The following is a 56,902-nucleotide window of genomic DNA, read 5'->3' as shown; positions in this document are numbered from 1 at the left end:
TTCAGGGCGGTGTCCATTTTCAGGGAGACACGCGGCTGCTGTACCGGAGCCTGATGTGGAGCCGTCTGGCGTCGCGCATCATGATGCCGCTGGGGGAGTGTAAGGTCTACAGCGACCTCGATCTCTACCTGGGCGTGCAGGCCATCAGATGGACAGAGATGTTTAACCCGGGCGCGACCTTTGCCGTCAGCTTCAGCGGGCTGAACGAAGAGATCCGCAACAGCCAGTACGGTGCGATGAAGGTGAAAGATGCGATTGTCGACGCCTTTACCCGTAAAAATCTGCCGCGCCCGAGCGTTGATCGCGAGAATCCAGATTTGCGCATCAACGTCCGCCTGAATAAAGAGACCGCCAATATTTCGCTCGATCTGAGCGGCGACGGTCTGCACCTGCGCGGCTACCGCGATCGTACCGGCATTGCGCCGATCAAAGAAAACCTGGCCGCCGCCATTGTGATGCGCTCCGGCTGGCAGCCGGGAACGCCGATGCTGGACCCGATGTGCGGCTCCGGGACGCTGCTGATTGAGGCGGCGATGTGGGCAACCGATCGCGCGCCGGGACTGCATCGCGGCCAGTGGGGCTTCAGCGGCTGGGCGCAGCACGACGAGGCGGTCTGGGCCGAGGTGAAAGCCGACGCGCAGACCCGCGCGCGTCAGGGGCTGGCGGCCTATGAATCGCGCTTCTTTGGCTCCGATATCGACGGCCGGGTCATTGAACGCGCCCGCAGCAACGCCCGCCGCGCTGGCGTTGCCGAGCTCATCAGTTTTGAGGTCAAAGACGTCGCGCAGCTGTCAAATCCGCTGCCGAAAGGGCCGTACGGAACGGTCATCAGCAACCCGCCGTACGGCGAGCGTCTGGAAAGCGAACCGTCGCTGATTGCCCTGCATAACCTGCTGGGACGCATCATGAAAAGCCAGTTTGGCGGCTGGAACCTGTCGATGTTCAGCGCCTCGCCGGAGCTGTTAAGCTGTCTGCAGCTGCGCGCCGAGCGCCAGTTCAAAGCCAAAAACGGCCCGCTGGACTGCGTGCAGAAAAACTACCATCTGGCGGAAAACGACGGCACGGCGCCGGTGATGCTGGCGGACGACTATGCTAACCGTCTGCGTAAAAACCTGAAGAAGCTCGAGAAGTGGGCGCGTCAGGAAGGGGTTGAGTGTTACCGCCTGTACGATGCCGATTTGCCTGAGTACAACGTGGCGGTAGACCGCTATGCCGACTGGGTGGTTATTCAGGAGTATGCGCCGCCGAAATCCGTTGACGCCACCAAAGCGCGCCAGCGCCTGTTTGACGTCATTGCCGCCACCATTTCCGTGCTGGGTATCGCGCCGAATAAGCTGGTGCTGAAGACCCGCGAACGGCAGAAAGGGAAGAACCAGTATCAGAAAATGAGCGAGAAGGGGGATTTCATACAGGTGAGCGAATACGATGCCCGCCTGTGGGTCAACCTGACCGATTATCTGGATACCGGTCTGTTCCTCGATCACCGTATCGCCCGCCGTATGCTGTGCCAGATGAGCAAAGGGAAAGATTTTCTTAACCTGTTCTCCTATACCGGCAGCGCCAGCGTGCACGCCGGGCTTGGCGGCGCGCGCAGTACGACCACCGTCGATATGTCGCGCACCTATCTGGAGTGGGCCGAACGCAACCTGCGCCTGAACGGTCTGACCGGGCGCGCGCATCGTCTGCTGCAGGCCGACGTGCTGGGCTGGCTGCGCGAAAGCGATGAGCAGTTCGACCTGATCTTTATCGACCCGCCGACCTTCTCGAACTCCAAGCGTATGGCGGATACCTTTGACGTGCAGCGCGACCACCTGAACCTGATGACGGATCTGAAGCGCCTGCTGCGCAAGGGCGGCACCATCATGTTCTCCAACAACAAGCGCGGTTTCCGCATCGATCACGACGGGCTGGCGAAACTGGGGCTGAAAGCACAAGAAATTACGCAAAAAACGCTTTCTCCTGATTTTGCGCGCAACGGTCAGATCCACAACTGCTGGCTGATTACAGCCGCCTGAAGGAAAGAATAGATGTCTTTAATTAGTATGCATGGCGCATGGCTGTCGTTCAGCGATGCGCCGCTTCTGGATAATGCTGAACTGCATATCGAAGATAACGAGCGCGTCTGTCTGGTTGGCCGTAACGGCGCCGGTAAATCGACGCTGATGAAGATCCTCAATCGTGAACAGGGGCTGGATGATGGCCGCATCGTTTACGAACAGGATCTAGTGGTCGCGCGGCTGCAGCAGGATCCGCCGCGTAACATCGCCGGCAGCGTCTATGATTTTGTGGCGGAAGGCATTGAGGAGCAGGCGGAATACCTCAAGCGTTACCATGAGATCTCGCATCTGGTGATGACGGACCCGAGCGATAAAAACCTCAACGAAATGGCGCGCGTCCAGGAGCTGCTGGATCACCACGGTTTGTGGCAGCTGGAAAACCGGATCAACGAGGTGCTGGCGCAGCTGGGCCTTGAGGCGGATATGCCGCTGGCCTCGCTTTCCGGCGGCTGGCTGCGTAAGGCGGCGCTCGGCCGTGCGCTGGTGAGCGGCCCGAAGGTGCTGCTGCTGGACGAACCGACCAACCACCTCGATATTGAAACCATCGACTGGCTGGAAGGGTTCCTGAAGAACTTCGGCGGCACCATTATCTTTATTTCCCACGACCGTTCGTTTATTCGCAACATGGCGACGCGGATTGTCGACCTCGATCGCGGCAAGCTGGTGACCTATCCCGGCGATTACGATACCTACCTGCTGGAAAAAGAAGAGAACCTGCGTGTCGAAGAGCTGCAGAATGCGGAGTTTGACCGCAAGCTGGCCCAGGAAGAGGTGTGGATCCGCCAGGGGATCAAAGCTCGCCGTACCCGCAACGAAGGCCGCGTGCGCGCGCTGAAAGCGATGCGTCACGAACGCAGCGAGCGCCGCGAAGTGATGGGCAGCGCGAAAATGCAGGTCGAAGAGGCGAGCCGCTCCGGCAAAATCGTCTTTGAAATGGAAAATGTCCATTATCAGGTGGACGGTAAAGTGCTGGTGAAGGATTTCTCCGCCCAGGTGCAGCGCGGCGATAAAATTGCGCTGATTGGCCCGAACGGCTGTGGGAAAACCACGCTGCTGAAGCTAATGCTCGGCCAGCTGCAGGCCGACAGCGGCCGTATTCATGTCGGCACTAAGCTTGAGGTTGCCTACTTCGACCAGCACCGCGCGGAGCTCGATCCGGAGAAAACGGTGATGGACAACCTGGCGGAAGGCAAGCAGGAGGTGATGGTTAACGGTAAACCTCGCCATGTGCTGGGCTATCTGCAGGACTTCCTGTTTCACCCTAAACGGGCGATGACGCCGGTGCGCGCCCTTTCGGGCGGAGAGCGCAACCGCCTGCTGCTGGCGCGCCTGTTCCTCAAGCCCAGCAACCTGCTGATCCTCGATGAACCGACCAACGATCTGGACGTCGAAACGCTTGAGCTGCTGGAGGAGCTGATCGACAGCTATCAGGGCACCGTGCTGCTGGTCAGCCACGATCGTCAGTTCGTTGATAACACCGTAACCGAATGCTGGATTTTCGAAGGCGAAGGGCGAATTGGCCGGTACGTCGGCGGGTATCACGATGCACGCGGCCAGCAGGCGCAGTCTCAGGTTAAAAAAACAGCGGTTGTGAAGAATGATCCTGTAACAGAACAACCGAAAGCAGGAACTGTCAAACGGGCAAGTAACAAACTAAGCTATAACCTGCAGCGCGAATTAGAGCAGTTACCTCAACGGCTTGAGGAACTGGAAGCAAACCTCGAAAGTCTGCAGGCACAGGTAGCGGATCCTGCGTTCTTCAATCAGCCTCATGACCAGACGCAAAAAGTGCTCGCCGATATGGCTGCGGCCGAGCTGGCGCTGGAAGAGGCTTTCGAGCGCTGGGAATATCTGGAAGCGTTAAAAAACGGCGGCTAAATCAGAGGGCGTAGTTCATGTGCGAACAACATCATGCAGCGCGGCACATTTTGTGCCCGCAGTGCGATCTGCTGGTGGCTTTACCGCACCTTGAACACCGACATAAAGCGTCGTGCCCGCGTTGCGGCACCACGCTGACCACCGAGTGGGACGCGCCAAGGCAGCGTCCCACCGCCTATGCGCTGGTCGCGCTGTTTATGCTGCTGCTGGCGAACCTCTTTCCCTTTGTCAGTATGAATGTTGGCGGCATCCACAGCGAAATCGAGCTACTGGAAATTCCGGGCGTGCTCTTTTCCGAGGACTACGCCAGCCTCGGCATCTTCTTTATGCTGTTTGTCCAGATGGTGCCGGCATTCTGCCTGGTGAGCATTCTGCTGCTGGTCAACCGCGCCCCTTTGCCGCAAAAAACGCAGGTCATACTGGCCCGTATTCTGTTTCAGCTGAAAACCTGGGGGATGGGGGAAATCTTCCTCGCCGGGGTGCTGGTGAGTTTCGTGAAGCTGATGGCCTACGGGGATATTGGCGTCGGCAGCAGCTTTGTGCCCTGGTGTCTGTTTTGTCTGCTGCAGCTGCGGGCGTTTCAGTGCGTGGATCGCCGCTGGCTGTGGGACGACATTGCGCCGATGCCCGTCATCGAGCAGCCATTACGCGTCGGCGTTTCCGGGCTGCGTCAGGGGCTGCGTTCCTGCCCCTGCTGTACGGCGATCTTACCGGTAGAAAATAGCGTCTGTCCTCGCTGTCAGACGAAAGGCACCGCCCGGCGCAAGAATAGCCTGCAATGGACGATGGCGCTGTTGATGACCTCCATCATTCTGTATCTGCCCGCGAATATCATGCCGATCATGATTACCGATCTGCTGGGCAACCAGCTGCCATCAACGATTATCGCCGGGGTGATTCTGCTGTGGAGCGAAGGCTCATACCCGGTGGCAATGGTGATATTTATCGCCAGTATTATGGTTCCGACGCTCAAAATGCTCGCCATTGGCTGGCTGTGCTGGAACGCCAACGGCAACGGCGAGCGCGACAGCGAGCGTATGCATCTGATTTACGAAGTAGTGGAGTTCGTTGGCCGCTGGTCAATGATTGATGTTTTTGTCATCGCTGTGCTTTCGGCGCTGGTGCGCATGGGAGGGCTGATGAATATCTATCCGGCAATGGGCGCAGTGATGTTTGCGCTGGTGGTCGTGATGACGATGTTCTCGGCAATGACCTTTGATCCCCGCTTACTGTGGGACCGCGAGCCAGAGTCAAACCATGAGGAAACACAACAACATGGAAAATAAGAGTGGAGAGGCCAGGGTGCAGAAGGTGAAAAACTGGTCGCCGGTGTGGATCTTTCCCATTGTTACGGCGCTAATTGGTGCGTGGATCCTCTTTTACCACTACAGCCATCAGGGGCCGGAGGTCACGCTAATCACCACGAATGCGGAAGGTATTGAAGGGGGCAAAACCCGAATCAAGAGCCGCAGCGTGGATGTCGGCGTCGTGGAGAGCACCATGCTGACGGACGACCTGACGCACGTTGAGATCAAGGCGCGGCTGAACTCCGGGATGGAGAAGCTGCTGCATAAAGACTCCGTGTTCTGGGTCGTCAAACCGCAGGTTGGCCGTGAAGGCATCAGCGGCCTCGGTACGCTGCTCTCTGGCGCCTATATCGAGCTCCAGCCGGGAGTGAAAGGCTCCAGGCCGGGCCGCTATCAGCTGCTGGATTCACCGCCGCTGGCGCCGCCGGATGCAAAAGGGATTCGCGTGATTCTGGACAGCAACAAGGCCGGGCAGCTCTCCCCGGGTGATCCGGTGCTTTTCCGCGGCTACCGCGTAGGGTCTGTTGAGACCAGCAGCTTCGATCCGAAGAAGAGAACCATCAGCTACCAGCTGTTTATCAATGCGCCGAACGATCGTCTGGTGACGACGAATGTGCGCTTCTGGAAGGACAGCGGGATCGCGGTCGATTTAACCTCCGCCGGGATGCGCGTGGAGATGGGATCGCTTACGACCCTGTTCGGCGGCGGCGTGAGTTTTGATATTCCTGATGGGCTGGATCTCGGTCAGCCCGTTGCCGAGAAAACCGAATTTACGCTTTATGACGACCAAAAAAGTATCGCCGATTCACTGTATACCGACCATATCGATTACCTGATGTTCTTTAAAGACTCGGTTCGCGGCCTGCAGCCCGGGGCGCCGGTCGAGTTCCGCGGTATTCGTCTGGGGACGGTCGATAAAGTGCCATTCTTCCCGCCGGGAATGCGTCAAAAGCTGAACGACGACTACCGGATTCCGGTACTGATCCGTATCGAGCCTGAGCGCCTGAAAGCGCAGCTGGGGGAGGATACGGAGGTCGGAGAGCATCTGAATGAACTGCTGGGCCGCGGGCTGCGCGGGTCGCTTAAGACGGGCAGCCTCGTAACCGGCGCATTGTTCATCGATCTGGATTTCTATCCGAAAGCGGAACCTGTCAAAGGAAACCCATCGTTTGCCGGTTACGGGATTATCCCGACGGTGAGCGGAGGTCTGGCGCAGATCCAGCAGCGTCTGATGGAAGCGCTGGATAAGATCAACAACCTGCCGCTGAATCCGCTGCTGACGCAGGCGACCAATACGCTTTCGGAAAGCCAGAAGACGATGCAGCGCATGCAGACGACGCTGGACAATCTGAATAAGATAACGGCGAGCCAGTCAATGCAGCAGCTTCCTGCGGACATGCAGAGTACACTGCGTGAACTCAACCGCAGTATGCAGGGCTTCCAGCCGGGGTCGGCTGCCTATAACAAGATGGTGGCCGATATGCAGAGTCTGGATCAGGTGCTGCGTGAGCTGCAGCCGGTGCTGAAAACGCTCAATGATAAGAGCAATGCGCTTGTGTTTGAAGCGAAGGATAAAAAGGATCCACAGCCGAAGAGGGCGAAAGAATGAAAAAATGGCTACCGGTGGTAGTGGCGTGCCTGTTATCCGCTTGCAGCAGCAGCGGCAGTGATAGCAAAACGTACTATCAGCTACCGCTTGCGCAGGCGGGCGCCCAGAGCAGCGCCAGCCAGAACAGCCACCTGCTGTGGGTTGAGCAGGTCAGTATTCCTGATTACCTCGCAGGCAACGGCGTGGTCTACCAGACCAGCGATGTGCAGTACGTGATAGCCACGAACAACCTGTGGGCGAGCCCGCTCGATCAGCAGCTCAGAACGACGCTGGTGGCTAACCTCAGCAACCAGTTGCCGGGTTGGGTGGTGGCGTCGCAGCCGCTCGGGAGCGACCAGGATACCCTGAACGTCAGCGTCAGCGGTTTCCACGGACGCTATGACGGGCGCGTTATCGTCAGCGGCGAGTGGCTGTTAAAGCACCAGGGGCAGCTGATTAAGCGTCCTTTCCACATCGAGCTGAAGCAGCCGCAGGATGGCTATGATGCGATGGTGAAGACGCTGGCCCAGGCCTGGAGCCAGGAGGCGGCGGCGATGGCCCAGTCGATTAATCGTCTGCCATAAGTAAAATCTATTAGAAAAAGCCGTTGCGAACCGCGGTTCCGCGACAGCTTTTTTTTGCTGTTCACTCAGCTTGTTACTTGTGCGAGCTCACATTTTTTGTACAAATGAAATTTTGCGTAGCTCACAAATATGACAATGGCGTGAATTTTGCGCATTGACGATCCCGGTAATTCACGGTATCTCTTATAGGTGATTGCATGTTTTGTAATCACTGTTTTCTTTTCCACCAGATCTAAAAATGAGGGAAACGAGGCATGAAGAGACAAAAACGAGATCGCCTGGAACGGGCACATCAACGTGGTTACCAGGCCGGCATTGTCGGAAGATCGAAAGAAATGTGTCCTTACCAGACCTTGAATCAAAGGTCTCATTGGCTGGGAGGCTGGCGAGAAGCCATGGAGGACAGGGCAGTAGTCGCCTGATGCTGTCTCTTTAAATTAAGAAGCCTCCATACATGGAGGCTTCGCCGTTTATACGTCGTATAAAACAGGGGGATCAGAACGCGGAAGTATCCTGGAACAGACCAACTTTCAGGTCGGTTGCGGTATAGATCAGACGACCATCAACCAGCACTTCACCATCGGCCAGACCCATGATCAGACGACGGTTAACGATGCGCTTGAAGTGGATACGGTAGGTGACTTTCTTCGCGCTCGGCAGAACCTGACCGGTAAACTTCACTTCGCCTACGCCCAGAGCACGCCCTTTGCCTTCACCGCCCAGCCAGCCGAGGTAAAAACCGACCAGCTGCCACATGGCGTCAAGACCGAGGCAGCCCGGCATGACCGGATCGCCGATAAAGTGACAACCGAAGAACCACAGGTCCGGATTAATATCCAGCTCTGCTTCAACGTAGCCTTTATCGAAGTTGCCGCCCGTTTCCGTCATTTTGACGACACGGTCCATCATCAGCATGTTCGGTGCCGGCAGCTGCGGGCCTTTAGCGCCAAACAGCTCACCGCGACCAGAGGCAAGAAGGTCTTCTTTTGTATAGGATTCGCGTTTATCTACCATGTTTTCAGTAAGCCTTATTTTGAGTTCGCGACGCAGGATAGCTAACACGTGTACGCTGAACAAGTCCGATCAGTTGGAATTAAACCAGTTTAGCCAGCGCAGCGGCCAGGGGCGCTGATGCGCGTCCGGCTGCGTCGCCTGCGCGATACGCTCCTGGATAGTTTGTAGCAGCGTCGTTTTGCCTTCGCCGTCCCACACCAGCTGGGTCAGAAGCGGAAGGGCATCGGTAACATCATCAATCGCCCAGAGCGAAAACTCGCCGGCCTCTACCGCCTGCTGTACGTCCTGGGCCAGACTCAGATGACGAATATTCGCCGACGGAATAATGACGCCCTGTTTTCCGGTCAGCCCGCGCTGCTGGCAGATAGCGAAAAACCCTTCAATCTTCTCATTCAGCCCGCCGACGGGCTGCGCCCGCCCAAACTGGTCGACGGAGCCGGTGATGGCAATACTCTGATTCACCGGAACGTTGGCCAGCGCGCTTATCAGCGCGCAGAGCTCAGCCATTGAGGCGCTATCGCCGTCGACTTCGCTGTAGGACTGCTCGAACGTCAGCGAGGCCGAGAAGGGGATCTGCTGCTCAAGACCCAGCTCTGCCATCAGGAACGACTGCATGATCATCATGCCCTTGGCATGAATGTTACCGCCCAGCTCGGCTTTGCGTTCGATATCGGTAAATTCGCCGTCGCCGATATGGACCACGCAGCTGATACGGGATGGTTCGCCGAACGCGCGCGGATGGCCCGGAAATTCAATGACCGACAGCGCATTAATCTGACCGACCTGCTCGCCGTCGGTTTCGATAAGGATCTGCTCAAGTAAAATTTCGTCCTGCATCCGTTCAGCAAGATACCCCTCGCGCCACTGGCGCTGATTTAGCATCGTCGCAAGCTGTTCGGCGTTCAGGCTGCCGGTATCGCAAAAGGCGGCCGCTTCGCGCAGCTGGCGGCCAATCCACAGCGGACACAGCGGCAGCGTTTGCTGGTCGCCGGTATAACGCGCGGCTTCCTGGATAAGCAATGGCCAGGCCGAGGCGTCGGGTCCCGGCAGATTCTGCTGATGCGCGATATGCCATACCCACTGGCACCACAGCTTTTGCGTCTCTTCGTCAACAATCTGCAGGTTGTCTTCGTATTCGCTGTAAATAATAGTGTCGTACAGCTCCGGCTCCATTTCCTGGAAATCGGCAAGCGATTCCCGTTCGCCGACCAGCATCACCTTCAGCGAAAGCGGCATGGCCGGGATGCTGACGGGCAGGGGACGGGCGTCATCAAAGGAGAGCCAGCGGAAACGCTGCTGGGTGACGATATTTTTCAGGCGCATCCAGAGCAGCGGCTGCGCGAGCAGCGCGCGCAGAGAGAGGATCAGCACGCCGCCGTTGGCCTGATGCACCAGGCCCGGCTGCAGGCTAATTTCACCATTAAACTGACGTACGCAGCCGAACAGCTGCTCAGCCTCCACCCAATCGGCGTGAATGACGGGACCCTGGCTTGCAAAATTGTCGTCTGCCTGCCCGGCGGGCTGCATCGTCACGTTCTTACCCTGTATCTGGTAATTCACGCCGGTCAGCGTTTCAGCGGGCTCACGCAGCTCGACGGTTGCGTCGTTCAATAGCTGAAAATAATCGGGCTCCTCCGGCGCTTTCACCAGCAGAAATGAGGAGATCGCCTGCGGATGGAGAAATTGCTCCAGCGCGTAAAATAAGCGCGCCTGAGTGTCGCTCAGTAAAGAACCGGGATCCGAAGCCAGGTCAGGCTGTGCAAACAGCGTCTGAAAGGCCTCAGTATCAGGGACAAGAGCGCGTCGGGGAAGTTTAGTAATGGTCAAAGTCGCTGTTTTTTAGTTAGATGTAAAGCAAAGGATTATACCCTATGCTGCCAGCGAGCACACGGGGAATAGCGGGCATCTTTCAGCGGCTTCCCGACGCTGCGCACGGAAGGCGATTTCTTCTCAGCACAACGGTAAAAACCTGTTATTCTGAAATGAGTTACACGGTCACATTGAGATCGCAATGAAATATCAACAACTGGAAAACCTTGAAAGCGGCTGGAAATGGCATTATCTGGTAAAGAAGCATCGCGAAGGCGAGCTTATCACCCGCTATGTTGAGGCCAGCGCTGCTCAGGAAGCGGTAGATGTATTGCTGACGCTCGAAAATGAACCCGTGCAGGTTAACGGCTGGATTGAGCAGCATATGAATCCTGACCTGCAAAACCGCATGAAGCAGACCATTCGCGCGCGGCGTAAGCGGCATTTTAACGCCGAGCATCAGCATACGCGGAAGAAATCTATCGATCTGGAGTTTATGGTCTGGCAGAGGCTGGCGGGGCTGGCGCAGCGTCGCGGCAAAACGCTATCCGAGACCATTGTGCAGCTGATTGAAGACGCGGAAAACAAAGAGAAGTACGCGACGAAGATGAGCAGTCTGAAGCAGGATTTACAGGCGCTGTTAGGTAAAGAGTAACCTTCGCGTTTTTCGTTCTGGCAAAAAAAACCCCGCAGCGCGGGGTTTTTTTATAAGACGAGAAACTTAAGCCTGCGGCTGAGTTACAACGTCTTTGATACCTTTAACTTCGATCTCTACGCGACGATCTGGTGCCAGGCAGTCGATCAGTGCAGCGCGAGCTTTCACGTTGTTACAGGTGCTGCCGGTAACCGGGTCAGATTTGCCCATGCCACGTGCAGAGATTTTGTTAGCCGGGATACCTTTAGATACCAGGTAATCTACAACAGACTGAGCACGCTGGGTGGACAGTTTCTGGTTGTATGCTTCAGAACCGATGCGGTCAGTGTAGCCCAGAACAACGACGGAACCGTCTTTCGGATCCAGGTTGCTCAGCTGGGAGTACAGCTGATCAAGAGCCTGTTTACCTTCCGGTTTCAGGGTCGCTTTGTTGAAGTTGAACAGAACGTCAGACTTCAGAGTGAAGTGTTTGGTCTGTACAGCCGGAGCCGGAGCCGGAGCCGGAGCAACTACTGGAGCTGCAACTTCGCCCTGGCCGAAACGGTAGGAAACACCCAGGCTCAGCATGCCGTTGTCCGGACGAACGCCGACGGTACCTGCGTCACCGATGTTGTTAACCCACTGGTATTCCAGACGGGTTGCGATATCACGGGTAATTGCCCACTCAACGCCACCAGCAACCAGCGGAGAAACGCCGGTGTCGTGGTTGTCGCCAGCGATGCTGTTGCTGGAGTCTGCACGCCAGATCATGCCGCCCAGACGGGTGTAGATGTCCAGATCGTCAGTAATTGGGTAACCCAGTTTAGCGGTCAGCTGAACGCCCTGAGCTTTGAATGCGCCGTTAACTTTGTCGCCTTTGTACGGCATACGGCCCAGCCAGTCATAACCCATTTCGAAACCAACGTACGGGTTCACCTGATAACCACCGAACGCACCGGCACCCAGCTGACTGTTGTGAGTCGGGCCGTTGTTGTTCAGGTCATCGTTGTACCAACCGGTATCATGGAACTGGGACCAACCCAGTTTACCACCTGCATACCAGGTATTATCTTTCGGAGCGGCCTGCGCTACGGTAGCGAAGCCAGCCAGTGCCACTGCAATCGCGATAGCTGTCTTTTTCATTTTTTGCGCCTCGTTATCATCCAAAATCGCCATGAAGATCCATCAGGAACTCACGGTTAAATCCTTCACCGGGGGCGTGACTTGTTAATAACTATGCCAATATATAGTGTCAGCCGAGCACCCCTGGCGATGTAAAGTCTACAACGTAGCTGAAAACTTACAAGTGTGAAGTCTGTCAGGCATATGAAAAAAAAAGAATTGTGTACACATTATTTAACAAATGCGCCTATTTTTTAGGCGGTATAAAATGCTGCAAACCGCGCCAGACAAGCATTCCCGCAAAATTGACCCTTAGAAAGAGTGGGTTATCGAACGTCTAAAAAAAATACCAGGAAAAATCTTAATTTCACTCAATGAAACACATTTGAGTGAATTTTTGCGCCTGAAAATTGTCTCGGTGGCAGGGGATTGTTGCGTACAGGGCGCATCACAAACCCCAACGCGTTACCTTCTTCCGCTGCGTCAACCAGCCGAATATGTTCCTCTTCAGTCAATGCTTCCGGCAGCCAGCCGATGACCACGCTATAGTTACCGGTGCGCAAGGCGCGAATCATCGACTCCAGCGTTTCCTGCGGCGTCATCTGATTTGCCTGCATCACTTTTGACAGCGATAATCCGGATGCCTGAACCCACTGGCGGCTCAGCCTCTGCTGCGGCGTTAACCACAGCTGCCAGCGCTCCTGCTGCCCCAGCTGCTGCAGAAGAGGCAACAGCAGCAGCTGCGTCATCATTGGCTGATCTTCACGGTAAAGCACTTCGCTGATCAGTCCGCTGGAAAGGGGCTGAGAAGGGCGGCCCGCTGTGGACGCCGGAGTCATTGATGAGCGATTAACATAACCAGAAGTGTACATAGTGCATCCCGCCTTGTGGGTTACTGTATGAATATACAGTACATCCACTGAGTACAAAGATCAACCTCATTTTCTGAAAGCATCTCGCAAAATTGTCCGGTTACGGTGAACTGTCGCAGGTTGATCTTGCCCCAGTGGCTGAAGTTTCCTATTTTCCCTGTTAGCGGATCCGTTATCACATGTTGAATCTATGTCCATGATTACAGGGAATAATCATGAAAAAATTATCGTATCAACGGATCTATGAATCTGAAGAATGTTTGTCGCCTCTGGGAAAGATTCGCCATCGCGCGCTGTTTGGCGGGTACAGCCTCTCCGTCGACGACACGGTATTCGCCATGGTGGCGGAGGGGGAGCTGTACCTCAGGGTATGCGAGGAAAGCGCGACCTATCACGTTACGCATCCGCCGACGCTGCTGACGCTCTCGAAACGCGGCAGGCGCGTTTCCCTGAACTATTACCGGGTGGATGACGACCTCTGGCTGAACAGGCCTTTGCTGTTGCAGCTGTCAAAGCAGTCGCTTGGCGAAGCGCTGCAGGAGAAACGGCGACGACGGGGAACGGGGCGGCTGAAGGATTTACCGAATATCTCGTTCCAGCTGGAGATGCTGCTGCATGAAAGCGGCGTCAAGGATCCGCAAACGCTTCGCGCGCTGGGCTCCGCCACCGTCTGGTTTCGGCTGCGCAGGCTCAGAAAAGATTTGAACGTGAGCGTTCTGTTTGCTCTGGAAGGCGCAATACTTGGGCTCCATGCGGCGGCTATTCCGCACCAGCGGCGTCAGCATCTGCAGGAATGGGCTGAGATGCTGACACAGGAGAAGAGAGGTTAACGCGGTTGGCAAAGCACCTGCTGCTGCAGACGGCAAATCTCCGGCAGCAGGCTTACCATCAGGCCAATCTGCTGCAGCACCAGCGGCTCTTTGCTGTCGGCTCTCGGCTCAAGATGGCGGATCCTCTCCATCAGCCCGGATAGCGACAGCTGCACGCGCTGCTCATCTGCCGGGGTATGGTGAAAGGCGTCATCCACATAGCAGACGGCGTCATCAAGCAGCGTCAGGATCTCCGGGTTTCCTAGCTTTTCCCGATGGGCGCCCAGCGCTGCAATGTAGCTGGTAAACGTGTGGTTGAGACACAGCAAACGGAACGCGGTTTCCCGCATCTCGTCCGTCATGCGCGGCTCCGTCGACATGTTAGACACTACCGACGCCAGCTCCGCATCGCGGTTATAAGCATCGCGGCGGGCGATACGGTATGCCAGACGATTATCGCGTCCCTGATGGTACTGCTCGAGGATGGCGTCCAGATAGCGGCAGTTAGCGTCAATGGCGCGCTCCAGCACCCTCGGCAGGTTGCGGAATTTCCAGTCCGGCCAGATAAAGCTGACGGCGGCCCAGGCGATGGCGCAGCCGAGCAGGGTATCGAAGATGCGCGGCAGGGCGACCTCGAATCCTTCGCCCAGCAGGTTGAAGCACAGCAGCACCAGCAGCGTGATGAACATGGTTGCATGGGCGTACTGGACGTTGCGAAACGCAAAGAATAGCACGCCGGTGAGGACGATCAGCAGCAGCTGTCCTTCAACCGACGGCACCAGCAGCAGCACCGGCAGGCCAATCGCCACACCGATTAGCGTGCCGACGATACGCAGCGCCAGGCGGTGCCGGGTGGCGTTGTAGTTAGGCTGGCAGACGAACAGGCTGGTCAGCAGGATCCAGTAGCCGTGGTGCAGCCCGGTAAACTGAATGAAGGCATAGCCCGCGCATAGCACCAGCGACATCCTCACGGCATGGCGGAACAGCGCCGATTCCGGCGACAGGTTGCGGCTCAGGCGTAAGCGGATGTCGCTAAAGCCGTGCAGGCTGTCGTCGGCCAGCAGCGTTTCTGTTTCGCTTTGCGGCTGCGCCTGCTGTTGTTCTGACTCAATGGTGGCCAACTGAGCGTCGATGGCGCGCAGGTTATTGAGCAGAAAACCCAGCGCCTTCATCTGCTCGGCTGGCGCGCCGCTGGCCTTGACGCGATCGAGCGCCGCATCAAGGTGGGCGAATACGCGCTCAAAGCGTCCGTCATGCTGGTAGGGGGTACGCAGCAGAATGGATTTCGCCAGCTGCTGGCAGGCCTGAGACTGCATCGACATCAGCCGCTGAAAGCGAAACATCACGTCGCTGTAGCGAAAGTTGTCCCGCAGCATCTGGTACTGGATGTGCGATGAGCTGGCGCGCTCGTGAATATCCTGGGCGACAAAGTAGTAATGCAGCGTCCGACGGGTGCCCCGCTGGCCGCGATCGCCGCGCAGGCGCGTCAGCAGCGACGTTTTGGTCTGATTCAGGGTCGCGACCAGCTGCCCGTTCGCCAGCGCCAGCTCATACATCGGCGCCTGGCTTTCATCCTCAATATCCGGGTCAAACAGGCGTGACTTCAGCTCAAGATAGTGGGCCAGCTGCTCATAGCTGCGGGCGAGGTTATCCTGCAGCGGGCGGATCGGAAAAATCAGATGCCCCGTGAGCGTCAGCAGGTTATACCAGACCGCGCCGGCGATCAGCAGCAGCGGCTGCTGGTACCAGTGGTCGTAGAGCGAAACGCCAAGCATCGTATAAATCGCGATGAGCAGAGCGCCGAAGGCGATCGTGGCATAGCGCTGGCCCAGTCCGCCGAGCAGGATAAAACCGCTGGTAGAGAGCGTCAGCCCCAGCGCGAACGCCCAGGGCCAGGGAAACAGCAGCTCGACGGAAGCGGAAGCAATAAAGAAGCAGGCAAGGGTAATCACCAGGTTGCGCAACCGCCCGGCAAGGCGATCGTCAAGATCGGTGAGCGCTGCCGCGACAACGCCAAGCGTCAGCGGGATCGTCAGCTTAACGTCGCCCAGCCACCAGGGCAGGGCGACGGTGCCGCAAAGGGCGATAAAAATTCTGACGTTATACAGCCAGGCGCTGTTCCAGGTATAACGTCTGATGACGGGGCTTAGCATGCGGGCATGTGTCCCTGTCACTGAAAACGACGGCGGGCGTTAGCTTCACGCGCAGCGCGAGCGACTTCCACTGATACCACGCGGCGGCCTACCGGCCACAGCGCAATCGCCGCGATTTTGAAGTTCGCGATACCGACGGGAATGCCAATAATCGTGACGCACTGCATGATGCCGGTGAAAATATGCATCAGGCACAGCCACCAGCCGAACAGAACAAACCACAGTACGTTCAACAGGGTGCCGCCCGCGTTGAGCAGCGCATTTTTATTGCCCGGCTCCAGCTCATCGACATGAATCGCTTCGTTGCCGTAAGGCACCAGTGATAGTTTGGTAATCTCCCAGCATGAGCGCGAGAGCGGCAGCGTGATAATTAAAATCACGCTGACCACCGTCGCCACTAGCCACCCCAACGTGGTGGCAAAGCCACCCAATACAAAATTCAGAATATTCAGAACGGTACGCATACGACCTCAGTTCAGTCCGGTGAATAAGAAGACCCGACGATTGTAACGTTTTTTTGGGCTGGAGCACCTGGTATCTGGCGGTTACACTGTCTGACATAAGTATAAAACCGGGATTTGGCAAGACATGGAACTAAAAGCAACAACGCTGGGCAAGCGCATGGCGCAGCACCCGTACGATCGCGTGGAACTTCTTAATGCCGGTGTGAAGGTCTCTGGCGATCGCCATGAATATCTTATTCCTTTTAATCAGCTGACCGAGATTCACTGCCGGCGGGGGCTTGTCTGGGGAGAGCTGGAGTTCGTGCTGCCCGAGGATAAAGTGGTGCGCTTACACGGCACCGAATGGGCGGAAACGCAGCGCTTTCATCGTCACCTGCAGGCCCGCTGGCAGCAGTGGAGCGACGAGATGAGCACGATTGCCGCCGATCTGCTGCAGCAGCAGCTGGCGGTGATTGCCCGCCATACGACGGAAGGCAAGTGGTTAACCCGTCAGGCGATCGCCAGCCTGCGCCAGAACATCCTCGGCGCGCTGGAAGGGCTGCCGATTCCCACCCGTCGTCTTGATACTTTTGCGAACTGCCGCGAGCTGTGGCGGCAGTGCCAGGCCTGGCTACAGGATATGGACGCCAGTCGTTTGCAGCATAACCAGGCGTTTACCGAAACGATGCTGGCGCAATATGCGGCGTTTTTTGAACATATTGAATCCTCACCGCTCAATCCGGCGCAGGCCCGTTCAGTAGTGAACGGCGAACGCTCTCTGCTGGTGCTGGCGGGCGCCGGAAGCGGAAAAACGTCGGTGCTGGTGGCGCGGGCGGGCTGGCTGATGACCCGTGGCGAAGCCGCCGCGGAGCAGATCCTGCTGCTGGCCTTCGGCCGTAAGGCGGCGCAGGAGATGGACGAACGTATTCGCGAGCGTCTCAACACCGATGCGATTTCAGCGCAAACCTTCCACGCCCTCGCGCTGCATATCATCCGGCAGGGGAGCAAGAAAGTTCCCACTATTAGCAGGCTTGAAAACGATACCGCGGCGCGTCAGACGCTGCTGATCAAAAGCTGGCAGCAGCAGTGCCAGGAGAAAAAAGCGCAGGCGAAAGGCTGGCGGCAGTGGCTGGAAGAGGAGATGGGCTGGCAGGTGCCGGAGGGCGACTACTGGCGCAATGAAACACTGCAGAAGCGGCTGGCGGGCAGGCTTGACCGCTGGGTCGGGCTGATGCGCATGCACGGCGGCTCGCAGGCGGAGATGATTGCTGCGGCCCCGGACGAGGTGCGCGAACGTTTCGGCAAACGCGTCAAGCTGATGGCGCCGCTGCTGAAGGCCTGGAAAACCGCGCTGAAAGATGAAAATGCGGTGGATTTTTCCGGGCTTATTCACCAGGCTGTCAACGTGCTGGAGAAGGGGCGCTTCGTCAGCCCATGGAAGCATATTCTCGTCGACGAGTTTCAGGACATTTCGCCGCAGCGGGCGGCGCTGCTGGCGGCGCTGCGCCAGCAAAACTCGCAGACGACGCTGTTTGCCGTCGGCGACGACTGGCAGGCTATCTATCGCTTTAGCGGCGCGCAGCTGTCGCTCACCACCGCGTTTAATCACTATTTCGGCGAGGGCGATCTCTGTGCGCTGGACACCACCTACCGCTTTAACGGGCGTATCGGCGAAATTGCCAACCGCTTTATTCAGCAAAACCCGCATCAGCTGAACAAACCGCTGAACAGCCTGACCGCTGGGGATAAGAAAGCCGTGACGCTGCTTACGGATAATCAGCTGGATGCCCTGCTCGATAAGCTCAGCGGCTACGCCAGGCCGAATGAGCGGATCCTGATTCTGGCGCGCTACCATCACCTGAAACCGGCCGCGCTGGAGAAAGCCGCAACGCGCTGGCCGCATCTGCTGATTGATTTTATGACGATTCACGCCAGCAAAGGCCAGCAGGCGGATTACGTTATCGTGCTGGGGCTACAGCAGGGGCAGGATGCGTTTCCCGCGCCCGCGCGCGAGTCCATCATGGAACAGGCGCTGTTGCCGCAGGAAGAGGATTTTCCGGACGCCGAAGAGCGGCGTCTGCTGTACGTGGCGCTGACCCGCGCGCGTCAGCGCGTGTGGCTGCTGTACAACAAAGAGGAGCCCTCGGTATTCGTAGAAGCGCTGGCGGAACTTGGCGTTCCCACGCTGCGTAAGCCATAAAAATCAGCCCGGCGAACGCTCACCGGGCTGACGATTACTTCAGGCGTTCAGAGAGATAGCGCTGGTAGTCGGGGATCTGAATATCAACGGCGTCGTTAAAATGCGGTGACTGGATAATAAAATCCGCCGTCGCGACGTTAGTGGCCACCGGAATGTTCCACACCGTCGCCAGGCGCAGCAGCGCTTTGACATCCGGATCGTGCGGTACCGCGTTGAGCGGATCCCAAAAGAAGATCAGCACATCTATCTTGCCTTCAGCGATCAGCGCACCGACCTGCTGGTCCCCGCCCATCGGGCCGCTCAGCATCGCATTGACCTCAAGGCCGGTTGCGCGCGAGACCAGGTTGCCGGTCGTGCCGGTGCCGTACAGAACGTGCTTGGCCAGCAGCGGCTGGTGCCGCTCGACCCAGGATTTTAACATCTGCTTGCAGTGATCGTGCGCCACCAGCGCGATGTGTTTACGCTCGGGCAGCGTACGTGTAGTCAGTTCCATCGTTTTATTCCACCAGTTCAGATGCAGACAGATTACTGGAAGTGACTGCCGCTGCAAGTCGCCGGGATGAAAAATATGATGCGCGGCGTCATGATATCAGGACGAAGGCTGCCTTTTTGCCCACTCCAGAAAGCGATGGCGGGTCTGCGGGTCGGCGAGTTCAAACCAGTGTTTCAGACGTTGCTCGGTCAGGGACTGCGGCTGCCAGGCCGCCGCGGCGGGAGGCGGATTTGTCTGGTTATAGAGACGGGCGGCTTTTTCATAATCGATGTCGTCGCCGGCCTGGGTGATGGCGAGAATACTGAGCTTTGCCGGAATCGGCGCCGCATTGCCGTCCAGCAGTTTTACCGAGGGGGCGAAGGTGAACGTTTGCGCGTCGAGCAGCGTTTCCAGCTCCGGCAGGCTGAAGTTGACCTGGTTTATCTGTCGGGAGTCGAAACTGGCGATCAGCACTGGCGAGACATACAGCTGGCGATTATTGTCGGGCAGGCGCACCATCCTCTCAACCCTAAACACGAGCTGATGCGGGCCGTTATCCAGCTCAATACTTTCCGCGCCGCGCAGCAGCAGGCTGGACACTTCCTTACCGTCCAGCACCAGCAGGTCCACATCGCCGGACAAATGCAGCGTAGTGGCAATGGCGCCTGCAGGCAGCAAAAGCAGATACAGCGTCATGATGATGGCTTTCATTCATCTCTCCAGATAAAGACATGTCCCACCATTAGAGTGTATCAAAACTTTACAAAATTGATTTTTATTAACATCCGGACATACTGTGACGCACTGCGCTGAGACTCGGACAGGGCTGAATGGCTGGCGGGTCGGGATTGTCGTACACTTTGCAAAAGAGCCCGGAGGATAATGATGAAAGAGAACGATATTGCAGGCATTTTAACATCTACGCGCACGATTGCGCTGGTGGGCGCGAGTGATAAACCCGACCGTCCCAGCTACCGGGTGATGAAGTATTTGCTGGATCAGGGCTACCGCGTGATTCCGGTATCGCCGAAGGTGGCCGGGAAAACCCTGCTGGGCCAGCAAGGATACGGCACGCTGGCGGAGGTGCCGGAGAGCGTGGACATGGTGGACGTTTTTCGCAATTCTGAAGCGGCATGGGGCGTCGCGCAGGAGGCTATCGCCATCGGCGCCAAAACGCTGTGGATGCAGCTTGGCGTTATCAACGAACAGGCGGCGGTGCTTGCCCGGGAGGCGGGGCTTAACGTGGTGATGGACAAGTGTCCGGCGATTGAAATTCCGCGGCTTGGGCTGGCGAAATAAATAACGATAAACCCCGCGGATGCGGGGTTTATTTTAATTACGTAAACGCGGTGCCTGAAGCTGTCGGCGGATGGTTCTCGCCAGCTCATCCATGGACGGTTGTTCAGGATGCTCATCGCTCGCCTCGCTCTTTAGCTGGGCTTCAGCGAGATAGGTATGAACCGGCTGGCCATCGTCATCCTCCATGACCACGTGGTACCAGGGCGCGGCTCGCAGATCGTCGTTAACCGCTACTTCATCCGCTGACGGGTCATCCAGGGAGTATTCCGGGTCGATATCAACCACCACGCCCAGATAACCCAACAGGGAATGGCGGACCTGTTGGCCAATACCGAATTTGCTGGCAATCATAGTCACCTCCCGGGAAACATTACTGACACTGAATATGCGGGCAATGTTTCGCTTTTCAAGTTACATGACGCGACAGGCAAACCCTTTCAGATACAGCCCTTCCGGGTAGGTAGCAATCACCGGGTGATCGGCCGCCTGACGGAACTGCTCTATAAATTGTACATCACGCCCGGCATCTATTGCGGCGTCCGCAATGATTTTCTGAAATAAATCTGTGGTCATCAGCCCCGAGCAGGAGAAGGTCAGCAGCACGCCGCCCGGATTCAGCAGCTGGATGGCCAGCATATTGATATCTTTGTAGCCGCGGCAGGCGCCCTGCAGCTGGTTTTTGTTTTCCACAAACTTCGGCGGATCCATGACGATCACGTCGAAGGTTTCGCCCTGATCGCGGTATTTACGCAGCAGTTTGAAGACGTCATCACGGACAAACCCGGCTTTGCTGAGATCCAGCTTGTTAAGTTCGACGTTCTGCTTCGCCACGTCGAGCGCGTCCTGCGAGGTATCCACGCTAATCACCTGACGGCAGCCGCCCATCAGCGCGGAAACGGCGAAGCCACCGGTATAGGAGAAGCAGTTCAGTACGCGCTTATCGGCAACATAGCGGCGGGTGGCGAGACGGCTGTCGCGCTGGTCAAGGTAATAACCGGTTTTATGACCGCCCTGGATATCGACCAGCAGCTTCATACCGTGCTCTTCGATAGGCAGCAGGGCAGGCGGCAGCTCGCCGGTGACAGGGCCCTGAGTCAGCTCCATCCCCTCTTTTTTACGTACCGCAACGTCGCTGCGATCGTAGATGGCGCACTCCGGATACAGCGTCTGCAGCGCATTGATAAGCGGCGCGCGCTGATACTCAGCGCCAGCGCTCAGCAGCTGCAGCACCAGAAAGTTGCCGAAACGGTCGATGGTCACGCCCGGCAGCCCGTCGGATTCACCGGCGATCAGGCGGTAGCTGTCCAGGCCGTCCCGCTCGGCAAGCCAGCTGCGCCAGGTCTGCGCCTGCTGCAGGCGGCGGACAAAGAAATCGATATCAATGGCTTCGTTTTGCTCAAACGTCCAGACGCGGGCGCGAATCTGCGACGCCGGAGAATACGCGCCGCGGGCTAACCATTTACCCTGGTGGTCGACGATATCAATGGTTTCACCGAGAGAGGCTTTACCCTCCATACGCGCCACGGCGCCGGAAAAAACCCAGGGATGGCGGCGCAGCAAGGATTTCTCGCGGCCTTTGGCTAACACTAAACGTACGCTCATAATTTGCTATTCTGACGGTTTGAAGAAAATGGGCGCCATTTTCCTGGCTTCAGCCGGGAAATGCAATGAACAACGCTACGACAGGAGCATAATGATGGCACAGGTCTGCACGATCGCATGGGTACACGGTCTGGTTCAAGGCGTCGGGTTTCGCTACAGCGCGCAGCGGGAAGCGCTGCGGCTGGGGTTAACCGGCTATGCGCGTAATCTGGATGATGGCAGCGTTGAGGTGCTGGCCTGCGGCGACGCCGCGCAGGTTGAAACGCTTATCGCCTGGCTGAAAGCGGGCGGCCCGCGCAGCGCCCGGGTCGATCGCGTGCTGGTGGAGCCCTACCACAGCGATAAGCGCTGGGAGCGGTTTGATATTCGCTATTAAATACACTTCACCGGCTTCGGCAGCCCGGCGATTTTTGTCGCCTGCTTGGCCGGGCCTTTCGGAAACAGACGGTAGAGATAGCGGCTGTTGCCTTTCTCTTCGCCAAATTTGTTCGCCATCGCCTTTACCAGCATACGGATGGCGGGCGAGGTATTAAATTCCAGATAAAACTCACGCACGAAACGCACGACTTCCCAGTGTTCCGGGGAAAGGGCGATCGCTTCCTGCCGGGCGATGACTTCCGCCAGCGCTTCGCTCCACTGCGTGCTGTCCTTGAGATAGCCGTCGTTGTCGGTCTCTATCTCTTTACCTTCAAAGTTCAACATAGTTATTCGCAATATGAATCAAAAACCGGGGCAGTGTAGCAAAAAACAAAACCCCGCATAAGCGGGGTTTTGCGGGGCTCGTCAGCGGTTAGTCGCGGCTGGCGAAGCCGAGGATGCTCAGCAGGCTGACGAAGATGTTGTAGAGCGACACGTACAGGCTCACCGTGGCGCGAATATAGTTGGTTTCACCGCCGTGGATGATGTTGCTGGTCTCAAGCAGGATAGCGCCGGAAGAGATCAGGATGAACACCGCGCTGATTGCCAGGTGCAGCGCCGGCAGCTGCAGGAAGATGTTTGCCACCATGCCAATCAGTACAACCACGATACCGGCCATCAGCATACCGCCGATAAACGACATGTCTTTACGGGTGGTCAGCACATAGGCCGAGCAGCAGAAGAAGACCAGCGCCGTACCGCCCAGCGCCAGCGCGATCACGTCGCCCATGCCTGCAGACAGGTAGGCGTTGAGGATTGGGCCGAGGATGTATCCCAGGAAACCGGTGAAGGCAAATGCCGCCAGAATACCGGCAGGTTTGTTGGCCAGCTTATAGGTCAGGAACATCAGACCATACATACCCACCAGCGTCAGGATCAGACCCGGCGACGGCAGCATCAGCACGGTGCTGGCGGTAGCGGTAATCGCCGAAAACGCCAGCGTCAGGCTCAGCAGAAAATAGGTATTACGCAGGACTTTATGCGTGCTAAGAAGCGACGAACGGTCACGCGACGAGGTAATAATACGATCCATAGTGTCACTCTCTTTATGATGACAGATGTAATAGCGTCAAAGAATATGAAAACAAAGCGGAAAGCTCCAGTTGTTTTACCCATCTTTACCGACCCTGCCGCGCAGAAATCCAGCAGATTATAGCGATGATGATTTATCCGGCAGCAGGAATGTGGTTTTTTGCCGATGCGCCAGATCGAGATCTTATAGGTTACTGAAAAACATTGCGTTATTGGCAATGCGCCGCTAAGACTGAAGGCGGTGTCAACAATAATGAAATCAATAAGGCAATGGATATGAAACCACACAATCGCATCACCTCCGGCCTGCTGGCCGCCGGTCTTCTTGGTAGCGCCACGCTGTCCTCTGCCGCCGTGATTCCCGAAGGAACTGTGCTGGCGGAGAAGCAAGAGCTGGTCAGGAACAACGGCAGCGAACCGACATCGCTCGACCCGCACAAAGTAGAAAGCGACGTCGAATTCAATATTATCAGCGATTTATTCGAAGGACTGGTCAGCGTCTCGCCGACAGGGAAGATTCAGCCGCGGCTGGCGGAGAAATGGGAGAACAAGGATAACACGGTCTGGACGTTTCATTTGCGTCCCGGCGTCACCTGGTCCGACGGTACGGCAATTACGGCGCCGGATATCGTCTGGAGCTGGCAACGTCTGGTCGATCCAAAAACGGTATCCCCTTACGCCAGCTACCCCGGCAACATGCATATCGTTAACGCAGCGGACATTGCTCAGGGCAAAATGGCGCCAGATACGCTGGGTGTGAAGGCGCTGGACGACACGACCCTCCAGGTGACGTTAAACCAGCCGAACGCCGCGTTTCTGGCGATGCTGGCGCATCCGTCGCTGGTGCCTGTCGATAAAGTGCTGATCGCCCGCTTTGGCGATAAGTGGACCAAGCCGGAGCACTTCGTCAGCAGCGGCGCCTATAAGCTCTCGCAGTGGGTGGTGAACGAACGCATCGTCGCGGAGCGCAACCCGCTGTACTGGGACAATGCGCATACCGCGATCAACAAGGTCACCTATCTGCCGATAAGCTCGGACGCCGCCGATGTGAACCGTTATAAGGCCGGTGAGATTGATATTACCTATACGGTACCTATCAATCAGTTTACCCAGCTGAAAAAAACGATGGGCGAGCAGCTGAACGTTTCACCGCAGCTGGCGACCTACTACTACGAGTTCAACACCACGAAACCGCCGTTTAATGACCCGCGAGTCCGCCAGGCGCTGAATATGGCGCTGGATAAAGACATTATCGCGGACAAAGTGCTGGGGCAGGGGCAGCGTGCGGCCTGGGTCATCAGCCAGCCGGATATCGGCGGGGTCACGATACATAACCCGGAGTACGCCAGCTGGCCGATGGACAAGCGCATCAGTGAGGCGAAAAAGCTGCTGAACGAGGCCGGGTTTAACGACAGCCATCCGCTGACGTTTAACCTGCTGTACAACACCTCGGAATCGCATCAGCGTATCGCCATTGCGGCAAGCTCCATGTGGAAGAAAAACCTCGGCGTGGACGCGAAGCTGCAAAACCAGGAGTGGAAGACCATGCTCGACAGCATGCACACCCATAATTTTGACGTGGTGCGCTACGCGTGGATCGCCGACTACGATGACGCGGCAACCTTCCTGAATAACTTCCGGACCGGCGACAGCGAAAATACCTCCCAGTACAGCAATCCGGCCTATGACGAGGCGCTGCGCAACGCCGCGAAAGCGCCGGATGTCGCGATGCGCGGTAAATATTACCAGCAGGCCGAAGACCTGCTGGCGCAGGATGTGCCCGCTATTCCGGTATATCACTATGTCCGCACGCATCTGGTGAAACCCTGGGTCGGCGGATTTACCCCGGATAAGCTCGGCTATTACTACACCAAAGACATGTACATTAAAAAGCACTAAGCGTGGGATGTTGTGCTGATAAAATGGTCAACATGTTGTTATTTCAATCGATTAACGGCATTTTGGCTGTTTTTCAGGCAAACGAACGCATTCGGGCTTTACACGGCGCATCGAGGTGTTTATAGTGCGCCTCATTCCGGAAGTGTGGCCGAGCGGTTGAAGGCACCGGTCTTGAAAACCGGCGACCCGAAAGGGTTCCAGAGTTCGAATCTCTGCGCTTCCGCCAGATTAAACAAGGGGTTACCGAAAGGTAACCCCTTTGTTTTTTTGGCTGTTGGTATACTCTTCATAAGCCTCTGTCGAAGCATTCCGTTGGGACGTTTGGCCTGACAGTCCGCCGTCACCTCAGCCTTATGGCCGGTCGGATGACCAACCCTTCATACCTGAGAGTTGAACCCGGCTTTTGTTCTGCTTTGTGAACAAAAACGGAATAGTCTATTGCTCATTACGCTATTTATCCCTTCAATGCCCGGCCCTTATCATTACGGCCAGATCTCATGCGATGTCATTGAGCCATTAAGCCGTAATACCAGATAATATCGGAGCCGCCATGTCGAAATCATTCCCCTATGCCAACAGAAAATTTAAATTGCAAATGGATAATGGGTTAGAAGTCACTAATGCCTACTCAGGCGATGGTAAAACGCTGAATATAGAGTTCCTGAATGGAGCGCTAAAGGGTACGGCAATGTCGGTCCCTTTTACATGGAAGGCCGTAACGGATAAACACTTCCTGATTTCATGGCAAGAAACGGATAAATCCACGGTGGTACATTGCGACAATTTTGCAGATAAAAAATCATATGCATATTACACTATGATGGATGGTAGTTTCTTCGTGATGGAAGGCGTTATTGAGGAAATGGCGTAAGCATTAATCCGGAAAGTATCATGCTTTCCGGGTATTTGTGCTATAACGATGTCAACGCTCAGCGTTTGTGACTACCGTTGGCGCAGCGGGTCCTTGTCGGAGAATCTGCAGTGCTTGCACGCCGCCACCTCGGTTAGCAGAATCCACCGCAATATGATATTGGCTATAATACAACCTGGCCTCAACAAACATCGGTTTTCTAACGGAAAATTTATCGCCGTATTTACTTAATTACAATTTCTCTGCTAATATAAGAAGGGTAATTACAGTGCTAAATCTAGGCTGAATGTTTTATTATAGGTGATCTAATGTATGTTCTGGATAATTAACGATAGCGTAAAATTCGCGCCTGAGAATAAAGTCATTGTATCTTTGATAAATCCTGAATTAAGCGCTGTGCTCACAACGCCTGCATCTCGTTGCTTTGAGATTTTATTAGAATCGTACCCGGAAGTCGTATCTCATAAAGATATTTTTGACTATGTATGGGGCGAGGAGGGCGCGAGTGTTCCATTAAATACATTGTACCAGAACATATCGATTATCAGGCGCGGATTAGCCGAAACCAGTGAAAATCGTGATTCAGTGATTATCACCGTGCCGCGTAAAGGTTTTCAAATTGGCGGGAACACAAAGGTTACCCGTAGCTCCGTTGATGAAAATTCTACATCCAGCACACAAGAAACCGCGGTATCAAATGAACCAACGGGTTCAGAACATACGGCTTCCGTAGCAGATGAATCCCATAAAAAAAGCAAAAATACAAGATACACATTTCAGTATCGGCGATTTTTTATCAAACCAGTTAATATACTCATCGCAATGGCGCTTACCATAGTTGCTGTTGTTTTTTTTCACCTGCAATGGCACGAAAGCGCAAAGAATTTTTTCGATGACTATAAATTGCAACAGGTGGAAAATGGTTGTCATTATATTTCAAAGAATGAGGGTATTAGCGATCATAATAATTTTGAGAAATTTAAAAACATTATAAAAAATACCGGAGTCGATTGTAAGAGATACCCATGGATTTATTTTTCTTCCTCTATGTCAACACCTGTCGTCACGGCTCTGCTTTGTAAGGACCCCTACGAGGATATATCGAGCACTGACTGTACTACCCTGATCATTCGAGGTGTTATTCGTGACTAAATACTTGACATCACTATACCTTCTTTTGTTTCTCATTACAGGTATTTCGTTAACATGGTTCTATCATATCTGGAAAAGCAAACCCTATGATAGAGAAACGTGCGCTATATCTAGCGTTGTCTTCCAGGGCGATAAGCGAGCCGATATTTCTATTGTATTCACTTATGAATTGAAACTGAAAACAGGTGTTGTGTCGATAAGTGGGACATACTCTCGTGATAATAAAGTCATTGGTCTCATCAGACGAGATGTATCATATACCTGGACGGAAAATAAAGACTCATTTCAATTTTACTCTGTAAAAACAGCTAAAATAGCTAATAATGATACTATCTCTGATGCTGAGCTTAGCGAACTGGTTCCTGACTTTTATGTTTATCCTCAAAGAAAAATACTCTATTCCATCCTGGATCAGGGGCCGCGAGGTTATCTTTTTACTATTGGGAAACGTCCTGTCTTTTTCTGTGTGAAACTGTAAAGAGCATGCATGACACGAGGCATTGGCGTTTTTTACCCGGTGCACGTGTCAGCGCTTAGCTCCGGTAGGTGGTATCATGGGCATGTTTTTGCGCTATTAGCATTCTTATTTCCATTGCACTATAATGATAAAAATCTCTGACTGGTGGCGTTAATGGATATCAAAAGTTTAAATAAAAGAATCTTAATCTCTTTTATAACGACACTTTCTCTTTTTCTCCTGTCATCATCAGTTCTTTATATCCAGTCTGTTTATTCATTGAAATCAATCACAAAGAATAATCTGAATCAAATTACTCAGCAGTTAGATCGAATGATCGGTTATGCTGAAAATGCATTGAATCGTGCAGATAAATATGCAGGTTCAGACTGTAGTAAGGAAACGCTTGAAGCACTAAGGGTATTGGAAGCCAATACGCCTAATATACGAAGTATTAATCTTATTAGTAACGGACACACCTATTGCTCATCAATTTATGGTGAAACGTCAGAACTAAAGCAAGAGTATTCTGAAACCAGGCTTTCTGTTTATATAAGTAAGGTAATAAATCCGGGGGTTCCTTTTGTTGTACTAAATCATTACTCGCAGGAGAGTAAAAAAGGCGTAGTGGCCACTATCGATGGATTTTATATCTACAATGTGCTTTCTATGGCAAGGGTGAATTTCCCTGTGTATCTCAGGATTGGTGATGATGTTATATCCTCATTGTCAAATAACATTGTTAATAAACAAAATATAGCAATTAATGGCTATCTTCATGTACAGAAGCCCAGTCAGGAAAATTACCTTGTGTACTCTGATTATTCATTCAGAGATACGTGGCTGTATTTTATAAGCAACGAGAAAACGTCTTTAATCCTGATTGCTATGTTCTCCGTTTTAGCTGGCTCGTCCTTGTTTTATTTTTCCGGCAAGGAGCCTCACCCGAAAGAAGCGCTTAAAAGAGCAATTAAGAAGAATGAGATCGTTCCCTGGATACAACCTATTTTTAACAGAGATGCAAAAGTGTGTGGTGGCGAAATTCTCGCGAGATGGCTACATCCCGAAAAAGGAGTCATCGCCCCTGATAACTTTATACCCGTTGCGGAGGAAAACGATCTCATCATTCCGCTGACGCGTAGTTTATTAAAACAGGTGCAACACCAGCTAAAAGACACGATCACTGCTTTGCCCGATGGGTTTCATGTGGCTTTTAATATTAGCCCTGATTATTTCAATCATGATTTTTTGATTGATGATGTTGATGATTTTTTAGTTGGATTTAAAGAGAGAAAGCCGATAGTTGTTTTAGAGGTCACCGAAAGGCAGCAATTAAATGATGATATCAATATGAATATTATAAATCATCTAAGAGACAAAAACATAATGATTGCGCTTGATGATTTCGGTACGGGATATTCCAGCTTAAGTTACCTTAAAAACTGTAAGTTTGACTATATTAAGATAGATAAATCATTCACCCAAGATATCATCAGTAAGACTCATATTGGCAATATTGTGAAAAACATTATTGAGCTTTCTAACTCAGTCGGCGCAAAAAATATCGCTGAGGGTGTTGAAACCACCGAACAATTTGAAGAGCTAAAATCGCTGAATGTAGAGTTTTATCAAGGGTATTTATTTTCCAGACCAATATCCATGGATGATTTCAAAGATAAATACCTATGATTTTCGCCATCTGTAATCACGGTTAAGCACTGTTCCCCGGACTATTCCTTCACTTTTTTTCCTCCAGTCAGGTGATTTTCGCTGTTTTTGGCCGAAAAAAGGCCGCGGATCGCGTATCGCTCACCGGGCGTCGATATGCCATTATTAACAAAAATAGAATAGTCTATTGCTATTTGTATCATTTATGTCATTAGCCAACCGGCGTACGCTTTCCCCATCTCATTACCGGACATTACGATTTCAACAAATCCAGGATACAACCATGAAAACTATGACCACACTAATTGCTGCTTCCCTTTTATCCGTTATCGCATCTGGCGCGTATGCCCAGAGCGTGACGGCCACAGGCTCTACCCTTGATACCGCCGAAGCGGCAATTGCAAAAAAAGCCAAAGAGATGCACGCCTCTGAATACAAAATTACCAGTGCGCATATGGGCAACACCGTCACGATGAGCGCTGAGCTGTATAAATAAGGAAGGATGCCATGTTATTTGAAAACTACGCGCTGAATAATCTGCGGTTACAAAACCGTATCGTCATGCCTCCGATGACGCGCTCTCGTGCCGGGGAAGGCGATGTGGCTACTGAGATGATGGCGGAGTATTACGCGCAGCGCGCCAGCGCTGGGCTTATCATCAGCGAGGGCACCCAGATAAGCCGCCAGGGTCAGGGCTATGCCTGGACGCCGGGTATGTACTCTGATGCGCAAATCGCGGGCTGGAAAAAAGTAACCGACGCGGTGCATAAGGCGGGCGGGAAAATCTTCGCCCAGCTGTGGCATGTGGGTCGCGTATCGCACACCGTACTGCAGCCGGAGGGGGCCGCGCCGGTATCTTCCTCCGCCATTCAGGTTGACGGCGTGAAAGTGTTTGTCGACGTTGAAGGACGGGGTCCGCAAAGCGGGGTGGGCGCGATGGTGCAACACTCTATGCCGCGTGCGCTGACGGTTGAAGAGATCCCCGCTATTGTGAACGACTATGCGCAGGCGGCCCGTAATGCCATCGAGGCCGGTTTTGACGGTATCGAACTCCATGGCGCAAACGGCTATCTGATCAACCAGTTTATTGATTCCCAGGCCAATCTGCGAGACGACGAGTACGGCGGCGCGCTACAGAACCGCCTGCGCTTTATGAAGGAGGTGGTGGAAGCCGTCTCTGCGGCAATTGGTAAAGAGCGCGTAGGGATTCGCCTGGCGCCGCTCACCACGCTGATGGGGTCGAAAGACGACACCCCGGAAGCGACCTACCTGGCCGCCGCCTGCGTGTTGAACGAGATTGGCATCGCTTATATCCACATTGCCGAAGCCGACTGGGAAGATGCGCCGGTAATGCCTGCCGCATTTAAAGAGGCGCTGCGTATTATTTTCCACGGCGCGCTGATTTACTCCGGAAAATACACCCGGGCGCGTGCAGAAGAGGCGCTGGCAAACGGCTGGGCGGATCTGATTGGTTTTGGTCGTCCGTTCATTGCCAACCCGGATCTCCCGCACCGTCTGGCGAACGACATCCCCCTGAATGCGCCGATCGCCGGGCAGTTCTTCGGCGGTGGGAAAGAAGGGTATGTGGATTATCCGACCGCATAACCCATAAGAGTTCCGGTACAGGCGTGATAGCGCCTGTACCGGCTTTGCGCTTATCAGACCAGCACATGACCGGCGAGGGAACCGACTCCCATCGATAACGCCATCGCCATTGAGCTCCAGAAGGTGATCCTGATGATGGCCTTTAGCGCCGGCGCTTTGCTCGCCGCCGATGAGATATAGCCCAGGATAGCCAGGGAAAAAAGCGTGGACAGGATGATGAAAGGTAAAACCAGCTCGACGGGGCTTAACCAGGCGACAACGACGGGTAAAACCGCACCGGCAGAAAAACTGAGCGCCGAAAAAATCGCAGCCTGAAGAGGCCGCGCCGAATTTATATCCGACAGCCCCAGCTCTTCCCGGGCGTGAGCGTCCAGGGCATCCTGCGCCATAAGCTGCTCCGCGACCCGGCGGGCAAGGGCAGGTTCAAGACCTCGTTGTATATATATCGACGTCAGTTCTGCTACTTCACCGTCATAGTCCGTCGCCAGCTCTTTTTTTTCCTGCGCCAGCGCGGCCTTTTCCGTGTCTGCTTGCGATGAAACGGAGACATATTCTCCTGTCGCCATCGACATCGCGCCAGCAACCAGCCCGGCGCACCCTGCCAGTAATACCCCTGAGGATGACGTATTTGCCGATGCGACGCCGAGGACAAGACTGGCCGTTGAAACGATGCCATCGTTCGCGCCAAGCACCGCGGCCCTGAGCCATCCCACCCTGCCAATCGTGTGTCGTTCCCGATGCATGGTTCTGTTATCCATTCTGCCGCTGTTGTGAACACTATAGCACCGCGAAATAACCGCTGTCCTTGAGAGGCTTCATGGGCAGCGTCTGCCCCTGAGCGGGACTTTCTCCCCGCCATGTTTGTACTATTCGCATTTCATGCACATTGTATTACCATGTTATGATACTTTTTTTAACACTATCCCCGGCCACCTGACATGACAGAGCATTCTGAAGGCCCCATGCTGCCTCACCGTCACCCGTTTCTGTTTATTGACCGGGTTATCTCCACGCCGGAAGAGCACGCGCGGGGACAGCTGCGGGCGCTGAAGTGCGTTACCGTTTCTGATGAGATGTTCAGCGACGGCGTATCTTTCGTTTTTCCTTCCGTCCTGTTGCCTGAAGCGCTGGCCCAGGCCGGCGGCCTGCTTGTCGCACGGCAGCAGAATGCCGGTACCGGGGATATGAGCGGCATGCTGACCGGGATTCGCCGGGCGCGATTTCGGGGAGCGGCGCGTCCGGGAGACCGGCTGCTGTTGACGGTGCGAATCATTCGCCGGCGCGGCGAGCTGGTCTTTTTGTCCGGTGAAGCCCTCCTGCAGGGGCAATGCCTGTGCCGGGCCACATTTTCATGCGCCATTCTGAATTCTGAGAAGTAAAAGCGGTAATCATGGACACACAGACTGATGCGTTGCTGAAGAGCCTTTCGGGAATCTACCGTGAGGAAAAGGTGCTGTACCGGACCGAGGATGCATGGGGCGAAATCACCGTCGGGGGATACCGGCAGTTTCGGATCCTGCGCTTTGATGACCTCTTTGAGCAGAGCAAAGTTAACCTGCGCTCCCCTCAGGTTCCCGTACATCAGTATACCTGGGCCATGCTGATGGCGGCGTGCTGGTGCGAACCTTCCTCGGCCCTTGTCCTGGGTCTGGGTGGCGGCGGGCTGGTACGCGCTCTGCATGCCATGGACTGCGCAATGCCGGTGGATGTTGTTGAGCTGCGCCCGGCGGTGATCCGCATTGCCCGGGAATGGTTTACCCTGCCGGAGACGGACGCTATCCGCTATTTCCCGGAAGATGCGGTGAGTTTTCTGGCGCGGGAGACCGGCCGCCGGTATCCACTGGTTTTCGCCGATCTGTATCTGGCCTGGGAGATGGACCCGATTCAGGGGATCGAAGCCTTTCTTGCCCACTGTCGCGCGCAGCTTTGCGATGGCGGCTGGCTGGTCATCAACTATCTGACGATACCCGCTCGGGACAGCAAGCTGTACCAGGCGTTATACCGGGTATTCAGCGAGGTGCTGTTTTGCGTGACGACGGGAGGCAATGTGGTGATTTACGCCACCTGCCGCGGGCGAAATATTGAAGAGCTCCGTCAACGGGTTGCGCTAAAATACAACGATGATGCACACGTCCGGATCCTGATAAAGCGGCTGGATCGCCTGTAGCGCCAGCCAGTAATTTCCATCCGACGCTCGCGTCTATGGTATTATCATCAGATTAACATGCCAGGGCGAGAACCGTATGGAAAAGAAAACCGCGCGACTGACACTGCTGATAGATCCGCATAAGAAAGAGGCCTTTGAAACGCTGTGTCGTCAACAGGATGTGACGCCTTCACAGGTGGTCCGGCAGCTGATTCGGGATTACCTTCAGCAGCACAATGTGGAGTATGACACGCAGACTCAGAAGGATAATCCCATTATCCGTAACCCCTGATTAGCGTCGGCGCATGACGGGGGGTCTGCGGATGTGGTTGGCCCGCGGCTGCACGTTCGGTCTGTTGGGCGTTGCCAGCGAACCTGGCAGATGAGGCCTTTCCTGTACGCCCGCATTGTCCCGGGAGAACGGCGACGGGGGCAGCGGGCGGTTTTCTCTGCTGAGCGGGGTCACTGACTTATCATCCAGCGGCAGGCGAGGGGAGCGATCGGGGTTACTGATGCTGGGCCGGTTCTGCTGGTTATTACGCAGCGTCTGTTTCTGTTCCGGCGTCATTGCGTTCCAGTGGGTGGCAAGATCGCCGCGCAGCTTAGACACGTCCGCCTGGCCATTGCCCGCGTTCCAGTTTTGATATTTCTCTTTAATCTCCTGCTGACGCTGCTCATCGAGTCCGTTCCACCACTTGTTGATAAGCTCATCGAAATCTTCCGGATTATCGCAGCACCAGGGGTAATAGCTGCCCCAGTAGACGAAATAGTCGTCATACCACCACGGGTAGCTCCCGTAATGAACGCCATAGTAACCCCCGGAGCCCGTACTGGCGCCAACGCCGACGCCAACCGAGGAGCTGTTGTTGCTGCTGCAGCCTGCAAGGCCAAAGACCAGCAGGGGAAGGAGAAGGGCGGCGCGCATAAGAACTCCAGGGAAAAGAAATGCGTTAGCGGTATGTGTTTAAGTGTACGCTGGTTTTCTGCAAGAGAGCGTCATTGTGCTCACCAAACCCGGTAATAAAGTCGTGAGCCTGGGCCACTCGGGCTACGCCGGTCTATGCTGTTTGCGGCTGCGGGTAATGCTCCTGAAAATACTGCCGTAAAAACTCGACGGTCGTGCGAATTTTGGCCGAGGTGGCGAGTCTGGATACATACACCGCCCATATGTTCGCGGGTTGGTAGTACTCCGGTAAGATATGAATCAAATGCCCACTGGCGATATTTTCGCTCACATCCCACCATGAACGCAGCGCTACGCCCTGTCCGTCCAGACACCACTGGTGCACAATCTCGCCGTGATTAGAGGACAGGGGGCCGGTCACTTTGATGGAATGTACGCCCTCTCTGGAGTGCAGCTGCCACACGCCGAAAGGGTGATCGCGCTCTTTGATAACCAGGCAAGGCAGGACGGGAAGGTCGCTCAGCTGTTTGGGCGTACCGTGCTTTGCCAAAAAATCTGCCGAGGCGCACAAAATCCGGTGGTTATCCGCCAGCTTGCGGGCGATCAGATTAGGGGCAATCTCGTCGCCAACCCGGATATCCAAATCAACGCCTTCATTGACCAGGTCAATAATACGATCCTCAACGTCAAAACGGAGCTCCAGCTGCGGATACTGGCGTGACAGCGCCGACAGGGCGGGCGCCACGATTCGCCGCCCGAACCCCATGCTGCTGATGATACGCAGCGTTCCTTGCGTGACCTGACGCTGATTGGAGAGCTCATCGATCATCTGGTCAACGTCCTGCAGAATACTTTGCGCCCATTCATAGATACGCTCGCCTTCTTCGGTGATCGTCACCCGGCGGGTCGTTCGGTGAAGCAGCACGACATTCAGCATCTCTTCCAGCAAAGAGATACGTTTACTGACAAAGGCGGGAGACACGCCGAGCTCTTCCGCGACAACGGCGAAACCTGCCCGACGGGCAACCAGCATAAATACGCGTAGATCGTTCAGTAGCGGCAGATTATTCATGATTTGTGTTTTATGAATTACCAGTAAGCGGCATTAAATATGAATAAATCAATTATAGGATAAGGGGGATGTCAATTTCCGCTACCTATAAGTGAGAGCTGGTATGAAAAAAATGTTCCGTATCGCTGCAATTCCGGGAGATGGTATTGGTAAAGAAGTGCTTCCGGAAGGGATCCGAGTGCTGCAGACCGCGGCAGAACGCTGGGGATTGACCCTGAGCTTTGACCAGATTGAATGGGCAAGCTGTGAGTATTACCAGCACCACGGGAAAATGATGCCAGACGACTGGCGGGATCGGCTAAAAGATTATGATGCGATCTATTTTGGTGCCGTAGGCTGGCCGGATACGGTACCCGACCACGTTTCGCTGTGGGGGTCGCTGCTAAAATTCCGCCGTGAGTTCGAGCAGTATGTCAACCTGCGCCCGGTGCGCCTGTTTCCCGGCGTTCCCTGCCCGCTGGCGGGAAAAACGGCCGGAGACATCGATTTCTATGTGGTTCGTGAAAACACCGAGGGAGAATATTCGGCGCTCGGCGGGCGGGTCAATGCGGGTACGGAGCACGAGCTGGTTATCCAGGAGTCCGTGTTTACCCGACGCGGCGTCGACCGTATTCTGCGCTATGCGTTTGAGCTGGCGCAGAGTCGGCCACGCAAAGTGCTGACGTCCGCCACCAAGTCCAATGGTCTGGCGATCAGCATGCCTTACTGGGATGAGCGGGTTGAGGAAATGGCGCGGCATTATCCGGAAATACGCTGGGATAAACAGCATATTGACGTCCTGTGCGCCCGTTTTGTCTTACAGCCAGAACGCTTTGATGTGGTGGTCGCATCGAACCTGTTTGGCGATATCCTCTCCGATTTGGGACCGGCCTGTACGGGGACGATAGGGATTGCGCCATCGGCCAATTTAAACCCTGAGCGCACTTTCCCGTCGCTCTTTGAACCGGTTCATGGGTCGGCGCCGGATATCTACGGTAAGAATATCGCGAATCCCGTTGCCACCATCTGGGCCGGGGCGATGATGCTGGATTTCCTGGGCGCGGGGGATGAGCGTTATAAGGCCGCACATGATGGGATCCTGTCCGCGATAGAGGACGTGATTGCCCATGGGCCAAAAACGCCTGACATGAAGGGGCATGCCTCTACGCAGCAGGTGGGAGAGGCCATCTGCCGCGCCATCTTGCGTTAACCCCTCTTGCGTAACAAAACGAGCCGCGTCACAGATGCGGCTTTTTGTTGTCTTTATATGTAAATAAACATGCGCAATCTCACCTTTTATTGTTTCCAATCTGTGTTTTATTATTTTTCAAATTGGTCAATTGTGTGGTTTTTGTTACCGATAAATACTGTCTGTGTGTAAACAAAAAGCGTGATGGAACACCTACCCTACAACGCAATGAAACGACGGGCCTCAGCCATAAAAGGATGCTGATGTCCAGGAGAACACACATGATGAGCAATGTAAAAAAGAAGGATGTGCCGCTAATCACCATAAGCCTGGTGGCGATTCTTTTTATCGCGGCGGCATTAAGTCTTTTCCCGGGGCAATCGGCCCAGGCTGCAAATGCTATTTTTGACGGTGTTACCCGGATGCTCGGTTCAACGGTCCAGGTCCTGGTACTGCTGGCGCTGGGCCTGGTTATCTATCTCGCGACCAGCAAATACGGCAATATCCGTCTCGGCGAGGGGCGGGTTGAATACAGCACATTATCCTGGTTATTCATGTTTATCTGCGCCGGGCTGGGTTCCTCCACGCTGTACTGGGGGGTTGCTGAATGGGCCTACTATTATCAGACGCCGGGTCTGAATATCGCTCCTCATTCGCAAAAGGCGCTGGAATACAGTATTCCCTACTCCTTCTTCCACTGGGGCGTTAGCGCATGGGCGACCTATACGCTGGCCTCTCTGATCATGGCTTATCATTTCCATGTGCGGAAAAACAAAGGGTTAAGCCTGTCAGGTATTATTGGCGCGATCACCGGCGTTCATCCGCAGGGTGTCTGGGGACGCCTGGTCGATTTGATTTTCCTGATAGCGACCGTCGGCGCGCTGACCATTTCGTTGGTCGTGACCGCCGCGACGTTCACACGCGGCTTATCGGCGCTGACCGGCCTGCCGGATAACTTCACGGTAGAAGCCGGCGTGATCCTGCTTTCCGGCTGTATTTTTTGCCTGAGCTCGTGGATCGGTATCAATAATGGCCTGCAGCGGCTGAGCAAAATGGTCGGCTGGGGGGCGTTCCTGTTCCCTCTGGTGGTGCTGATTGTCGGCCCTACCGAGTTCATCACCAACAACATTGTGCATTCGGTCGGTATTGCGACGCAGAATTTCCTGGAAATGAGCCTGTTCACCGATCCGCAGGGCGATGGTTCGTTCCCGCGCGGATGGACCGTGTTTTACTGGCTGTGGTGGATCTCGTATACCCCGGGCGTAGCGATGTTTGTAACTCGCGTTTCCCGCGGTCGCAAAATCAAGGAAGTGATTTGGGCGCTGCTGCTTGGGAGTACCGTCGGTTGCTGGTTTTTCTTTGGCGTGATGGAAAGTTATGCCATGCATCAGTTTATTGATGGCGCGATTAATGTTCCTCAGGTCATGGAGAAGCTGGGCGGGGAAACCGCCGTGCAGCAGGTGCTGATGTCCTTACCCGCTGGAAAACTGTTCATGGTGGCATATCTGTTCATCATGATTATTTTTCTCGCCTCACACATGGATGCCGTTGCCTACACGATGGCGGCCACCAGTACTCGCAACCTGGCGGAAGGCGAGGATCCTGAACGCAGTCTGCGCCTCTTCTGGTGTGTGGTCATTACGCTTATCCCGCTGTCGATTTTGTTTACCGGCGCGTCGTTGGGAACGATGAAAACGACGGTAATACTGACAGCGCTGCCGTTCCTCGTGATTTTGCTGGTGAAGACGTTTGGCTTTATGCGCTGGTTAAAACAGGATTACGCCCACGTCCCGGCCTGGAAAATTGAAAGTCATGAGCTTGATTTATCGGTAAACGGTTCGCTGTCGGAGCCTGAAACCGCGACCAAACAAGTACTTGAAAGCAATAACTGAGCGTCAGTTAACAAAACACGACATCACTAATAATGATTAAAGGTACGACTATGAGCAATCTGAGCCCTGAATTCACTCTCCCTGCTGATTTTTGTGCAAACCCGCAGGATGCATGGACCATTCCCGCCCGTTTTTATACCGACCCGCAGGTGTTTGAGCACGAGAAAGACGCCGTTTTTGCTAAAAGCTGGATCTGCGTTGCGCATGGCAGCGAGCTGGCCAAACCGAATGACTACATCACCCGCGAAATTATCGGAGAAAACATCGTGATCGTTCGCGGCCGCGACAATGTGCTGCGCGCTTTCTATAACGTCTGCCCGCACCGTGGACATCAGCTGCTAACGGGGGAAGGGTCTGCGAAAAACGTGATCACCTGTCCCTACCATGCCTGGGCCTTCAAGCTGGACGGCTCCCTCGCGCACGCGCGAAACTGCGAAAACGTGGAAAACTTTGATAAAGATAAGGCGAATTTGACGCCATTACGTCTGGAAGAGTATGCCGGTTTTGTCTTCATCAATATGGATCCGCATGCAGGCAGCGTGGAGGAGCAGCTACCGGGGCTGGAGGCTAAATTGCTGGAAGCTCGCCCGGAGGTTCATGACCTGAAGCTGGCGGCGCGCTTTATTACCAGGACCCCCGCTAACTGGAAAAATATCGTTGATAACTATATGGAATGCTACCACTGCGGACCGGCGCACCCCGGCTTTGCGGATTCCGTTCAGGTGGATCGCTACTGGCATACGATGCACGGTAAATGGACGCTGCAGTTCGGTTACGCCAAACCTTCCGAGCAGTCGTTTAAGTTTGAAGATGGCGAAGAGTCGTCCTTCCACGGTTTCTGGATGTGGCCTTGCACCATGTTTAACGTCACCCCGCTGAAAGGCATGATGACCGTTATCTACGAATTCCCCGTCGATGCGGAAACCACGCTGCAGCATTACGATATTTACTTTACCAATGAAGAGCTGACCGAAGATCAAAAATCCTTGATTGAGTGGTACCGCAATGTGTTCCGCCCGGAGGATTTGAATCTGGTGGAAAGCGTGCAAAAAGGGCTGAAATCCCGCGGCTATCGCGGTCAGGGGCGCATTATGGCCGACAAGAGCGGAAGCGGTATTTCGGAACATGGTATCGCGCATTTCCATAATCTGGTGGCCCAGGTATTCCAGGAATAATCACAAAGGAGCTGGATAATGTCCGTATTTACATCATCTCTCTTCCGCCAGCAGGCGTTAATTGACGGTCAATGGCAGGATGCCAGCGATCGTTCCACGCTGGCGGTGACAAACCCGGCATCGGGTCATCGGCTTGGGCAGGTTCCCAATATGGGGCAACATGAAGCCAGCCTGGCGGTTGATGCGGCATCCCGGGCGCTTCCGGCCTGGCGGGCAAAGACGGCGGCGCAGCGCGCTGAATTGTTAAAAGCCTGGCATCGCCTGATCCTCGAAAATAAAGCGGCTCTGGTGCAGCTCATGACGGCCGAACAGGGAAAACCGCTGGCGGAGGCCGAAGGCGAAATCGCTTACGCCGCCTCGTTTATCGAATGGTTTGCCGAGCAGGGCAAGCGCGTCAACGGCGAGGTGATCCCTTCGCCCGCCGCCGACAAGCGGCTGCTGGTCATTCGTCAGGGGGTTGGCGTCTGCGCGGCGATTACGCCGTGGAACTTCCCGGCGGCGATGATCACCCGTAAAGTGGGGCCCGCGCTGGCGGCCGGCTGTACCATGGTTATCAAACCGGCGAATGAAACGCCGTATACCGCTCTGGCGTTGGCGGAACTGGCGATTCAGGCGGGGATACCGGCAGGCGTAATCAATGTGATAACCGGACAGTCGCGGGAGATAGGCGCCGTACTGACCCGCGATGAGCGTGTTCGCAAGCTCTCCTTTACCGGCTCTACGGAGGTCGGGCGCGTGCTGATGTGCCAGTGCTCCGACTCCATTAAAAAGGTCTCGCTGGAGCTGGGAGGCAATGCGCCATTCATCGTCTTTGAAGATGCCGATATCGATAAGGCGGTTGAAGGCGCTCTCGTCGCCAAGTTTCGTAATGCGGGGCAGACCTGCGTTTGCGTGAACCGTTTTTATATTCACGACGCCGTTTACGAGGCCTTCTGCGCGAAATTTGTGGCGCGGGTCGAGGCGCTGAAAGTCGGGGACGGCGCGACGCCCGGCGTGCAGATTGGGCCGCTGATTAATGCCGCTGCCGTCCATAAGGTCCAGTCGCTGCTGGATGATGCGCTTTCGCGCGGCGCCAGGTTGCTAAGCGGCGGACAGATCCATGCTCTGGGCGGCAATCTGTTTACGCCGACGGTCATCGGCGACGTTCAGCCTGGCTCGCAGCTGCTGCAGGAGGAGATTTTTGGTCCTGTGGCGGCGCTGGTGAGGTTTCGTGATGAACAGACGGTGATCGAGCAGGCCAATGACACTATTTACGGCCTGGCGTCCTATTTCTACAGCAACGACGCGGCACGGATCTGGCGAGTGAGCGAACAGCTTGAGTACGGTATGGTCGGGATCAACACCGGTCTTATCTCGAATGAAGTGGCACCTTTTGGCGGCGTGAAGCAATCGGGGCTGGGGCGTGAAGGCTCTGAACACGGTATCGAAGACTACCTGGAAATGAAATACCTCTGCCAGGGGCTGTAAACAGAACGCTTCCCGGCGAGACGTTAACGTCTCGCCGGGAATTTATTGATGGAGTTGAGTCATGTCTGATTATCAAATGATTGAGGTGGTTGTCCGCAATATAGAGATAATCACACCGCTGGTGAAACGCTTTACGTTTGCCCGCAAAGATAACCAACCGCTACCGCCATTTCGCGGCGGCAGCCACATTATTGTGCAGATGCAAAATGGTGAACAGCGCTACAGTAACGCGTATTCGTTAATGAGTTCCCCTTTCGATACTTCGGTTTATCAAATCGCGGTTCGTCTTGAAGAAGATTCAAAAGGCGGCTCGCGTTTTATGCACCATCATGTGCAGCCCGGCGACACGCTCACCATTTCTGCGCCAAATAATCTTTTTGCGATTTCCCCGCAGGCAGCGAAACATCTGCTTATCGCAGGGGGGATCGGTATTACGCCATTCTTATCCTATCTTCCGGAGTTAGAGCGCGCTCAGGGGAACTGGGCGCTGCACTACTGTTTCCACCACCAGGAAAATAATGCGTTTCAGGACGAACTTATTGCCGGCCCGTGGCGCGATCGCATCAACTTCTATGTGTCGGAGCAGGGGACTCGTCTGGATTTAGCCCGGCTTCTGGCCGACGTTGAGCCCGGTACGCATATTTACACCTGCGGCCCGGCGGCCCTGAACGATGCGGTGAAAACCGCGGCCGGGCGTATGGGCATAGCCGATGAGCAACTTCACTTTGAACAATTTGCGATTGAAAATAAAGGCGGCGCCGAGTTTACGCTGGTGCTGTCTCGCTCTGGTCGCGAGTTCATTGTGCCGGAAGATAAAACCATCCTGCAGATTATTGAGAACAATAAGGCCGCGAAGGTCGAATGCTTATGCCGGGAAGGCGTATGCGGTACCTGCGAAACAACCATTCTGGAAGGTGAAGCCGATCACCGCGATCAATATTTCAGCATTGAGGAGCAAAACAGCCAGAAAAGCATGTTGATATGCTGCTCCCGGGCGAAAAGCAAACGGCTGGTGCTGGATCTGTAAATCAGATGGTCAGGAGATGGCGGATTGCGCTCCGTCAGCCTGGCCCCCTGTCGATACGCCGAACGTGTAGTGGCAGAGCGCGTGTCACTACATTACCGACGGGAAAGAAAAAGCACACAAAAAAAGCCCCGCATACAGGGATAGTCGGGGCAAATAATCAGATAACTGCTGTTTGTCAGAGGGAGGACTGACATTGGCTCCCCCATAAAATAAATTATCATGCTAATAGTAAGGTGGGTAGCTAAAATGTTTCGGGAAAATTAAATGAATATCGTTTACTGCGATTGGCTTTTATCCTCCAGGTATCCACTTTCTCCGCGTCATTAAAAAAAACAACCGAATAAATCCTCCCCTCCAGGTGTTTACTCCATACCGAACATCACGAGGGCGTTACCATGAACCGCATTGTCACCCGTTTACTTCCCGTTGTTATTACCGGCGTTGTTCTGTTTTCCGGCTACGCCCAGGCGATGGGCGGCAGTAATAACGAACCCACGCCGCCGACCTGCCCGAAAGGGCAAATCTATGATTCGAAGACCAAGACCTGCATGGTGGATAAAGGCGGGATGATTGACGATAAGTCCCGTACCGAATACGCCTACGCGCTGGCAAAAGCAGGGCGCTATCAGGAGGCGCTGGACATGCTCAATACGCTTAAGGATCCGAATACCGCCGAGGCGCTGAACTATCGCGGCTATGCGACCCGCAAGCTGGGGCGCACCGACGAAGGGATAAGCTATTATTTAAAATCAGTCGCGCTTGATCCTCACTATCCGAAAGTGCGTGAGTATCTCGGCGAGGCATATATGGTGAAAAATCGTCCCGATCTGGCCCGTGAGCAGCTTGCCGTCATCAAAACCTTATGCGGCACCGGCTGTGAAGAGTACCGTGACCTGTCGGCCGCCATTGAGGGTCATCCTGAATCCTGACAGGAGGCAAAAATCAGCAGCGAAGCGGTACGTCGCGAGATTGTGCAATATCTCCCCCGCCTGTGGCGCTACGGACTGGTGCTTTCCCACCGGCGGGATATTGCAGACGATTTAGTTCAGGCGACCTGCGTGCGGGCGCTTGAGCGTGCGGCGCAGTTTACCGCCGGGAGCAGGATGGACAGCTGGCTTTTTTCCATCCTGCACTCTGTCTGGCTCAACGAGGTACGCGCGCAGCTGATTCGCCGCGGGCAGGGCTTTGTCGATGTCGACGAGCTGAGCGGGGCAGGCAATAGCGAAGATCCGGTGTGGTCGAACGAGGTGATAAGACGCGTTAACCGCCTGCCGGAAGCGCAGCGTAACGCCGTATTTCTGGTGTATGTGGAAGAGCTATCCTACCGTGAGGCCGCCGCCGTGCTCGATGTCCCTGTGGGTACGGTGATGAGTCGTTTAGCGACAGCGCGTCTGACGCTTGCCCGGGATAGCGCGCTGCAGCCGGAAGCGCCGCCGCGAAAAGGAGAAAGATCATGACGCTTCCCGTGGGATCGGATGAGCTGCTGGTGGCCTGGCTCGATAATGAACTTGACCCGACGCAGCGTCGCGAGCTGGAGACCCGCCTGGCCGAGGACGCCGAACTGGCGCAGCGCCTTGCGCTGTTTGAGCAAAGCTCGCTGCCCTTCAAAGCGGCGTTCGAGCCGCTGCTTAACGTCGCGCCCGTCGGGCGCCTGTTGCCGCCTGCAGCTCCCGTATTCTCACTGTCCCGCCGCCATCTGATTGCAGCGGCGGTGGGTTTTCTGGCGCTGGGCGTCGCGGGCGACAGGCTGCTGATACGGGCCACGCGCGAAGAGGAGAGCTGGCGCGACCTGGTGGCGCGCTATATGGCGCTTTATACCCCTGAAACCCTGGCAGAAACGCCGTCCCGCGCATCGCTGGAAACCCAGGTAAAGATGACCGGGCAGCAGCTGGGTCTGCCGCTTTCCATTGATGCGCTTACCCTCCCTCCCGCAATACTCAAAAACGCGCGGCTGCTTGCCTATGACGAGCAGTACATCGCGCAAATTACCTGGCTTTATCCGCAGGCCGGGCCGCTGGCGCTGTGCATTACGCGCAATCGTGAGCGCCGCATCGCCGCCGGGAGCGAGCGGCGGCTGGGGATGAATATCGTCTACTGGGCGAGTGCAAGCCATCAGTTCATGGTCATTGGGCACAATCCTGAAGCGCAAATGCGCGATCTCGCCGCCGTCCTGCAGCGGCATATGAGCGGCTGACGCTGACGGCGCTGACTAAATGTCACTTTTCTTAAGGTTGTTTTAATCTTTCATTAAACATTTGCCGATTGGCGGACTTTTATGGCGCATAATGCCATCTTACTGGCATATTTCACTTTTATCGATTAATGGAAACTGTTTTTATTATCATTACCATTTCTCTGTGATTTAATCCTTAGCGGCCATGCATTCTGTTGTTTTTTACTCATGTTTATTAAGGATTTGTTCATGAATTTTCGCTTATCCGCTTATTGTTCAATAGCTCTAGTGACTTCATCTCTTTTTCTTGCGCCACAGGCGTTGGCGGCAGACAGCAGTGAAGGCATCGTGGTTTACAACGCGCAGCATGAAAACCTGGTGAAATCCTGGGTCGACGGTTTTACCAAAGAGACCGGGATTAAGGTGACGCTGCGCAACGGCGGCGACAGCGAGCTGGGCAACCAGCTGGTACAGGAAGGGTCCGCCTCTCCGGCCGACGTCTTCCTGACGGAAAACTCGCCGTCGATGGTGCTGGTGGATAACGCCAAACTGTTTGCACCGCTGGATGAAGCCACCCTCAAGCAGGTTCCTGCTGAATATCGCCCTGAGCATGGCCGCTGGATTGGTATTGCCGCCCGCAGCACCGTCTTTGTCTATAACCCGGAAAAGCTGAGCGAAGCGCAGCTGCCGAAATCACTGATGGATCTGGCGAAGCCGGAGTGGAAAGGCCGCTGGGCCGCATCGCCGTCAGGGGCGGATTTCCAGGCTATCGTCAGCGCTATGCTTGAGCTGAAAGGCGAAAAGGCCACGCTGGAGTGGTTAAAAGCCATGAAAACCAACTTTACGGCGTATAAAGGCAACAGTACGGTCATGAAAGCGGTGAACGCAGGCCAGATTGATGCCGGCGTCATTTACCACTACTACCGTTTTGTCGATCAGGCCAAAACGGGTGAAAACAGCAAAAACACCCGACTGTACTACTTCAAACATCAGGATCCGGGCGCATTTGTCAGCCTTTCCGGCGGCGGCGTTCTGGCATCCAGCAAGCATAAAGAGCAGGCACAGGCCTTTATCAAGTGGATTACCGGCAAACAGGGCCAGGATGAGTTGCGCACCAACAACGCCTTCGAATATGCTATTGGCGTTAATGCGGCCTCTAACCCGCAGCTGGTGCCGCTGAAGGATCTCGATGCGCCGAAGGTTGAACCTTCTGCGCTGAACAGTAAAAAGGTCATCGAGCTGATGACGCAAGCAGGCCTGCTGTGATCCTTTACGTGAAGTGAATACCTTATGTCTGGTCTGAGTCTCACCCTCGGGAGAAATGCGGGGCGACAGCCTGCCCGCCGGCGTCCCGCGCTGCCGATGGTGGCGTTAGCAGTTCTGTTTTCAGTATTGGCGCTATTGCCATTGGGGTTTGTCATCTCTGTTGGCATTGAGACCGGCTGGGAGACGATCAAGGTGCTCGTCTTTCGCCCGCGTGTTGCTGAGCTGCTCAGCAACACGCTGTGGTTGACCGCGCTCACGGTGCCGCTTTGCGTGATGCTGGGTGTTGCTATCGCCTGGCTGACCGAGCGGACGGCGCTGCCAGGACGCCGCTGGTGGTCCGCTTTGGCGGTTGCGCCGCTGGCGATCCCGGCGTTTGTGCAAAGCTACGCCTGGATAAGCGTGGCGCCGTCGATGCACGGCCTTTCCGCCGGCGTTTTTATCTCTATCCTCGCTTATTATCCCTTTATTTATATGCCGGTAGCCGCGGTGCTGCGGCGTCTTGACCCGACGCTCGAAGATGTGGCGGCGTCGCTGGGCACACCGCCGTGGGCGGTGTTTTTCCGCGTCGTGCTGCCGCAGCTGAAGCTGGCTATTTGGGGCGGCGCGCTGCTGGTGGCGCTGCATCTGCTGGCGGAATATGGCCTGTACGTCATGATCCGCTTCGATACCTTTACCACCGCGATTTATGACCAGTTTCAGTCCACCTTTAGCGGACCGGCGGCCAATATGCTGGCCGGCGTGCTTGCGCTGTGCTGCCTGGCTATCCTGCTGCTGGAAGGGGGGACGCGGGGAAAAGCGCGCTATGCGCGCATTGGCTCCGGGGCGGCGCGTGAGCAAAAGCGCTGGCCGCTCGGCGCTGGCGCTATGCTGCTCGGGCTGCTTCTGCTGGCTGCTCTGGTGGTGCTGGCTCTCGGCGTGCCGCTGGCGGTGCTGGGCCGCTGGCTGTGGCTTGGCGGCGTCGAAAACTGGATGCATGCCGATCTCTGGCAGTCGCTGCGCCAGACCCTGATGCTGGGCGCCGGAGGCGCTATCCTGACCACCGCCTGTGGGATCCCTATTGCCTGGCTCGGCGTGCGCTACCCGCGTCGCGTCTTTCGCCTGCTGGAAGGATGCAATTACATCACCAGCTCGCTGCCAGGCATTGTTACCGCGCTGGCGCTGGTCACGGTGACCATCCACTATGCGCGACCGATTTACCAGACCGAAGTCACCCTCTTTCTGGCTTACCTGCTGATGTTTATGCCGCGGGCGCTGATCAACCTGCGCGCCGGTATTGCCCAGGCGCCGGTTGAGCTCGAAAACGTGGCGCGCAGCCTGGGAAGTACGCCGACGAAGGCGCTGTGGAGCGTCACGATGCGTCTTGCGGCGCCCGGCGCGGCGGCGGGCGCGGCGCTGGTATTTCTCGGCGTGAGCAACGAGCTGACCGCAACGCTGCTGCTGTCGCCGCTTGGCACCCGTACGCTTTCAACCGGTTTCTGGGCGTTAACCAGCGAGATCGATTATGTCGCCGCCGCGCCTTACGCGGTGCTGATGATCCTCATCTCGCTGCCGTTGACCGGGATCCTCTACATGCAGTCGAAGAAAATCGCAGGTCTGTAACATGCTTGAATTGTCATCTGTCTCTAAAACCTTTGCCGATGTCCGGGTGCTGAACGAGCTGAACCTGACGGTGGCGCCGGGCAGCCGTACCGCCATCGTCGGGCCGTCCGGCTCGGGTAAAACGACGCTGCTGCGTATTCTGGCCGGTTTCGAAACACCGGATGCCGGGCGTATCGTCATGCAGGGGAGAACCCTGTTTGACGAGGCGGTGTTTGTCCCTGCGCACCAGCGTGGCATTGGTTTTGTGCCGCAGGAAGGGGCGCTCTTTCCCCATCTGAACGTTGAGGACAACATCGCCTGGGGGCTGGAGGGCACGCGCCAGGAGAAGCGCCGCCGGGTGGCCGCGCTGATGGAGATGGTCTCGCTGAACGGCCAGCTTGCCCGCCACTGGCCCCACGAAATTTCCGGCGGGCAGCAGCAGCGCGTGGCGCTGGCCCGCGCGCTGGCGCAGCAGCCTTCGCTGATGCTGCTGGATGAACCCTTTTCCGCGCTGGATACCGGGCTTCGCGCAGCAACGCGTAAAGCCACGGCCGATTTGCTGGCCGAGGCCGGGGTGGCGTCGATTCTGGTGACGCACGATCAGAACGAAGCGCTCTCTTTCGCAAGCCAGGTGGCGGTGATGCGCCAGGGGCGCTTTACCCAGGTCGGTACGCCGTTTGAGGTCTACTCGCAGCCGGTTGATGAAGCGACCGCGCTGTTTCTCGGCGATGCCCTGGTGCTGCCTGCGCAGCTGACGGCGGGCAGGGCGAGTTGTACCCTCGGCGAAGTGCCGACGGATAACCCACAGGCGGCCGGGCAGGGGCGGGTGATGCTGCGTCCGGAGCAATTGCTCATTACGCCATGCCAGCGCCATGAGAGCGGCATTACCATTGCCGATGTGGATTTTGCCGGGCACCTGTCGACGCTGACCCTGAAAATCCCTGGGCAGGAAGAGCCTATGATGTTGAAAACCACCAGCCAGCCTGGCTGGATGGCCGGTACGCCGGTGCGTATTGCTGTGGCAGGAACGGCACGGGTGTTTCGCTGAGTTTAGTGCTCCTCCCCGCGAGCTGGTGGAGGAGCGTCAAACGATGGTTCATAAACAATGACCTTATTTCTTCCCGAGTTTTTGGCTTGATATAATGCAATATCGGCCAGGCGCATCGCTTCTGATGAGGTGTGTTTTATCGGCGTGGAGAAGTATACCCCGATACAAACCGTCATGGATTCAGGGAGGTTGTAATACCCATCTATGCTGGTGTTTCTTTCAATATTTATTCGGATTTTTTCGGCGATATTCTTTGCCATCTCTCTATTATTGATGTTTTGCGACAGAATACCGAATTCCTCGCCGCCAATTCTGGCGAACAGGTCTTCATTGCGTAGCGTGTCGGCAATGATCCTGGCAACGGCGATGAGTGTTTTATCCCCCACCTCGTGGCCGTATCTGTCATTAATCCGTTTAAAACGATCGATATCGACGATCATGGCGCAGTAGGGGGTAAAATTCCACTCCTGCAAAAATCGATCAAACTCAGTGAAGAAAAATCGACGGTTATAGATTGCGGTAAGTGGGTCGTGAAAGGCTTTTTCACTGATATTGTTCAGGGTATGGAAAATGCTATACATCAAGGTAGTGATAATGCACATTTTACTGATGGCTTCCAGCATGCGGCAAATATACCAGATCGAGAGGTCGTAACGCAATAATGCAATCAACAGTAAGTTGCAGCAAAAACCCGAGAGGCATAATACTGTGATACTGCGCCACATATCATCATGAAGTTTAGTTCTATAAATAATTAAGAGTAAGCACAATGCCCATAGCGCCAGCAACAGATAGACATACCCCATTACCCACATTTGCGATTTTGACCCTGTGTGGTAGTAAGTAATGGTTATCGCCATTTCCGGGTTATAGCTGCTGAGGTTATGGGATAATATCGGGAATATGAGTAATGGGAACAGCGACAGTAACAAGAGGAGGAGTTTTCTATTTTTGTTTGTTTTATGCCCTGGGGTGTGGATAAACAAAGAAAGAAGTAACAAAAAAAGAAAGCTCAATTGACGAAACAAATAAAATATAGCAATGTCGTTGGATTTGCTTTCAATCGTAGTACAGGTTTCCAGCGGTTTTTGGATAACCGCGATTGTTTCCGCGAAGTACAGCAATCCACTCAGAAAAGCAAAGCCAAGGAGCAAGATATCGTAATGCTTCTTATTGCAAATGTATTGCGTAAACATGAAGATGGCTGCAATGGCATCAATAAAAAAAAGCGCGACAATAACTATCTGATAGGTTGACTGTGGAATGATAGTGATATTTATGTCATCATATATAATGAGCGTGCTCGCGGCCATCAATGAAATTAAACTGACGCAAAGAGAGAGCAAACAGTTCTTACTTAAAAATAAAGGGTGCATAATATGATTGTCGATTAAAAATGCAGATGTTGTATAGATATCACAGATATATACTATCGACAATGAATAATTGGCGAATGGTCAGGTAGTGAAAACCGAAATATAAATAAAAGTAGTGTTATATATATAACTGCAATGCATTTACATGATGTTTTTATATATTTTGAGTGGTTGGAAATAGTCGTTTATCCTTTAAAAAACATAAAGCTGAAAACCGACAGCCAATCCCTACTTGAATCGTGTGTTGTACGCAGGGAAGCAACATCAGTGCTAACAGGAGCGCGGCAAAGACAATACGTATAAGCATCACGGTTTCCTTATGTCGCAAGTTGCAACTTAGCCCAGCTCCACGAAGCGGAGCTGAGCATTATTTTCGCAGGCCCACAAAACTACTCCTCGCGCTGGCTCTCCTTTACCTTACGCATCAACAGCCACATACGCATCGTGCGCGGCGAACGGCGGCTGGTTTTCGGATCGTCCGGGATCAGGCCGGTATGCTTCTGATAACCGTTGAAAAACAGGTTGAGCATGACGGCGCTGAAGGTGGCGAGCATAATTCCGCTGTGCAGCAAGGGCTGCAGGACCGCAGGGAACTGGGAGAAAAAGTCGTGCGATAGGGTTGGCGTCATGCCCACACCGAGGCTGATGGCCACGATATACAGGTTATAGCGATTGGTGGTGTAGTTAATGCGCGCGAGGATGCGGATACCGGTGGCGAGCACCATCCCAAACATCACCAGCCCCGCGCCGCCCAGCACAAACTGGGGAATCGAGGCCACCAGCACCGCCATTTTCGGCACCATACCGAACAGGATTAAAATAACGCCAGAGGCGACGCAGACCCAGCGGCTGTATACCCGAGTGACGCTGACCAGCCCCACGTTTTGCGAAAATGAGGTGTGCGGAAAGCTGTTGAACAGGCCGCCGAACATCGTGCCGACGCCGTCGACGCGCAGGCCGCGAATGATGTCCTGCGGCGCAAGTTTACGTCCGACGATTTCACCGAGCGCCAGAAACATCCCCATGGATTCAATAAAGACGATGATCAGCACCGCCGTCATGGTGAGAATGGAGATCGGGTCGAAAACCGGCGTGCCCAGCGCCATCGGCGTGACGATGGCAAACCATTTGGCGTCGTGCAGGCCGGAGAGATTCACTTCATTCATCATCATCGACAGCACGAATCCGAAAACAATGCCCAGCAGCACCGCCACGTTGGACATAAAACCTTTCGCAAAACGCGTCACCAGCAGGATGAACAGCAGTACGGCAAAAGAGATGCCGAGGTAGACCGGGCTGCCGTATTGCGGATTGCCTTTGCCCCCGGCCGCCCAGTCAATACCCACCTGAATAATGCTCAGGCCGATGGAGGTGATAACCACGCCGGTGACCAGCGGCGGAAACAGCGGCATCAGGCGGCCAATCAGCGGCGCCAGCAGCGTAGTGATGCAGCCTGCGGCGATAGTGGCGCCAAAAATCCCCATCAGGCCGATGTTGGGATTCATCCCGATAGCCAGCATCGGCGTAACGGCGGCGAAGGTGACGGACATGATGACCGGCAGTCGGATCCCCATAAAGCGGCCGACGCCGATGCACTGCAGCAGCGTCACCACGCCGCAGCAAAACAGATCGGAGCTTATCAGCAGCGCGACCGTTTCCTTACTGAGTCCTAAGCGATCGCCAATCATCAACGGCACGGCGACGGCGCCTGCGTACATAACCAGAACATGTTGCAACCCCAGAATAACCAGCTTTCCCGGTGATAAAACGCGATCCACCTCATCTGTTGTGTGGGGGCTGCCAGAGACCGATGGTGGCTGAGAATCAATGGCGCTCATAACGTTTCTCCTTGTTACCCAACAGCATGGCCTTGGGGACCTGCTGGTCAAAGGGCTGAACGATGGTGTGAAAATGACCAGCATATCTATGCTTAGGGAATGCCAGTTTTGAGCGCCAGGGCAGGAAAGTGACTGAAATGCGGCGATTATCACAAAAATTTGCACTATGCGCTTAATGAACAAAGGAAAAGTCGTTTCAGCTGGGTGTATGATTTCTCATATTGAGAGGGATTTAATCATTCTGAATCGCGAGATGATTCAGCCGTTTTTTTTATCAACGCGCCAGTGCAACGGTGGAGACAGTTTTTTGAGGAACCTCGCAAAAATGAACTCAGCCTGCGGGGTGGAAGAGAAAAGCGCCTGATTATTGCATCGCGACCCTTTGTCGAACTGATAACAAAAAGGGAAGCCTATGAACAAATTTATTGTTGCTGATGCAATGGAGTGTATTGGCTGCCATGCCTGCGAAGTCGCCTGCGTTAGCGCGCATCATCAGGACGCCTGGCCGCAGAATCGCCGGGATTTCACGCCGCGCATTCATGTCGTTTTGGGTCGCGATGCCAGCAATGCCGCGACCTGCCGCCACTGCAATGATGCTCCCTGCGTGGCCTCCTGCCCGACGCATGCCCTGCGTTTTGATGACAACAGCGTTCAGCTGAATCAGACGCTGTGCATCGGTTGTAAGAACTGCGCGATAGCCTGTCCCTTCGGCGCCATTGAGATGGTTGCCGGGAGCGAAGATGCGCCAGCGCTCGCGCAAAAATGCGATCTGTGTCGCGAGCACGTCACCGGCAAACCCGCCTGCGTGGCGAATTGCCCGACCCGGGCGCTGCGGCTGATGGATGATGACGGACTGCGCCAGCTGCAGCGCGAACGACAAATTCGCGCCGCGCAGGGCCAGCTGCTGCAGGCCGGTCCGCGCTCGCGGCGCGAGACGCTGCTCGATAAAGCGCCGCGCAAAGGGGCAGAAAAGTTGCCGGCCGAGGTGCGAAAAGGGCATTTCCAGGAGATCTACTACGGGCTTGATCCGCAGGCGGCCGAGTTTGAAAGTAGCCGCTGCCTCTACTGTGCGCAAAAGGCCTGGTGTAACTGGACCTGCCCGCTGCATAACCACATTCCGGATTTTATCCGTCTGGCGAATGAAGGAAAAATTATCGAAGCGGCGGAGCTGTGCAACCAGAGCAGCTCGCTGCCGGAAATTTGCGGCCGGGTGTGTCCGCAGGATCGTCTGTGCGAAGGCGCCTGCACAATGAAAAGCCGCAATGGCGCGGTGGCGATCGGCAATCTTGAGCGCTATATCACCGATACCGCGCTGTCGATGGGCTGGCGGCCCCGTGCGCCTGACGTCGTCTCTCGCGCGGAACGGGTCGCCGTGATTGGCGCCGGTCCGGCAGGGCTGGGCTGCGCGGATATTCTGGCCCGCGCGGGCGTTAAGGTCGACGTTTTCGACAGGCATCCGGAAATTGGCGGGCTGTTAACCTTCGGTATTCCCCCCTTCAAGCTGGATAAAACCGTACTCAGCGCCAGACGGGAGATTTTCAGCGAAATGGGGATCCAGTTTCACCTGAACCAGGAGGTTGGCCGCGATGTGGCGTTCGATTCCCTGGTCGCAGACTACGACGCGGTGTTTCTCGGCGTCGGCACCTATGGCCTGATGTCGGCCGGGCTTGAGGGCGAAGAGGCGCCAGGCGTTATTCAGGCGCTGCCGTTCCTGATCGCCAGCACCCGTGAGGTGATGGGGCTGGCAGAGAGCCCGGAGTATCCGCTGACCGAGCTTAGCGGTAAGCGGGTGGTGGTGCTGGGCGGCGGGGATACGGCGATGGACTGCCTGCGCACCGCGATTCGCCGCGGCGCCCAAAGCGTTACCTGCGCCTATCGCCGCGACGAGCTCAGCATGCCGGGGTCGAAGAAAGAGGTGGTCAACGCCCGGGAGGAGGGCGTCGAGTTTCTGTTTAACGTCCAGCCGCAGTATATTTCCCGCAATCGCAAGGGGCAGGTCAGCGCCGTGGGGCTGATGCGTACCGAGATGGGCGAGCCTGGGCCGGATGGCCGCCGACGCCCGCGTCCTGTCCCCGGTTCGGAGTTTGAACTGCCGGCCGATGTGCTGGTAATGGCGTTCGGCTTCCAGTCGCATGAGATGCCGTGGCTGCGCGGGCAGGGCGTCCAGCTTGATCGCTGGGGACAAATTCGTACCGGCGGCGAAGGGCGCGGCGCAACGCAAACCAGCCATGACAAGATCTTCGCCGGCGGCGATGCGGTAACCGGCGCCGATCTGGTGGTCACCGCGATGGTAGCCGGTCGCCAGGCGGCGCGCGATATGCTGGCGCAGTTTGAGAAGAAGGAGGGGCTATGACGAGTTTTATCGTTGCCAGTTCACAGGACTGCATTGGCTGTCGAACCTGTGAGGTCGCCTGCGCGCTGGCGCATACCGATGACGTCGCGCAGTTTTACCCGCGTCTGAAGGTGCTGCGCCTCGACAGCCTTAGCGTGCCGGTGATGTGCCATCAGTGCGAAAATGCGCCGTGCGTGGCGGCCTGTCCCGTCAGAGCACTGACGATGGGCGAGGAGCGGGTGGAGGCGGACTCCGCCCGCTGCATCGGCTGTCAGAGCTGCGTGGTGGCCTGCCCGTTCGGGGTTATCACGATTGAAATGCCGACGGCGAGCGCGCCGGTGATTGTGAAATGCGACTTGTGCAGCCAGCGGGAACAGGGCCCGGCCTGCGTGGAGGTTTGTCCGACCTCCGCCCTGCAGAAAATGACCGATGAAATGCTGACTGCGTTGCAAAAACAGCGCGCTGTCGCCAGCACGTCGTTGTTAAGACTCTGACTCATCCATCAATCCTCTCCCCGTCGGGGAGAGGATTGATGCTCTTAAATTGCCCATCCCCCCGCATAGAAAGCGACCAGCACCACGGCAATCGCGACGGTGCCGATATTGAGCTTATGCCACTCCCGGGCGAAAACGCGGCCCACCACCAGGGTGACGAAACCCAGCATAATCCCGGTAACGATGTTGCAGGTCAGCACGATAAAGACCGCGCATACCAGCCCCGACATCGCGTCGATAAAGTCGTTGAAGTCCAGTTTCGACACGTTGCTCAGCATCAGGAGCCCGACATACATCAGCGCCGGGGCCGTTGCATAGCCGGGGATCAGATAGGAGAGCGGGGACAGAAACAGCACCAGCAGGAACAGCACGCCGACCACGACCGCGGTCAGGCCGGTCTTACCGCCCGCCGCCGTCCCGGCTGCCGATTCGATATACACCGCGGCAGGCGCCGCGCCAACCAGACCGGAGAAAATGGAGCTTACCGAGTCGCTGGTAAGCGCCTTGCCGCCGTTGATGATTTGGTTGTCCTTATCGAGCAGGTTAGCCTGTCCGGCGACCGCGCGGATGGTGCCCGTGGCGTCGAACACCGCCGTCATCACCAGCGCCAGAACGCTTGGCAGGACGTAGGGCTGCATCGCACCCATTATATCGAGGCTGAAGATCAGCGATTTACCGTCCTCCCCGGCGAGGCTCGGCATTGCGACCAGCCCGTGAAATTTCACCGTTGGGTCAAAAATCAAACCGATGATGGAAATCCCGATAATGACCAGCAGAATACCGCCCGGGATTTTGCTCTTCTCAAGACCGAAGATCATCGCCAGGCCCAGCAGGCTCATGATCACCGGGAAGGAGGTGAATGCCCCCAGCGCTACCGGCAGCCCTTCCAGCGGGTTTTTGATAACCAGCCCGACGCCGTTGGCGGCGATCAGCAGCAAAAACAGGCCAATGCCGATCCCGGTGCCGTGGGCTATCCCCATCGGCAGGTTGCGCAGGATCCACGAACGAATGCCGGTGACCGAGATGGCGGTAAAGATAACCCCCATCAGGAATACAGCGCCCAGCGCCACCGGGATCGAAATATGCTGGCCCAGCACCAGGCTAAACGCGGTAAAGGCGGTGAGCGAAATCGCGCAGCCGATGGCCATCGGCAGATTGGCCCACAGGCCCATCAGCAGCGAGCCAAACCCGGCCACCAGGCAGGTGGCGACAAATACGGCCCCCGGCGGAAAGCCGGCTTTGCCGAGCATGCCCGGCACAACGATGACCGAATAGACCATCGCCAGGAAGGTGGTTAATCCGGCGAGAATTTCCTGGCGCGTGGAGCTACCGCGCTCGGAGATTTTAAAAAAGCCGTCGAGTGCGCCGCGCGGCTGCGCGGCTTTTGGTGTGTGTAGCGAATCGTCTGCCATTGTGGTTTCCCCCTGCAGAAAGTTTTGTGTGCGTCAGGTACGTTCATAAACCAGACGGCCATCAACATAGGTACGATAAATAGAGCGATCGTCGCCAAGCGTGATCAACACGAACAGCTTGTCGATAAGCGAAACCGAATTGTCGTAGCGCAACTGCTGCAGCGGCGTGGCGGTAGGTTCCAGCACCACGAAGTCCGCCTCTTTACCGGGGTGGAAGTTGCCGATGCAGTCATCCAGCCCCAGCGAGCTGGCACCGCCGAGCGTCGCCAGATAAAACGCCTCCCAGGCAGACAGGCGGCAGCCCTGGAGCTGCATCACCTTGTAGGCCTCGTTGAGCGTTTGCAGCATATTGAAGGTGGTGCCCGCGCCGATATCGGTGCCGATGCCGACGGCCACCTTTTTGCGCCAGGCTTTCTGCAGGTTAAACAACCCGCTGCCGAGATAGAGGTTGGAGGTGGGGCAGAAGGCGATCGACGAGTGGGTGTGGCTCAGGCAGTCCCACTCTTTTTCCTCCAGGTGAACGCAATGGGCAAACACCGATTTTCGGCCCGTCAGGCCGTAGTGGTGGTACACGTCGAGGTAGCCGTCGCGCTCCGGAAAGAGCGCTTTCACCCAGGCAATTTCATCAACGTTTTCACACAGATGTGTATGCACCCAGGTATCCGGATACTCCTCGCGCAGCCTGCGGGCGACCTCCAGTTGTTCTGGCGTTGAGGTCGGGGCGAAGCGCGGGGTGATGGCGTAGAGCAGGCGGCCATTCTTATGCCAGCGTTCGATCAACTGCTTGCTCTGCTGGTAGCTGCTTTCCGGCGTATCTAACAGATAGTCCGGCGCGTTGCGATCCATCATCACCTTGCCGGCGATCATCCGCATATTGATATGGCTGGCGGCTTCAAACAGGGCGTCCACCGACTCCGGATGCACAGTGCCGAACACCAGCGCGGTGGTGGTGCCGTTGCGCAGCAGTTGCTTCAGGAAGAATGACGACATTTCGCGGGAGTAATCGAGATCCGCATAGCGGCGCTCGGTCGGGAAGGTATGCTTGTTGAGCCACTCCAGCAGTTGTTCACCGTACGCGCCCACCATCTCGCTTTGCGGGTAGTGAATATGGGTATCAACAAAGCCCGGCACCACCAGCTTGCCGCGGTAGTCCCGGACGCGCACGCTGGCGGGAACTTTCTCCTTCCCCGCCTGCCATTCGCCGAACCATTCCACTTTCCCGTTGCGAATCAGCAGCAAGCCGTCTTCGATATAGCGCAGTGCGGACTCTATTTCTTCCGGATGCTCCACGGTGCGGGTGACATCAAGGAAGCTGCCGCGTACTGCTTTTATGGTGTGTTCTCCTGACATACTGAGTTCCTTAGCTATTCCAGTTCTTCGACCTGCGAAGCGGCCTTGTCGGGCGCTTCGCGTCTGATAGGGATAAGAAGATTCAGCACGATGGCGGTTAGGCCACCGGCGCAAATAGGGTTTTCTACCAGCACATAAATAGATGCGGGCAGTATTTTGAATATCTCGGGGTCGTAAGAGACGCCAAGCCCCAGGCCGAGCGAGGTCGCGACGATAAGCGTCTCCCGGCGTTTCAGGCCG

General features: G+C 55.4%; 54 protein-coding genes and 1 tRNA gene (2 of these 55 running past the window's edge). 35 read left to right on the top strand and 20 right to left on the bottom strand.

What is annotated here, in order from left to right:
- From rlmKL to rmf, 6 genes are all read left to right on the top strand, one after another.
- Positions 1 to 2,015 carry the 3' portion of a bifunctional 23S rRNA (guanine(2069)-N(7))-methyltransferase RlmK/23S rRNA (guanine(2445)-N(2))-methyltransferase RlmL gene (gene rlmKL, locus ENTCL_RS14160; protein ID WP_013366830.1) on the top strand. 91 nt of this gene lie to the left of the window's left edge, so the window shows 2,015 of its 2,106 coding nt (coding positions 92-2,106); the start codon falls outside the window, past its left edge; it ends in the stop codon at positions 2,013 to 2,015.
- A 12-nt stretch (positions 2,016 to 2,027) separates the two neighbouring features.
- Positions 2,028 to 3,935 carry an ABC transporter ATP-binding protein gene (locus ENTCL_RS14155; RefSeq protein WP_013366829.1) on the top strand — a complete coding sequence of 636 codons (1,908 nt, stop codon included), beginning with the start codon at positions 2,028 to 2,030 and terminating at the stop codon, positions 3,933 to 3,935.
- Positions 3,936 to 3,952: 17 nt separating this feature from the next.
- Positions 3,953 to 5,221 carry a membrane integrity-associated transporter subunit PqiA gene (gene pqiA / locus ENTCL_RS14150; protein WP_013366828.1) on the top strand — a complete coding sequence of 423 codons (1,269 nt, stop codon included), beginning with the start codon at positions 3,953 to 3,955 and terminating at the stop codon, positions 5,219 to 5,221.
- On the top strand, positions 5,211 to 6,851 hold the full coding sequence (pqiB, locus tag ENTCL_RS14145; RefSeq protein WP_044611979.1) for an intermembrane transport protein PqiB: 1,641 nt from the start codon (positions 5,211 to 5,213) through the stop codon (positions 6,849 to 6,851). Before pqiA ends, pqiB begins: the two co-directional genes overlap by 11 nt.
- The gene (gene pqiC / locus ENTCL_RS14140; protein WP_013366826.1) at positions 6,848 to 7,414 is read left to right on the top strand and encodes a membrane integrity-associated transporter subunit PqiC; all 567 of its coding nucleotides are present in this window, start codon (positions 6,848 to 6,850) and stop codon (positions 7,412 to 7,414) included. Before pqiB ends, pqiC begins: the two co-directional genes overlap by 4 nt.
- Before the next feature lie 254 nt (positions 7,415 to 7,668).
- Entirely contained in the window at positions 7,669 to 7,836 is a 168-nt protein-coding gene (rmf, locus tag ENTCL_RS23085) for a ribosome modulation factor (RefSeq protein ID WP_013366825.1), read from the top strand.
- 73 nt (positions 7,837 to 7,909) lie between these two features.
- On the opposite strand, the gene fabA is transcribed toward rmf, so the two are convergent.
- Positions 7,910 to 8,428: a bifunctional 3-hydroxydecanoyl-ACP dehydratase/trans-2-decenoyl-ACP isomerase gene (fabA, locus tag ENTCL_RS14135; protein WP_013366824.1), complete on the bottom strand. Its 519-nt coding sequence runs from the start codon at positions 8,426 to 8,428 to the stop codon at positions 7,910 to 7,912.
- 69 nt (positions 8,429 to 8,497) lie between these two features.
- Complete coding sequence (locus tag ENTCL_RS14130) at positions 8,498 to 10,255, bottom strand: AAA family ATPase (protein ID WP_013366823.1); 1,758 nt, start codon at positions 10,253 to 10,255, stop codon at positions 8,498 to 8,500.
- A 184-nt stretch (positions 10,256 to 10,439) separates the two neighbouring features.
- Between ENTCL_RS14130 and matP the strand changes: the two genes are divergently transcribed.
- On the top strand, positions 10,440 to 10,892 hold the full coding sequence (gene matP / locus ENTCL_RS14125) for a macrodomain Ter protein MatP (RefSeq protein ID WP_013366822.1): 453 nt from the start codon (positions 10,440 to 10,442) through the stop codon (positions 10,890 to 10,892).
- 66 nt (positions 10,893 to 10,958) lie between these two features.
- Here matP and ompA read toward each other — a convergent pair whose 3' ends face one another.
- Together ompA and sulA are read right to left on the bottom strand one after the other, a co-directional pair.
- Positions 10,959 to 12,014, bottom strand: a complete 1,056-nt coding sequence (ompA, locus tag ENTCL_RS14120; RefSeq protein ID WP_125452100.1) for a porin OmpA — start codon at positions 12,012 to 12,014, stop codon at positions 10,959 to 10,961.
- 350 nt (positions 12,015 to 12,364) lie between these two features.
- Entirely contained in the window at positions 12,365 to 12,865 is a 501-nt protein-coding gene (sulA, locus tag ENTCL_RS14115) for an SOS-induced cell division inhibitor SulA (protein WP_013366820.1), read from the bottom strand.
- 215 nt (positions 12,866 to 13,080) lie between these two features.
- Between sulA and ENTCL_RS14110 the strand changes: the two genes are divergently transcribed.
- Positions 13,081 to 13,695 (top strand): TfoX/Sxy family DNA transformation protein, encoded by a 615-nt coding sequence (locus tag ENTCL_RS14110; protein WP_013366819.1) that lies wholly within the window; start codon positions 13,081 to 13,083, stop codon positions 13,693 to 13,695.
- Here the strand turns inward: ENTCL_RS14110 and yccS are convergent.
- Together yccS and ENTCL_RS14100 are read right to left on the bottom strand one after the other, a co-directional pair.
- The gene (gene yccS / locus ENTCL_RS14105; RefSeq protein WP_013366818.1) at positions 13,692 to 15,827 is read right to left on the bottom strand and encodes a YccS family putative transporter; all 2,136 of its coding nucleotides are present in this window, start codon (positions 15,825 to 15,827) and stop codon (positions 13,692 to 13,694) included. The genes ENTCL_RS14110 and yccS overlap by 4 nt on opposite strands.
- Positions 15,828 to 15,844: 17 nt before the next feature.
- On the bottom strand, positions 15,845 to 16,291 hold the full coding sequence (locus ENTCL_RS14100) for a YccF domain-containing protein (RefSeq protein ID WP_013366817.1): 447 nt from the start codon (positions 16,289 to 16,291) through the stop codon (positions 15,845 to 15,847).
- 124 nt (positions 16,292 to 16,415) lie between these two features.
- On the opposite strand from ENTCL_RS14100, the gene helD reads away from it, so the two are divergent.
- On the top strand, positions 16,416 to 18,470 hold the full coding sequence (gene helD / locus ENTCL_RS14095; RefSeq protein ID WP_013366816.1) for a DNA helicase IV: 2,055 nt from the start codon (positions 16,416 to 16,418) through the stop codon (positions 18,468 to 18,470).
- A gap of 34 nt (positions 18,471 to 18,504) precedes the next feature.
- Here the strand turns inward: helD and mgsA are convergent, their stop codons facing one another.
- Positions 18,505 to 18,963, bottom strand: coding sequence for a methylglyoxal synthase (mgsA, locus tag ENTCL_RS14090; RefSeq protein ID WP_013366815.1), 459 nt, complete (start codon positions 18,961 to 18,963; stop codon positions 18,505 to 18,507).
- Positions 18,964 to 19,059: 96 nt separating this feature from the next.
- The gene (locus ENTCL_RS14085) at positions 19,060 to 19,653 is read right to left on the bottom strand and encodes a DUF2057 family protein (RefSeq protein ID WP_013366814.1); all 594 of its coding nucleotides are present in this window, start codon (positions 19,651 to 19,653) and stop codon (positions 19,060 to 19,062) included.
- A gap of 174 nt (positions 19,654 to 19,827) precedes the next feature.
- On the opposite strand from ENTCL_RS14085, the gene ENTCL_RS14080 reads away from it, so the two are divergent.
- On the top strand, positions 19,828 to 20,241 hold the full coding sequence (locus ENTCL_RS14080) for a CoA-binding protein (protein WP_013366813.1): 414 nt from the start codon (positions 19,828 to 19,830) through the stop codon (positions 20,239 to 20,241).
- A 33-nt stretch (positions 20,242 to 20,274) separates the two neighbouring features.
- Here the strand turns inward: ENTCL_RS14080 and hspQ are convergent, their stop codons facing one another.
- Positions 20,275 to 20,592 (bottom strand): heat shock protein HspQ, encoded by a 318-nt coding sequence (hspQ, locus tag ENTCL_RS14075; protein WP_013366812.1) that lies wholly within the window; start codon positions 20,590 to 20,592, stop codon positions 20,275 to 20,277.
- 60 nt (positions 20,593 to 20,652) lie between these two features.
- Positions 20,653 to 21,843, bottom strand: a complete 1,191-nt coding sequence (rlmI, locus tag ENTCL_RS14070; protein WP_013366811.1) for a 23S rRNA (cytosine(1962)-C(5))-methyltransferase RlmI — start codon at positions 21,841 to 21,843, stop codon at positions 20,653 to 20,655.
- 94 nt (positions 21,844 to 21,937) lie between these two features.
- Between rlmI and yccX the strand changes: the two genes are divergently transcribed.
- Complete coding sequence (yccX, locus tag ENTCL_RS14065) at positions 21,938 to 22,219, top strand: acylphosphatase (protein WP_013366810.1); 282 nt, start codon at positions 21,938 to 21,940, stop codon at positions 22,217 to 22,219.
- Here yccX and tusE read toward each other — a convergent pair.
- Positions 22,216 to 22,545, bottom strand: coding sequence for a sulfurtransferase TusE (gene tusE / locus ENTCL_RS14060; protein ID WP_013366809.1), 330 nt, complete (start codon positions 22,543 to 22,545; stop codon positions 22,216 to 22,218). The two genes, yccX and tusE, sit on opposite strands and share 4 nt — an antisense overlap.
- Positions 22,546 to 22,633: 88 nt before the next feature.
- Positions 22,634 to 23,293 carry an FtsH protease modulator YccA gene (gene yccA, locus ENTCL_RS14055; RefSeq protein ID WP_013366808.1) on the bottom strand — a complete coding sequence of 220 codons (660 nt, stop codon included), beginning with the start codon at positions 23,291 to 23,293 and terminating at the stop codon, positions 22,634 to 22,636.
- 275 nt (positions 23,294 to 23,568) lie between these two features.
- Here yccA and ENTCL_RS14050 point away from each other — a divergent pair, with 275 nt between their 5' ends.
- From ENTCL_RS14050 to ENTCL_RS14020, 8 genes are all read left to right on the top strand, one after another.
- Positions 23,569 to 25,191, top strand: a complete 1,623-nt coding sequence (locus ENTCL_RS14050) for an ABC transporter substrate-binding protein (RefSeq protein ID WP_013366807.1) — start codon at positions 23,569 to 23,571, stop codon at positions 25,189 to 25,191.
- Positions 25,192 to 25,329: 138 nt separating this feature from the next.
- Positions 25,330 to 25,417: transfer RNA gene (locus tag ENTCL_RS14045), tRNA-Ser, on the top strand.
- A 324-nt stretch (positions 25,418 to 25,741) separates the two neighbouring features.
- On the top strand, positions 25,742 to 26,062 hold the full coding sequence (locus tag ENTCL_RS14040; RefSeq protein WP_013366806.1) for a MoaF-related domain-containing protein: 321 nt from the start codon (positions 25,742 to 25,744) through the stop codon (positions 26,060 to 26,062).
- 312 nt (positions 26,063 to 26,374) lie between these two features.
- Positions 26,375 to 27,214, top strand: coding sequence for a winged helix-turn-helix domain-containing protein (locus ENTCL_RS23080; protein WP_013366805.1), 840 nt, complete (start codon positions 26,375 to 26,377; stop codon positions 27,212 to 27,214).
- Positions 27,207 to 27,692, top strand: coding sequence for a hypothetical protein (locus ENTCL_RS23075; protein WP_013366804.1), 486 nt, complete (start codon positions 27,207 to 27,209; stop codon positions 27,690 to 27,692). Before ENTCL_RS23080 ends, ENTCL_RS23075 begins: the two co-directional genes overlap by 8 nt.
- A 153-nt stretch (positions 27,693 to 27,845) precedes the next feature.
- Entirely contained in the window at positions 27,846 to 29,360 is a 1,515-nt protein-coding gene (locus tag ENTCL_RS14030) for an EAL domain-containing protein (RefSeq protein ID WP_013366803.1), read from the top strand.
- Between the two features lie 262 nt (positions 29,361 to 29,622).
- Positions 29,623 to 29,835, top strand: a complete 213-nt coding sequence (locus ENTCL_RS14025; protein WP_013366802.1) for a YdgH/BhsA/McbA-like domain containing protein — start codon at positions 29,623 to 29,625, stop codon at positions 29,833 to 29,835.
- Between the two features lie 11 nt (positions 29,836 to 29,846).
- Positions 29,847 to 30,944 carry an alkene reductase gene (locus tag ENTCL_RS14020; protein WP_013366801.1) on the top strand — a complete coding sequence of 366 codons (1,098 nt, stop codon included), beginning with the start codon at positions 29,847 to 29,849 and terminating at the stop codon, positions 30,942 to 30,944.
- 53 nt (positions 30,945 to 30,997) lie between these two features.
- Here the strand turns inward: ENTCL_RS14020 and ENTCL_RS14015 are convergent, their stop codons facing one another.
- Positions 30,998 to 31,687, bottom strand: a complete 690-nt coding sequence (locus tag ENTCL_RS14015; RefSeq protein WP_013366800.1) for a VIT1/CCC1 transporter family protein — start codon at positions 31,685 to 31,687, stop codon at positions 30,998 to 31,000.
- A gap of 195 nt (positions 31,688 to 31,882) precedes the next feature.
- On the opposite strand from ENTCL_RS14015, the gene ENTCL_RS14010 reads away from it, so the two are divergent.
- The 3 genes from ENTCL_RS14010 to ENTCL_RS14000 all read left to right on the top strand — a co-directional run bounded on the left by ENTCL_RS14010 (position 31,883) and on the right by ENTCL_RS14000 (position 33,382).
- On the top strand, positions 31,883 to 32,323 hold the full coding sequence (locus ENTCL_RS14010; RefSeq protein WP_013366799.1) for an ApeP family dehydratase: 441 nt from the start codon (positions 31,883 to 31,885) through the stop codon (positions 32,321 to 32,323).
- Positions 32,324 to 32,334: 11 nt separating this feature from the next.
- Complete coding sequence (locus tag ENTCL_RS14005) at positions 32,335 to 33,111, top strand: spermidine synthase (protein ID WP_013366798.1); 777 nt, start codon at positions 32,335 to 32,337, stop codon at positions 33,109 to 33,111.
- A 76-nt stretch (positions 33,112 to 33,187) separates the two neighbouring features.
- On the top strand, positions 33,188 to 33,382 hold the full coding sequence (locus tag ENTCL_RS14000) for a ribbon-helix-helix domain-containing protein (protein ID WP_013366797.1): 195 nt from the start codon (positions 33,188 to 33,190) through the stop codon (positions 33,380 to 33,382).
- On the opposite strand, the gene ENTCL_RS22430 is transcribed toward ENTCL_RS14000, so the two are convergent.
- Both ENTCL_RS22430 and ENTCL_RS13990 read right to left on the bottom strand, forming a co-directional pair.
- The gene (locus ENTCL_RS22430; protein WP_013366796.1) at positions 33,383 to 34,015 is read right to left on the bottom strand and encodes a hypothetical protein; all 633 of its coding nucleotides are present in this window, start codon (positions 34,013 to 34,015) and stop codon (positions 33,383 to 33,385) included.
- A gap of 133 nt (positions 34,016 to 34,148) precedes the next feature.
- On the bottom strand, positions 34,149 to 35,066 hold the full coding sequence (locus ENTCL_RS13990) for a LysR substrate-binding domain-containing protein (protein WP_013366795.1): 918 nt from the start codon (positions 35,064 to 35,066) through the stop codon (positions 34,149 to 34,151).
- A gap of 103 nt (positions 35,067 to 35,169) precedes the next feature.
- Here ENTCL_RS13990 and ENTCL_RS13985 point away from each other — a divergent pair, with 103 nt between their 5' ends.
- The 11 genes from ENTCL_RS13985 to ENTCL_RS13935 all read left to right on the top strand — a co-directional run bounded on the left by ENTCL_RS13985 (position 35,170) and on the right by ENTCL_RS13935 (position 47,860).
- Positions 35,170 to 36,255: a tartrate dehydrogenase gene (locus tag ENTCL_RS13985; protein WP_013366794.1), complete on the top strand. Its 1,086-nt coding sequence runs from the start codon at positions 35,170 to 35,172 to the stop codon at positions 36,253 to 36,255.
- Positions 36,256 to 36,515: 260 nt separating this feature from the next.
- A complete protein-coding gene (locus tag ENTCL_RS13980) occupies positions 36,516 to 38,126 on the top strand; it encodes a BCCT family transporter (RefSeq protein ID WP_013366793.1) in 1,611 nt (536 codons plus the stop codon).
- Between the two features lie 50 nt (positions 38,127 to 38,176).
- Positions 38,177 to 39,301 carry a carnitine monooxygenase, oxygenase subunit YeaW gene (gene yeaW, locus ENTCL_RS13975; RefSeq protein WP_013366792.1) on the top strand — a complete coding sequence of 375 codons (1,125 nt, stop codon included), beginning with the start codon at positions 38,177 to 38,179 and terminating at the stop codon, positions 39,299 to 39,301.
- 18 nt (positions 39,302 to 39,319) lie between these two features.
- Positions 39,320 to 40,768, top strand: a complete 1,449-nt coding sequence (locus ENTCL_RS13970) for an NAD-dependent succinate-semialdehyde dehydrogenase (protein ID WP_013366791.1) — start codon at positions 39,320 to 39,322, stop codon at positions 40,766 to 40,768.
- 61 nt (positions 40,769 to 40,829) lie between these two features.
- The gene (locus ENTCL_RS13965) at positions 40,830 to 41,795 is read left to right on the top strand and encodes a PDR/VanB family oxidoreductase (protein ID WP_013366790.1); all 966 of its coding nucleotides are present in this window, start codon (positions 40,830 to 40,832) and stop codon (positions 41,793 to 41,795) included.
- A gap of 395 nt (positions 41,796 to 42,190) precedes the next feature.
- The gene (locus ENTCL_RS23755; protein WP_013366789.1) at positions 42,191 to 42,724 is read left to right on the top strand and encodes a tetratricopeptide repeat protein; all 534 of its coding nucleotides are present in this window, start codon (positions 42,191 to 42,193) and stop codon (positions 42,722 to 42,724) included.
- A 42-nt stretch (positions 42,725 to 42,766) separates the two neighbouring features.
- Positions 42,767 to 43,252, top strand: a complete 486-nt coding sequence (locus tag ENTCL_RS23750) for an RNA polymerase sigma factor (protein WP_420805070.1) — start codon at positions 42,767 to 42,769, stop codon at positions 43,250 to 43,252.
- Positions 43,249 to 43,989: an anti-sigma factor family protein gene (locus ENTCL_RS13950; RefSeq protein ID WP_013366787.1), complete on the top strand. Its 741-nt coding sequence runs from the start codon at positions 43,249 to 43,251 to the stop codon at positions 43,987 to 43,989. Before ENTCL_RS23750 ends, ENTCL_RS13950 begins: the two co-directional genes overlap by 4 nt.
- Before the next feature lie 228 nt (positions 43,990 to 44,217).
- On the top strand, positions 44,218 to 45,234 hold the full coding sequence (locus ENTCL_RS13945) for an iron ABC transporter substrate-binding protein (protein ID WP_013366786.1): 1,017 nt from the start codon (positions 44,218 to 44,220) through the stop codon (positions 45,232 to 45,234).
- A 24-nt stretch (positions 45,235 to 45,258) separates the two neighbouring features.
- Complete coding sequence (locus tag ENTCL_RS13940) at positions 45,259 to 46,833, top strand: ABC transporter permease (RefSeq protein WP_013366785.1); 1,575 nt, start codon at positions 45,259 to 45,261, stop codon at positions 46,831 to 46,833.
- Position 46,834: 1 nt separating this feature from the next.
- The gene (locus ENTCL_RS13935; RefSeq protein WP_013366784.1) at positions 46,835 to 47,860 is read left to right on the top strand and encodes an ABC transporter ATP-binding protein; all 1,026 of its coding nucleotides are present in this window, start codon (positions 46,835 to 46,837) and stop codon (positions 47,858 to 47,860) included.
- A 2-nt stretch (positions 47,861 to 47,862) separates the two neighbouring features.
- Here the strand turns inward: ENTCL_RS13935 and ENTCL_RS13930 are convergent, their stop codons facing one another.
- Together ENTCL_RS13930 and ENTCL_RS13925 are read right to left on the bottom strand one after the other, a co-directional pair.
- Positions 47,863 to 49,236, bottom strand: coding sequence for a sensor domain-containing diguanylate cyclase (locus ENTCL_RS13930; protein ID WP_013366783.1), 1,374 nt, complete (start codon positions 49,234 to 49,236; stop codon positions 47,863 to 47,865).
- Between the two features lie 389 nt (positions 49,237 to 49,625).
- The gene (locus ENTCL_RS13925) at positions 49,626 to 51,074 is read right to left on the bottom strand and encodes a nucleobase:cation symporter-2 family protein (protein WP_013366782.1); all 1,449 of its coding nucleotides are present in this window, start codon (positions 51,072 to 51,074) and stop codon (positions 49,626 to 49,628) included.
- Positions 51,075 to 51,486: 412 nt separating this feature from the next.
- On the opposite strand from ENTCL_RS13925, the gene ygfT reads away from it, so the two are divergent.
- Positions 51,487 to 53,427 carry a formate-dependent uric acid utilization protein YgfT gene (ygfT, locus tag ENTCL_RS13920; RefSeq protein ID WP_013366781.1) on the top strand — a complete coding sequence of 647 codons (1,941 nt, stop codon included), beginning with the start codon at positions 51,487 to 51,489 and terminating at the stop codon, positions 53,425 to 53,427.
- On the top strand, positions 53,424 to 53,900 hold the full coding sequence (locus tag ENTCL_RS13915) for a 4Fe-4S dicluster domain-containing protein (RefSeq protein WP_013366780.1): 477 nt from the start codon (positions 53,424 to 53,426) through the stop codon (positions 53,898 to 53,900). Before ygfT ends, ENTCL_RS13915 begins: the two co-directional genes overlap by 4 nt.
- Before the next feature lie 44 nt (positions 53,901 to 53,944).
- Here ENTCL_RS13915 and ENTCL_RS13910 read toward each other — a convergent pair whose 3' ends face one another.
- The 3 genes in view from ENTCL_RS13910 to ENTCL_RS13900 are tightly spaced (at most 33 nt apart) and all read right to left on the bottom strand, a layout consistent with a single transcriptional unit that may run on beyond the window.
- Positions 53,945 to 55,312: an NCS2 family permease gene (locus ENTCL_RS13910; RefSeq protein WP_013366779.1), complete on the bottom strand. Its 1,368-nt coding sequence runs from the start codon at positions 55,310 to 55,312 to the stop codon at positions 53,945 to 53,947.
- Between the two features lie 33 nt (positions 55,313 to 55,345).
- A complete protein-coding gene (gene guaD, locus ENTCL_RS13905; protein ID WP_013366778.1) occupies positions 55,346 to 56,662 on the bottom strand; it encodes a guanine deaminase in 1,317 nt (438 codons plus the stop codon).
- A 14-nt stretch (positions 56,663 to 56,676) separates the two neighbouring features.
- Positions 56,677 to 56,902, bottom strand: the final stretch of a protein-coding gene (locus ENTCL_RS13900) for a nucleobase:cation symporter-2 family protein (RefSeq protein WP_013366777.1). Its footprint extends 1,169 nt past the window's final position; only the last 226 of its 1,395 coding nucleotides appear in the window; its start codon lies off the right edge, out of view — the gene reads right to left on this strand; its stop codon occupies positions 56,677 to 56,679.

This window comes from [Enterobacter] lignolyticus SCF1 (assembly GCF_000164865.1).
Lineage (GTDB): Bacteria > Pseudomonadota > Gammaproteobacteria > Enterobacterales > Enterobacteriaceae > Enterobacter_B > Enterobacter_B lignolyticus.
Note: the sequence above shows the minus strand (reverse complement) of the source record. Positions and strands in the feature narration are given on the sequence as shown.

Coding starts and splice junctions, on each gene's coding strand:
- ENTCL_RS14155 (WP_013366829.1), top strand. CDS start 2,028: ATGTCTTTAATTAGTATGCATGGCGCATGGCTGTCGTTCAGCGATGCG.
- pqiA (WP_013366828.1), top strand. CDS start 3,953: ATGTGCGAACAACATCATGCAGCGCGGCACATTTTGTGCCCGCAGTGC.
- pqiB (WP_044611979.1), top strand. CDS start 5,211: ATGGAAAATAAGAGTGGAGAGGCCAGGGTGCAGAAGGTGAAAAACTGG.
- pqiC (WP_013366826.1), top strand. CDS start 6,848: ATGAAAAAATGGCTACCGGTGGTAGTGGCGTGCCTGTTATCCGCTTGC.
- rmf (WP_013366825.1), top strand. CDS start 7,669: ATGAAGAGACAAAAACGAGATCGCCTGGAACGGGCACATCAACGTGGT.
- fabA (WP_013366824.1), bottom strand. CDS start 8,428: ATGGTAGATAAACGCGAATCCTATACAAAAGAAGACCTTCTTGCCTCT.
- matP (WP_013366822.1), top strand. CDS start 10,440: ATGAAATATCAACAACTGGAAAACCTTGAAAGCGGCTGGAAATGGCAT.
- ompA (WP_125452100.1), bottom strand. CDS start 12,014: ATGAAAAAGACAGCTATCGCGATTGCAGTGGCACTGGCTGGCTTCGCT.
- sulA (WP_013366820.1), bottom strand. CDS start 12,865: ATGTACACTTCTGGTTATGTTAATCGCTCATCAATGACTCCGGCGTCC.
- ENTCL_RS14110 (WP_013366819.1), top strand. CDS start 13,081: ATGAAAAAATTATCGTATCAACGGATCTATGAATCTGAAGAATGTTTG.
- yccS (WP_013366818.1), bottom strand. CDS start 15,827: ATGCTAAGCCCCGTCATCAGACGTTATACCTGGAACAGCGCCTGGCTG.
- ENTCL_RS14100 (WP_013366817.1), bottom strand. CDS start 16,291: ATGCGTACCGTTCTGAATATTCTGAATTTTGTATTGGGTGGCTTTGCC.
- helD (WP_013366816.1), top strand. CDS start 16,416: ATGGAACTAAAAGCAACAACGCTGGGCAAGCGCATGGCGCAGCACCCG.
- mgsA (WP_013366815.1), bottom strand. CDS start 18,963: ATGGAACTGACTACACGTACGCTGCCCGAGCGTAAACACATCGCGCTG.
- ENTCL_RS14085 (WP_013366814.1), bottom strand. CDS start 19,653: ATGAAAGCCATCATCATGACGCTGTATCTGCTTTTGCTGCCTGCAGGC.
- ENTCL_RS14080 (WP_013366813.1), top strand. CDS start 19,828: ATGAAAGAGAACGATATTGCAGGCATTTTAACATCTACGCGCACGATT.
- hspQ (WP_013366812.1), bottom strand. CDS start 20,592: ATGATTGCCAGCAAATTCGGTATTGGCCAACAGGTCCGCCATTCCCTG.
- rlmI (WP_013366811.1), bottom strand. CDS start 21,843: ATGAGCGTACGTTTAGTGTTAGCCAAAGGCCGCGAGAAATCCTTGCTG.
- yccX (WP_013366810.1), top strand. CDS start 21,938: ATGGCACAGGTCTGCACGATCGCATGGGTACACGGTCTGGTTCAAGGC.
- tusE (WP_013366809.1), bottom strand. CDS start 22,545: ATGTTGAACTTTGAAGGTAAAGAGATAGAGACCGACAACGACGGCTAT.
- yccA (WP_013366808.1), bottom strand. CDS start 23,293: ATGGATCGTATTATTACCTCGTCGCGTGACCGTTCGTCGCTTCTTAGC.
- ENTCL_RS14050 (WP_013366807.1), top strand. CDS start 23,569: ATGAAACCACACAATCGCATCACCTCCGGCCTGCTGGCCGCCGGTCTT.
- ENTCL_RS14040 (WP_013366806.1), top strand. CDS start 25,742: ATGTCGAAATCATTCCCCTATGCCAACAGAAAATTTAAATTGCAAATG.
- ENTCL_RS23080 (WP_013366805.1), top strand. CDS start 26,375: ATGTTCTGGATAATTAACGATAGCGTAAAATTCGCGCCTGAGAATAAA.
- ENTCL_RS14030 (WP_013366803.1), top strand. CDS start 27,846: ATGGATATCAAAAGTTTAAATAAAAGAATCTTAATCTCTTTTATAACG.
- ENTCL_RS14025 (WP_013366802.1), top strand. CDS start 29,623: ATGAAAACTATGACCACACTAATTGCTGCTTCCCTTTTATCCGTTATC.
- ENTCL_RS14020 (WP_013366801.1), top strand. CDS start 29,847: ATGTTATTTGAAAACTACGCGCTGAATAATCTGCGGTTACAAAACCGT.
- ENTCL_RS14015 (WP_013366800.1), bottom strand. CDS start 31,687: ATGCATCGGGAACGACACACGATTGGCAGGGTGGGATGGCTCAGGGCC.
- ENTCL_RS14010 (WP_013366799.1), top strand. CDS start 31,883: ATGACAGAGCATTCTGAAGGCCCCATGCTGCCTCACCGTCACCCGTTT.
- ENTCL_RS14005 (WP_013366798.1), top strand. CDS start 32,335: ATGGACACACAGACTGATGCGTTGCTGAAGAGCCTTTCGGGAATCTAC.
- ENTCL_RS14000 (WP_013366797.1), top strand. CDS start 33,188: ATGGAAAAGAAAACCGCGCGACTGACACTGCTGATAGATCCGCATAAG.
- ENTCL_RS22430 (WP_013366796.1), bottom strand. CDS start 34,015: ATGCGCGCCGCCCTTCTCCTTCCCCTGCTGGTCTTTGGCCTTGCAGGC.
- ENTCL_RS13990 (WP_013366795.1), bottom strand. CDS start 35,066: ATGAATAATCTGCCGCTACTGAACGATCTACGCGTATTTATGCTGGTT.
- ENTCL_RS13985 (WP_013366794.1), top strand. CDS start 35,170: ATGAAAAAAATGTTCCGTATCGCTGCAATTCCGGGAGATGGTATTGGT.
- ENTCL_RS13980 (WP_013366793.1), top strand. CDS start 36,516: ATGATGAGCAATGTAAAAAAGAAGGATGTGCCGCTAATCACCATAAGC.
- yeaW (WP_013366792.1), top strand. CDS start 38,177: ATGAGCAATCTGAGCCCTGAATTCACTCTCCCTGCTGATTTTTGTGCA.
- ENTCL_RS13970 (WP_013366791.1), top strand. CDS start 39,320: ATGTCCGTATTTACATCATCTCTCTTCCGCCAGCAGGCGTTAATTGAC.
- ENTCL_RS13965 (WP_013366790.1), top strand. CDS start 40,830: ATGTCTGATTATCAAATGATTGAGGTGGTTGTCCGCAATATAGAGATA.
- ENTCL_RS23755 (WP_013366789.1), top strand. CDS start 42,191: ATGAACCGCATTGTCACCCGTTTACTTCCCGTTGTTATTACCGGCGTT.
- ENTCL_RS13950 (WP_013366787.1), top strand. CDS start 43,249: ATGACGCTTCCCGTGGGATCGGATGAGCTGCTGGTGGCCTGGCTCGAT.
- ENTCL_RS13945 (WP_013366786.1), top strand. CDS start 44,218: ATGAATTTTCGCTTATCCGCTTATTGTTCAATAGCTCTAGTGACTTCA.
- ENTCL_RS13940 (WP_013366785.1), top strand. CDS start 45,259: ATGTCTGGTCTGAGTCTCACCCTCGGGAGAAATGCGGGGCGACAGCCT.
- ENTCL_RS13935 (WP_013366784.1), top strand. CDS start 46,835: ATGCTTGAATTGTCATCTGTCTCTAAAACCTTTGCCGATGTCCGGGTG.
- ENTCL_RS13930 (WP_013366783.1), bottom strand. CDS start 49,236: ATGCACCCTTTATTTTTAAGTAAGAACTGTTTGCTCTCTCTTTGCGTC.
- ENTCL_RS13925 (WP_013366782.1), bottom strand. CDS start 51,074: ATGAGCGCCATTGATTCTCAGCCACCATCGGTCTCTGGCAGCCCCCAC.
- ygfT (WP_013366781.1), top strand. CDS start 51,487: ATGAACAAATTTATTGTTGCTGATGCAATGGAGTGTATTGGCTGCCAT.
- ENTCL_RS13915 (WP_013366780.1), top strand. CDS start 53,424: ATGACGAGTTTTATCGTTGCCAGTTCACAGGACTGCATTGGCTGTCGA.
- ENTCL_RS13910 (WP_013366779.1), bottom strand. CDS start 55,312: ATGGCAGACGATTCGCTACACACACCAAAAGCCGCGCAGCCGCGCGGC.
- guaD (WP_013366778.1), bottom strand. CDS start 56,662: ATGTCAGGAGAACACACCATAAAAGCAGTACGCGGCAGCTTCCTTGAT.